Annotated in this window: 56 protein-coding genes (2 of these 56 cut by a window edge); 24 read left to right on the top strand and 32 right to left on the bottom strand. The window is 70.8% G+C overall.

Annotated features, from left to right (window positions below):
• On the bottom strand, positions 1-2,051 hold the 5' portion of the coding sequence (locus tag ACFYYF_RS31735; RefSeq protein WP_388780922.1) for a HEAT repeat domain-containing protein. 208 nt of this gene lie to the left of the window's left edge; only the first 2,051 of its 2,259 coding nucleotides appear in the window; it begins with the start codon at positions 2,049-2,051; its stop codon lies beyond the left edge, outside the window.
• Positions 2,052-2,245: 194 nt separating this feature from the next.
• Here ACFYYF_RS31735 and ACFYYF_RS31730 point away from each other — a divergent pair, with 194 nt between their 5' ends.
• The 3 genes from ACFYYF_RS31730 to ACFYYF_RS31720 all read left to right on the top strand — a co-directional run bounded on the left by ACFYYF_RS31730 (position 2,246) and on the right by ACFYYF_RS31720 (position 4,921).
• Positions 2,246-3,007, top strand: coding sequence for a hypothetical protein (locus tag ACFYYF_RS31730; RefSeq protein WP_388780921.1), 762 nt, complete (start codon positions 2,246-2,248; stop codon positions 3,005-3,007).
• A gap of 119 nt (positions 3,008-3,126) precedes the next feature.
• Complete coding sequence (locus ACFYYF_RS31725; protein WP_388780920.1) at positions 3,127-3,942, top strand: DUF4239 domain-containing protein; 816 nt, start codon at positions 3,127-3,129, stop codon at positions 3,940-3,942.
• Positions 3,943-3,994: 52 nt separating this feature from the next.
• Complete coding sequence (locus tag ACFYYF_RS31720; protein ID WP_388780919.1) at positions 3,995-4,921, top strand: aminoglycoside phosphotransferase family protein; 927 nt, start codon at positions 3,995-3,997, stop codon at positions 4,919-4,921.
• Here ACFYYF_RS31720 and ACFYYF_RS31715 read toward each other — a convergent pair.
• The gene (locus tag ACFYYF_RS31715; protein WP_388780918.1) at positions 4,899-5,804 is read right to left on the bottom strand and encodes a hypothetical protein; all 906 of its coding nucleotides are present in this window, start codon (positions 5,802-5,804) and stop codon (positions 4,899-4,901) included. The two genes, ACFYYF_RS31720 and ACFYYF_RS31715, sit on opposite strands and share 23 nt — an antisense overlap.
• Before the next feature lie 254 nt (positions 5,805-6,058).
• On the opposite strand from ACFYYF_RS31715, the gene ACFYYF_RS31710 reads away from it, so the two are divergent.
• Entirely contained in the window at positions 6,059-6,778 is a 720-nt protein-coding gene (locus ACFYYF_RS31710; RefSeq protein ID WP_388780917.1) for a VOC family protein, read from the top strand.
• 153 nt (positions 6,779-6,931) lie between these two features.
• Here ACFYYF_RS31710 and ACFYYF_RS31705 read toward each other — a convergent pair whose 3' ends face one another.
• Positions 6,932-7,855, bottom strand: coding sequence for an EamA family transporter (locus ACFYYF_RS31705; protein WP_388780916.1), 924 nt, complete (start codon positions 7,853-7,855; stop codon positions 6,932-6,934).
• 39 nt (positions 7,856-7,894) lie between these two features.
• Between ACFYYF_RS31705 and ACFYYF_RS31700 the strand changes: the two genes are divergently transcribed.
• The 4 genes from ACFYYF_RS31700 (at position 7,895) to ACFYYF_RS31685 (ending at position 9,978) form a co-directional block, all read left to right on the top strand.
• On the top strand, positions 7,895-8,473 hold the full coding sequence (locus ACFYYF_RS31700; RefSeq protein ID WP_388780915.1) for a MarR family winged helix-turn-helix transcriptional regulator: 579 nt from the start codon (positions 7,895-7,897) through the stop codon (positions 8,471-8,473).
• Between the two features lie 51 nt (positions 8,474-8,524).
• Positions 8,525-9,223 (top strand): VOC family protein, encoded by a 699-nt coding sequence (locus ACFYYF_RS31695; RefSeq protein WP_388780914.1) that lies wholly within the window; start codon positions 8,525-8,527, stop codon positions 9,221-9,223.
• 120 nt (positions 9,224-9,343) lie between these two features.
• Positions 9,344-9,595 carry a hypothetical protein gene (locus ACFYYF_RS31690; protein ID WP_388780913.1) on the top strand — a complete coding sequence of 84 codons (252 nt, stop codon included), beginning with the start codon at positions 9,344-9,346 and terminating at the stop codon, positions 9,593-9,595.
• Between the two features lie 5 nt (positions 9,596-9,600).
• The gene (locus tag ACFYYF_RS31685; protein WP_361690412.1) at positions 9,601-9,978 is read left to right on the top strand and encodes a toxin Doc; all 378 of its coding nucleotides are present in this window, start codon (positions 9,601-9,603) and stop codon (positions 9,976-9,978) included.
• Between the two features lie 72 nt (positions 9,979-10,050).
• On the opposite strand, the gene ACFYYF_RS31680 is transcribed toward ACFYYF_RS31685, so the two are convergent.
• Both ACFYYF_RS31680 and ACFYYF_RS31675 read right to left on the bottom strand, forming a co-directional pair.
• Positions 10,051-10,554, bottom strand: a complete 504-nt coding sequence (locus ACFYYF_RS31680; protein ID WP_388780912.1) for a hypothetical protein — start codon at positions 10,552-10,554, stop codon at positions 10,051-10,053.
• 150 nt (positions 10,555-10,704) lie between these two features.
• The gene (locus tag ACFYYF_RS31675; protein WP_388780911.1) at positions 10,705-11,229 is read right to left on the bottom strand and encodes a hypothetical protein; all 525 of its coding nucleotides are present in this window, start codon (positions 11,227-11,229) and stop codon (positions 10,705-10,707) included.
• A gap of 144 nt (positions 11,230-11,373) precedes the next feature.
• Here ACFYYF_RS31675 and ACFYYF_RS31670 point away from each other — a divergent pair, with 144 nt between their 5' ends.
• The 3 genes from ACFYYF_RS31670 to ACFYYF_RS31660 all read left to right on the top strand — a co-directional run bounded on the left by ACFYYF_RS31670 (position 11,374) and on the right by ACFYYF_RS31660 (position 15,987).
• A complete protein-coding gene (locus ACFYYF_RS31670; RefSeq protein ID WP_388780910.1) occupies positions 11,374-12,489 on the top strand; it encodes a MerR family transcriptional regulator in 1,116 nt (371 codons plus the stop codon).
• Between the two features lie 280 nt (positions 12,490-12,769).
• Positions 12,770-15,370: a rifamycin-inactivating phosphotransferase gene (gene rph, locus ACFYYF_RS31665; RefSeq protein WP_388780909.1), complete on the top strand. Its 2,601-nt coding sequence runs from the start codon at positions 12,770-12,772 to the stop codon at positions 15,368-15,370.
• Between the two features lie 86 nt (positions 15,371-15,456).
• Entirely contained in the window at positions 15,457-15,987 is a 531-nt protein-coding gene (locus ACFYYF_RS31660; RefSeq protein WP_388780908.1) for a hypothetical protein, read from the top strand.
• A gap of 49 nt (positions 15,988-16,036) precedes the next feature.
• On the opposite strand, the gene ACFYYF_RS31655 is transcribed toward ACFYYF_RS31660, so the two are convergent.
• Positions 16,037-16,489 carry a MarR family winged helix-turn-helix transcriptional regulator gene (locus tag ACFYYF_RS31655; protein WP_388780907.1) on the bottom strand — a complete coding sequence of 151 codons (453 nt, stop codon included), beginning with the start codon at positions 16,487-16,489 and terminating at the stop codon, positions 16,037-16,039.
• Positions 16,490-16,621: 132 nt separating this feature from the next.
• Between ACFYYF_RS31655 and ACFYYF_RS31650 the strand changes: the two genes are divergently transcribed.
• On the top strand, positions 16,622-17,035 hold the full coding sequence (locus ACFYYF_RS31650) for a DUF1398 family protein (RefSeq protein ID WP_388780906.1): 414 nt from the start codon (positions 16,622-16,624) through the stop codon (positions 17,033-17,035).
• Positions 17,036-17,081: 46 nt separating this feature from the next.
• Positions 17,082-17,951, top strand: coding sequence for an SDR family oxidoreductase (locus ACFYYF_RS31645; RefSeq protein WP_388780905.1), 870 nt, complete (start codon positions 17,082-17,084; stop codon positions 17,949-17,951).
• Between the two features lie 28 nt (positions 17,952-17,979).
• Here ACFYYF_RS31645 and ACFYYF_RS31640 read toward each other — a convergent pair whose 3' ends face one another.
• Positions 17,980-18,942: a LysR family transcriptional regulator gene (locus ACFYYF_RS31640; RefSeq protein WP_388780904.1), complete on the bottom strand. Its 963-nt coding sequence runs from the start codon at positions 18,940-18,942 to the stop codon at positions 17,980-17,982.
• A 169-nt stretch (positions 18,943-19,111) separates the two neighbouring features.
• On the opposite strand from ACFYYF_RS31640, the gene ACFYYF_RS31635 reads away from it, so the two are divergent.
• A complete protein-coding gene (locus tag ACFYYF_RS31635) occupies positions 19,112-20,356 on the top strand; it encodes an MFS transporter (RefSeq protein ID WP_388780903.1) in 1,245 nt (414 codons plus the stop codon).
• Here the strand turns inward: ACFYYF_RS31635 and ACFYYF_RS31630 are convergent.
• The 4 genes from ACFYYF_RS31630 to ACFYYF_RS31615 form a co-directional block, all read right to left on the bottom strand.
• Complete coding sequence (locus ACFYYF_RS31630) at positions 20,335-21,858, bottom strand: serine/threonine-protein kinase (RefSeq protein ID WP_388780902.1); 1,524 nt, start codon at positions 21,856-21,858, stop codon at positions 20,335-20,337. The genes ACFYYF_RS31635 and ACFYYF_RS31630 overlap by 22 nt on opposite strands.
• Positions 21,859-22,027: 169 nt before the next feature.
• Entirely contained in the window at positions 22,028-23,473 is a 1,446-nt protein-coding gene (locus ACFYYF_RS31625; RefSeq protein ID WP_388780901.1) for a tannase/feruloyl esterase family alpha/beta hydrolase, read from the bottom strand.
• A 161-nt stretch (positions 23,474-23,634) separates the two neighbouring features.
• Positions 23,635-24,936, bottom strand: coding sequence for a PHB depolymerase family esterase (locus tag ACFYYF_RS31620; RefSeq protein ID WP_388781001.1), 1,302 nt, complete (start codon positions 24,934-24,936; stop codon positions 23,635-23,637).
• 365 nt (positions 24,937-25,301) lie between these two features.
• Positions 25,302-25,970, bottom strand: a complete 669-nt coding sequence (locus ACFYYF_RS31615; RefSeq protein WP_388780900.1) for a TetR/AcrR family transcriptional regulator — start codon at positions 25,968-25,970, stop codon at positions 25,302-25,304.
• Positions 25,971-26,040: 70 nt separating this feature from the next.
• Here ACFYYF_RS31615 and ACFYYF_RS31610 point away from each other — a divergent pair, with 70 nt between their 5' ends.
• A complete protein-coding gene (locus ACFYYF_RS31610; RefSeq protein ID WP_388780899.1) occupies positions 26,041-27,648 on the top strand; it encodes an FAD-binding oxidoreductase in 1,608 nt (535 codons plus the stop codon).
• Positions 27,649-27,734: 86 nt separating this feature from the next.
• Here ACFYYF_RS31610 and ACFYYF_RS31605 read toward each other — a convergent pair whose 3' ends face one another.
• Complete coding sequence (locus ACFYYF_RS31605; RefSeq protein ID WP_388780898.1) at positions 27,735-29,096, bottom strand: beta-1,3-glucanase family protein; 1,362 nt, start codon at positions 29,094-29,096, stop codon at positions 27,735-27,737.
• A 391-nt stretch (positions 29,097-29,487) separates the two neighbouring features.
• Here ACFYYF_RS31605 and ACFYYF_RS31600 point away from each other — a divergent pair, with 391 nt between their 5' ends.
• The 3 genes from ACFYYF_RS31600 to ACFYYF_RS31590 all read left to right on the top strand — a co-directional run bounded on the left by ACFYYF_RS31600 (position 29,488) and on the right by ACFYYF_RS31590 (position 30,925).
• A complete protein-coding gene (locus ACFYYF_RS31600; RefSeq protein WP_388780897.1) occupies positions 29,488-29,874 on the top strand; it encodes a hypothetical protein in 387 nt (128 codons plus the stop codon).
• 115 nt (positions 29,875-29,989) lie between these two features.
• On the top strand, positions 29,990-30,256 hold the full coding sequence (locus ACFYYF_RS31595) for a hypothetical protein (RefSeq protein ID WP_388780896.1): 267 nt from the start codon (positions 29,990-29,992) through the stop codon (positions 30,254-30,256).
• A 147-nt stretch (positions 30,257-30,403) separates the two neighbouring features.
• Entirely contained in the window at positions 30,404-30,925 is a 522-nt protein-coding gene (locus ACFYYF_RS31590; RefSeq protein WP_388780895.1) for a hypothetical protein, read from the top strand.
• 70 nt (positions 30,926-30,995) lie between these two features.
• Here the strand turns inward: ACFYYF_RS31590 and ACFYYF_RS31585 are convergent, their stop codons facing one another.
• The gene (locus ACFYYF_RS31585; RefSeq protein WP_388780894.1) at positions 30,996-31,517 is read right to left on the bottom strand and encodes a hypothetical protein; all 522 of its coding nucleotides are present in this window, start codon (positions 31,515-31,517) and stop codon (positions 30,996-30,998) included.
• A gap of 367 nt (positions 31,518-31,884) precedes the next feature.
• Between ACFYYF_RS31585 and ACFYYF_RS31580 the strand changes: the two genes are divergently transcribed.
• Positions 31,885-32,442: a hypothetical protein gene (locus ACFYYF_RS31580; protein ID WP_388780893.1), complete on the top strand. Its 558-nt coding sequence runs from the start codon at positions 31,885-31,887 to the stop codon at positions 32,440-32,442.
• A 238-nt stretch (positions 32,443-32,680) separates the two neighbouring features.
• Here ACFYYF_RS31580 and ACFYYF_RS31575 read toward each other — a convergent pair whose 3' ends face one another.
• Positions 32,681-33,106 (bottom strand): hypothetical protein, encoded by a 426-nt coding sequence (locus ACFYYF_RS31575; protein ID WP_388780892.1) that lies wholly within the window; start codon positions 33,104-33,106, stop codon positions 32,681-32,683.
• Positions 33,107-33,184: 78 nt separating this feature from the next.
• Between ACFYYF_RS31575 and ACFYYF_RS31570 the strand changes: the two genes are divergently transcribed.
• On the top strand, positions 33,185-33,526 hold the full coding sequence (locus ACFYYF_RS31570) for a hypothetical protein (RefSeq protein ID WP_388780891.1): 342 nt from the start codon (positions 33,185-33,187) through the stop codon (positions 33,524-33,526).
• Positions 33,527-33,594: 68 nt separating this feature from the next.
• On the opposite strand, the gene ACFYYF_RS31565 is transcribed toward ACFYYF_RS31570, so the two are convergent.
• The 7 genes from ACFYYF_RS31565 to ACFYYF_RS31535 form a co-directional block, all read right to left on the bottom strand.
• A complete protein-coding gene (locus ACFYYF_RS31565; protein WP_388780890.1) occupies positions 33,595-34,356 on the bottom strand; it encodes a maleylpyruvate isomerase family mycothiol-dependent enzyme in 762 nt (253 codons plus the stop codon).
• 52 nt (positions 34,357-34,408) lie between these two features.
• Positions 34,409-35,032 carry a DUF4240 domain-containing protein gene (locus ACFYYF_RS31560; RefSeq protein WP_388780889.1) on the bottom strand — a complete coding sequence of 208 codons (624 nt, stop codon included), beginning with the start codon at positions 35,030-35,032 and terminating at the stop codon, positions 34,409-34,411.
• Between the two features lie 122 nt (positions 35,033-35,154).
• A complete protein-coding gene (locus ACFYYF_RS31555; protein ID WP_388780888.1) occupies positions 35,155-35,490 on the bottom strand; it encodes a hypothetical protein in 336 nt (111 codons plus the stop codon).
• Positions 35,491-35,801: 311 nt separating this feature from the next.
• Complete coding sequence (locus ACFYYF_RS31550) at positions 35,802-36,029, bottom strand: hypothetical protein (RefSeq protein ID WP_388780887.1); 228 nt, start codon at positions 36,027-36,029, stop codon at positions 35,802-35,804.
• A 251-nt stretch (positions 36,030-36,280) separates the two neighbouring features.
• On the bottom strand, positions 36,281-36,574 hold the full coding sequence (locus tag ACFYYF_RS31545; protein ID WP_388780886.1) for a hypothetical protein: 294 nt from the start codon (positions 36,572-36,574) through the stop codon (positions 36,281-36,283).
• Between the two features lie 40 nt (positions 36,575-36,614).
• A complete protein-coding gene (locus tag ACFYYF_RS31540) occupies positions 36,615-37,973 on the bottom strand; it encodes an RNA polymerase sigma factor (protein ID WP_388780885.1) in 1,359 nt (452 codons plus the stop codon).
• Positions 37,970-38,371 carry a YciI family protein gene (locus ACFYYF_RS31535; protein ID WP_388780884.1) on the bottom strand — a complete coding sequence of 134 codons (402 nt, stop codon included), beginning with the start codon at positions 38,369-38,371 and terminating at the stop codon, positions 37,970-37,972. Before ACFYYF_RS31535 ends, ACFYYF_RS31540 begins: the two co-directional genes overlap by 4 nt.
• A gap of 194 nt (positions 38,372-38,565) precedes the next feature.
• On the opposite strand from ACFYYF_RS31535, the gene ACFYYF_RS31530 reads away from it, so the two are divergent.
• Positions 38,566-39,138 (top strand): MarR family winged helix-turn-helix transcriptional regulator, encoded by a 573-nt coding sequence (locus ACFYYF_RS31530; protein ID WP_388780883.1) that lies wholly within the window; start codon positions 38,566-38,568, stop codon positions 39,136-39,138.
• 51 nt (positions 39,139-39,189) lie between these two features.
• Here the strand turns inward: ACFYYF_RS31530 and ACFYYF_RS31525 are convergent, their stop codons facing one another.
• Both ACFYYF_RS31525 and ACFYYF_RS31520 read right to left on the bottom strand, forming a co-directional pair.
• Complete coding sequence (locus tag ACFYYF_RS31525) at positions 39,190-39,900, bottom strand: gamma-glutamyl-gamma-aminobutyrate hydrolase family protein (protein ID WP_388780882.1); 711 nt, start codon at positions 39,898-39,900, stop codon at positions 39,190-39,192.
• Positions 39,897-41,387: an aldehyde dehydrogenase gene (locus ACFYYF_RS31520; protein WP_388780881.1), complete on the bottom strand. Its 1,491-nt coding sequence runs from the start codon at positions 41,385-41,387 to the stop codon at positions 39,897-39,899. The genes ACFYYF_RS31525 and ACFYYF_RS31520 overlap by 4 nt, the downstream gene beginning before the upstream one ends.
• A 117-nt stretch (positions 41,388-41,504) precedes the next feature.
• On the opposite strand from ACFYYF_RS31520, the gene ACFYYF_RS31515 reads away from it, so the two are divergent.
• Positions 41,505-42,215, top strand: coding sequence for a type 1 glutamine amidotransferase (locus ACFYYF_RS31515; RefSeq protein ID WP_388780880.1), 711 nt, complete (start codon positions 41,505-41,507; stop codon positions 42,213-42,215).
• Between the two features lie 361 nt (positions 42,216-42,576).
• On the opposite strand, the gene ACFYYF_RS31510 is transcribed toward ACFYYF_RS31515, so the two are convergent.
• The 8 genes from ACFYYF_RS31510 to ACFYYF_RS31475 form a co-directional block, all read right to left on the bottom strand.
• On the bottom strand, positions 42,577-44,037 hold the full coding sequence (locus tag ACFYYF_RS31510) for an APC family permease (RefSeq protein ID WP_388780879.1): 1,461 nt from the start codon (positions 44,035-44,037) through the stop codon (positions 42,577-42,579).
• A 171-nt stretch (positions 44,038-44,208) separates the two neighbouring features.
• Complete coding sequence (locus ACFYYF_RS31505; RefSeq protein WP_388780878.1) at positions 44,209-44,835, bottom strand: TetR/AcrR family transcriptional regulator; 627 nt, start codon at positions 44,833-44,835, stop codon at positions 44,209-44,211.
• Between the two features lie 191 nt (positions 44,836-45,026).
• Complete coding sequence (locus ACFYYF_RS31500; RefSeq protein WP_388780877.1) at positions 45,027-45,872, bottom strand: fumarylacetoacetate hydrolase family protein; 846 nt, start codon at positions 45,870-45,872, stop codon at positions 45,027-45,029.
• Between the two features lie 10 nt (positions 45,873-45,882).
• Positions 45,883-46,821: a 3,4-dihydroxyphenylacetate 2,3-dioxygenase gene (locus ACFYYF_RS31495; protein WP_388780876.1), complete on the bottom strand. Its 939-nt coding sequence runs from the start codon at positions 46,819-46,821 to the stop codon at positions 45,883-45,885.
• Complete coding sequence (locus tag ACFYYF_RS31490) at positions 46,814-48,277, bottom strand: aldehyde dehydrogenase (RefSeq protein ID WP_388780875.1); 1,464 nt, start codon at positions 48,275-48,277, stop codon at positions 46,814-46,816. Before ACFYYF_RS31490 ends, ACFYYF_RS31495 begins: the two co-directional genes overlap by 8 nt.
• A 40-nt stretch (positions 48,278-48,317) precedes the next feature.
• Positions 48,318-49,124, bottom strand: a complete 807-nt coding sequence (locus tag ACFYYF_RS31485) for an acetoacetate decarboxylase family protein (protein ID WP_388780874.1) — start codon at positions 49,122-49,124, stop codon at positions 48,318-48,320.
• 22 nt (positions 49,125-49,146) lie between these two features.
• Positions 49,147-50,355: an NAD(P)/FAD-dependent oxidoreductase gene (locus ACFYYF_RS31480; RefSeq protein ID WP_388780873.1), complete on the bottom strand. Its 1,209-nt coding sequence runs from the start codon at positions 50,353-50,355 to the stop codon at positions 49,147-49,149.
• Between the two features lie 5 nt (positions 50,356-50,360).
• A complete protein-coding gene (locus tag ACFYYF_RS31475; RefSeq protein WP_326783586.1) occupies positions 50,361-50,549 on the bottom strand; it encodes a ferredoxin in 189 nt (62 codons plus the stop codon).
• Between the two features lie 354 nt (positions 50,550-50,903).
• Here ACFYYF_RS31475 and ACFYYF_RS31470 point away from each other — a divergent pair, with 354 nt between their 5' ends.
• Both ACFYYF_RS31470 and ACFYYF_RS31465 read left to right on the top strand, forming a co-directional pair.
• Complete coding sequence (locus ACFYYF_RS31470; RefSeq protein WP_388780872.1) at positions 50,904-52,259, top strand: glutamine synthetase family protein; 1,356 nt, start codon at positions 50,904-50,906, stop codon at positions 52,257-52,259.
• 30 nt (positions 52,260-52,289) lie between these two features.
• Positions 52,290-53,606 (top strand): cytochrome P450, encoded by a 1,317-nt coding sequence (locus ACFYYF_RS31465; protein WP_361694486.1) that lies wholly within the window; start codon positions 52,290-52,292, stop codon positions 53,604-53,606.
• 87 nt (positions 53,607-53,693) lie between these two features.
• Here ACFYYF_RS31465 and ACFYYF_RS31460 read toward each other — a convergent pair whose 3' ends face one another.
• On the bottom strand, positions 53,694-54,776 hold the 3' portion of the coding sequence (locus ACFYYF_RS31460; RefSeq protein WP_388780871.1) for a DUF3500 domain-containing protein. Its footprint extends 294 nt past the window's final position; only the last 1,083 of its 1,377 coding nucleotides appear in the window; the start codon falls outside the window, past its right edge; it ends in the stop codon at positions 53,694-53,696.

The following is a 54,776-nucleotide window of genomic DNA, read 5'->3' as shown; positions in this document are numbered from 1 at the left end:
AGTGCGGCCAGGGCGGAGGGCAGACGCGCGCCGGGTCTCACCGCCGGGAGGACGCGGTCGACGAGGTCGGTGAGCAGGACACCGGCGGGTCGGTCACTGCCCGGGTGCACGGCCACCAACGCTCGCGCGGCCGCCACCGCCGTGTCCGGCCGGTCGAGCATCGCCAGCAGGTGGGGAACGGCGGGCGTGGCACGCGGGCCGAGGCGAGTGGCGAGTTCGGCCGCGCTGTTAGCCGCCCGGTGACCCCATGGCCGGCCGGCCTGGGCCAGGCCCTCCAGGATCACGGGCAGCACGATCTCCTGATCTCCGGTCAGCTCCCACACGACGCCGGCCGCCGCCAGCCCGGCTTGGAACGCGGTACCACTCGTCCGCGTGTCGGCCGGCTCGGCCGCCATCGCCGAGAGCTGGGACAGCAGCGGGCGGGCCTGTTCTCCGAGCGTGGCGGCGGCCCGGACCCACTGGTCGCGCGGCTCGCTCAGCTCGCCGAGCGCCGGTCCAAGGACGGCGAACAGGGCACCCGTGTCGCCCGTCAGAGCGTGGAGCGCGGTCGCGGCGCCCAGACGGCCCGCCCGGGAACCGGTTCCTGCGGCCGATCGCAGGGCGACGATCACGTGGGCGTCGCGCTCCGCGTCGGCGACGGCGGCGAGCGCCCGGCCCGCCACGGCGGGGCGTTGCGGCAGCACGTCCAGTAGTTCGGGCAGCGCGGCACGGGCGGAGCGCCCCCAGCCGGCCAGGAGTCCCGTGAGGTAGACCGGTTCGTTCACGGCCACGAGCCCGCCCTCGAACAACGAGCCGCGCTTACGCCCGCGCGCGCCGTCGGCCGTCACCGCGGCCAGCCGCGCGCGGACCGAGTCGAGCAACGCCGCCGTGCACGGCAGAGGAGCCGGCGGTCGTCGCGTGGTCGCACGTGCCCAGGCGGCTTCCAGAGCGAGCGGCCGCTGTTCCAGATGAAGCGCGAGGAGATCCGACGCTTCGGGCGCCCCCAGCGACACCAGTGCCGCCAGAGCGCAGTCGGCCATGTCGCTCGCCCCGTCGGCGAGCACGAGCAGTGCCGGAACCGCCTGTGGAGCGGGCTCGCCCCATTGGCACACCGCCTCAAGAACATCACCGGCGGTGGCCTCGCTGTCCAGGAGAGGCAGCATCGCCGGCAGCAGCCGCGCGGGCGCGCTCCTGGAGCACAGGGCGAGCGCCTCCGCCGCCCAGGTCGCCTCGGTGACCGCCGGCCGGGGGTCGGCCTCGACGCCTGCCGCCCGCACGGCACGTTCCAGCGCCTCGACGACGACCTCGATCGCCGCGTCAATGCTGCCACGCTCGTACAGGCCGGCGGCCAGGGCCCGCAATGGCGCCCGTTCCCAGAGGCTGTCCGCCGTGTGCCGCTTCAGCGGCGCCAGAGCCGCCACGGCCGCGGCGAGCTCACCGTCCCAGGGTCTGCCGGTGTCCACGGCGGCCAGGAGGCCCGCCACACGGACCGGCGAAGCCTCCGATGCGTCCAGGGCGGCCGCGCACAGTCGTTCCGCCGAAGCCCGGTCGACCCGGACGGACGCGCTCACCACATCGGCGCGCACCACCGGATCTGTTTCCGTCTCCCAGCGCCACCGCAACGCCGCGGACGCGTCCGGGGCCGCCGCCGGCCCGCACTGGCCCACGACCCAGGCCGCCCAATGCCGCACTTCGGGATCGTCGTCCGAGAGCAGAGGCACGAGCAGCGGCACCTGCGCCACGACGGCGGCGCGTGCCGCACCGGGCCGGACCAAACCGCGTTCGTCCGTGCTCTCCGCGACGGCGCCCAAGAGGCCGAGCAACTCCTTGCGACGGACGCCCGCGGCCGCGAGACGCGCCATGAAGGGGACCGCCACCACCGTGGCCTCGTACACCGAACCCTGGTGCACGAGGCCGCTCCACAACTCCTGCTCGGCCTCCGCCGCGTTCTCCTCGTCGTCGCCGATGAGCGCGCGCAGCAGACCGGGGACGTCATCGGCCGGGCCGTAGGCATGCTCCACTTCCGCCCAGGCCACCCGGTCGAGGTCCGCGAACACATCGGCAAGATCCATGCGTCGGATACTGCCAGAGGGGTCTGACAACGCCACCGGCCACGTCGTGGAGGCGCCGTGCCCCCTACACCCACCCCGCGAACCTCCGCCGAGACGAGGGGCATCACCCCTGACGCGCCGTCAGGGTCGGGTCAGGGCCGAGGCGGGGACGTCACGGATGGCGGCTGCCCGGTCACGGTCGGCAGGCTGTGGTCATGTTGAACACGACTCCCGATGACCGCCGTCCCTCACTCCCCCGTCGCGCCGCTCTCGCTCTCGCGGGAGCCGCCGCCCTGACCGGGCTCGTGGGGGCGTACACCCCGGGCTTCGCCGCCACCGAACCGAGTTCCACCACCCCGACGTCCGCCACCGACTTCAGCGACTGCCCCGCCCTTCCGGCCGGAGCGGACCCGGCGCGCTGGCGATGCGAAGTCCACACGGCAGCACCCCGGTTGACGATGGGGAAGGTCGACGTGACACTCGCCCCGATCACCATGACGCACGCCGAGGGGCCGATGCCGGACGGCACCAAGGCACAGGTGTGGGGTGCGATGCACAGCGCGCCCACCTCCGTTCCGGGCGGCATCACCGGGACCACCACCGGCGAGCACGCCCGGCGGCTTCGCCTGGCGATCAAGCCGGAGTACGGAGGCCGGTCCGACTTCTACACCGGCCAGTTCAGCCTCAAGTTCCGGCTGGTGAGCCCGCTTCTGCCGCACGGATGCACCGTGGGCGTGAGCACGCCGGTCGACTTCCGGCTCAAGCGGTCCGGCCCCTCGAAGTGGGTCTCCCAGGATCCCCCGATCATCGAGTTCTCGGCGTACGACGACACCTTCACCGCCCCCGCGGCCGAACACTGCGGGCCCCTGACGGGACCGCTCAACCGTCGACTGGGGCTCCCTGCGTCGAGCGGGAACCTGATGAGCTACGACGCGACCTACACGTTCCGCATGTACGACCAACTGCCGTCCGCGTAGGGCCGGGGCCGGCCGGGACGCGCGCGCACGGGGTCCGGCGGAATCGGTCTCTCACCCGGTGGTGTGAACTTGCCGGCCGCACCCGTAGCGGCTGATCAACTCCGTGCGTTTGGGCAGTCGTGTCCGCTCTCGACTCCCCGCACCTCTCGCTCTGGCTGCTCAACCACTTCAGCACCTTCACCCTGGCCGTCGTCATCGTCGGCGGGACCGTCCTCCTCGCCGTCGGCGGCAGTGTGCTGCTGCGCCGCAAGTACCCCTCGGTGGCCCGCGGTGAACACAACGAGATGGTCGGAGTGACCCTCGGAATGTTCGGCGCGATCTACGGGATCATCCTCGCCTTCGTCATCGTCACCCTCTGGACCCAACTGGAGGACACCCAGACCATCGTCGCCTCCGAGGCCACCGACGCGGCGCTCATCGCCCGGGACGCCGCCGCGTTCCCGGCGCCGGTCCGTGCCGGTCTCGACACCGCGATGAACGGCTACGTCCACGCGGTGGTCGAGGACCAGTGGCCCCGGATGCGCACGGGAGATCCCAGCTACGGGGCCACGGAGTCCCACCTCCGATCCGCCTTCCAGGTACTCCAGGAGTACGACCCGAAGAGCCAGAGCGAGCAGGTCTTCTACGAGGAGGCCGTCAACCATCTCAACGACGTCGCCTCCCAGCGCCGCGCCCGCATCACCATGGCGCGCCAGGAACTCCCCTCACTGCTCCAGGTCTTGGCCTTCGGTGGCGCGCTCGTCCTGATCCCGCTCACGTTCCTCTACGGCATGCGCAAACTGAGGGTCCAGATCCTCTTCGTCGCCTCGGTCGCCGGGCTCGTCGGCTTCAGCCTGCTCCTGGTCTTCGTCCTGGACCGCCCGTTCGCCGGCGAACTCAGCGTCACCCCCGCCCCGTTCAGGGAAGGGGCTCTCGCCCAGTACTGGACCGGGTGAGGCGGCCCCGAGGCCGTCCGCGAACAGCGCTGCTCAACTACCTTTGTTCTACATGGCATCCACCGAGTCCACCGAACCGGACATCACAGAGGACCTGATCCGGGAGCTGTTGCGGGAGCAGCGTCCCGACCTGGCGGATCTTCCCCTGAAGGTCGGAGCGCGCGGCTGGGACAACCAGGTGTGGCGGCTCGGCGACGACCTCGCGGTCCGGTTGCCCTGGGCGTCGCAGTCCGCGGACGCGCTGCTGCGTAAGGAGCATGCCTGGGTACCCCGCCTGGCCCCGCTCCTTCCGCTGCGGATTCCCGTCCCGCAGTACCTCGGCGAGCCCGGCGCACGGTTCGCCCGGCCCTGGCTGGTCACCACGTGGGTGCCGGGCGAGCCCGCCGACCGCGCCCCCGCGGCCCACCCCGCGGACTCGGCCCTCGCCCTGGCAACCTTCCTGACCGCGCTCCACCGGCCCGCCCCCGAGGAGGCGCCCGAGGGCCGGGACCGCGGGGGCCCGCTGGCTGACACCGCCGAGCACTTCACCAGGGCACTCGCCTCCGCCACCGAGCTGGGGCTCGTCCACGACCCGGCCGCCGTCCGCGCCGTCTGGGAGGACGCGGCCGCCGCGCCCGAGTGGACCGGCCCGCGTATCTGGCTCCACGGCGACCTGCACCCGGCCAACGTCCTCACCACGCAGGGCACCCTCTCCGGCGTGATCGACTTCGGCGACCTCTTCGCCGGCGACCCCGCCTTCGATCTCGCCGCCGCGTGGATCCTGCTGCCGGACGGCGCCGTCGACCGCTTCCACGAGGCCTACGTTCCGAGCCCGGACCCCGCCACTCTCCGCCGTGCCCGCGGCTGGGCGGTGCTGCGGGCCCTCGCCTGCTTGCACATCGCTGACGCGGGCCGCCGCGGACTCCCGGGAGGCAAGCCCAGTTGGGGCCCGCCCGCCCAGGCCTCCCTGCGACGGCTCACCGCCCGGCAGCTGGCGTGAGCAGGTCCTTGTAGGGCGTGAACTGGAACTGGAGCGGCGGGGCCATGTCACCGAAGGACCCGACGAACGCGCCTGGTGAGCCGGCCAGTTCGCGCCGCAGCCGCTCCGCCGTGTCGTCGCCGGTCAGGCCGGGCGCGAGTGCGGCGCAGAGCCGTACGCCGGCATGCGGATCGGAGAGCCAGGGGCGCGTCTCGCCGCCGAGACCGCCGACGGCGATCAAGATCGTCGCCCGGTCGTACGGGGTTCCGGCGGCCTGCGCCATCGACGTCAACCGGGCCAGCAGCGCCGGACGTTGTCCCGACGCCGAGGGGTGCCGGGCCAGTGAGCCGACGGCCGCGGCGGCACACGTCCTGCGCCGGGCCCGCTCCGACGTGAGGTGCGGCAGCGTTCGTCGCAGGAACGCGGGAACCAGGTCGAAGCAGGCGAGCGCCGCCTGGTCGAGGACGAGTTCGCCCCACCCCGTGCCGTCCCGCCACATGCGGGCCCGGACTTCGGCGTCGGCCGACAGGTAGTGGTCGATCCAGGATCTCACCTCCGCCGCACGGTCCTCGGCCAGGGAACGGATCTCCGGCGCCCGTTCGCCGAGGTCGGCCGCGACGCCGACCACGTACAGGTAGGCGAGCATCGCGTCCGGCAGTGAGGGATCGTCGGGCCCCAGCAGCGGATCGTCCAGGAGTTCGGCGACCAGCAGCGCGGTGGGCGCCGTCGCGGGCCAGGCCTTGCCTTCCCGGCGGAGCGTCGTCGACCACAGGTGCGTGTACCCGTCGACGAAAGCCTTCGCGTCGTCCCCGAGGAGTGCCGCAAGACGGCGCGGGGTGTCGGAGGCCGGCCCCTCGGCATGGAACAGTCCCGACCAGTCCACGTCATCCATGCGATCGACCACGTGCGGATGGTGCCACATCTGTCCGACCGGATCGCTTCGGCCAGGGCGCACGAAGAATCGACCGCACGAGGGATCGGCCGCACGGGCGCATCGGGGTGTGTGACTTCAGAGGGAGGGCGGATGCCCTCATGGAGTGATCGGGGCTTCCTCGCGGCGGAAACTCGGATGCGGTTCCCGCGCGGCCCTCCCTATGCTGCACGCGCGCGGAGGGCAAGGCCTCGAACCGACCGTCGGCCGATCGGAGTTGCACAGGTATGACCAGTCAGCTGTTCGCGATCTCTTTCAACGCGACCCGGCCTTCGGACCTGGCACGGTTCTGGTCCGGGCTCCTGGGCTGGGAGCCGGCCGACGACGGGCCGCAGGACGGTGTCGCGATCGTGTCGCCCGACAAGGCCGGGTTCCGCATCCGCTTCCTGCCGAGCGAGGAGCCCAAGAACGGCCGGAACCGCGCGCACTTCGACCTCACGAGCGCCTCCCCGGAGGATCAGCGGCGGACGGTCGCCCGGGCCCTGGAACTCGGCGGCGAGCACTTCGACGTCGGCCAGCTCCCGGAAGAGGAACACGTGGTGCTGGCCGATCCGGACGGCAACGAGTTCTGTGTCATCGAGGCGGGCAACAAGTTCCTCGCCGACACCGGGGTCATCGGCGCGCTGGCCTGCGACGGTACGCAGGAGGTCGGCTACTTCTGGAGCGAGGCCCTGCAGTGGCCGCTGGTCTGGGACCAGGACCAGGAGACGGCGATCCAGTCGCCGGACGGCGGCACGAAGATCACCTGGGGTGGCCCCCCGGTGGCCCCGAAGACGGGCACGAACAGGCTGTTCTTCGAGCTGACGCTCCCCGCGGGCACCGAGCGGGAGGCCGAGGTGGACCGACTGGTCTCGCTCGGCGCGACGCGTACATCCACCGGCGAGGGCCCCGGCGACCGCGTGCTGATGCTCGACCCCGACGGCAACGAGTTCTCCGTACAGCGGTAGCAACAGCGGCAGTGGGCCGGGCCGTTCGCTCGCTTTACGGTCCCGGGCCCGGCTGATCGCGGGCTCCTCCCCCACGTACGACATCGCCGCGCTCGCCAGGAAGCCGGCTCAACCGAGGCCGGCTCAACCGAGGCCGGCTCGAAGGAGGCAGGCTCAACGGCGAACCGCGCGTGGTCGTGGACCTCTCACGCGTTCCGGGTGAGGTGGCATCCGGCCCGTGTCGCGCCGGTCCGCGCGTCTGGGCCGGCCCAGGACGACTCCGGCCAGGACCAGGACGAGGCCGCCCAGCTGCTGGAGGGTCAGCGCCTCTTTCGCGACCACCGTGCCGAGCAGGACGCCGGTGACGGGATTGAGCAGTCCGATCAGTCCTACGGTTCCGGTGGGCAGATGCCGCAGCCCGGTGAACCAGGCGGCGAAGGCCAGCGCGGTGGCGATCAGGGTGACGTAGCCGAAGGCGAGGAGCGTCGGCCCGGAGAGCGCGGGCGGACGGCCTTCCACTCCGGCGGCGACCGGCAGCAGGATCAGTCCTCCTGCGGTGAGCTGCCAGGCGGTCGAGGCGAGCACGTCGACACCCGTGCTCCACCGTTTGGCCAGGATGTACCCGAAGGACGACACCAGCATCGCGGCGGCCGAGGCGAGGACTCCCGGGACGCTCACCGCCTTCACCCCGGAGAGCAGCATCAGGCAGACCCCGCCGAGCCCGATCGCGGCGCCGGCCAGGTGGGTGCCCCGGGGCCGCTCGGAGACCAGGGGCCAGGCGATGAGCATCATCGTCAGCGGGGCCACCGCCATGACGGTCGAGGCCACACTCGTCGGCAGGAGCTGGGAGGCGGCGTAGACGAGGACGAAGAACACGCTCATGTTGAGGAGCCCGAGCACGGCGGACCGCCACCACCACGCGCCGCGTGGCAGCCGTCTGCACAGGGCCAGCAGGACGAGGCCCGCGGGCAGTGCCCGCAGCGCGGCCCCGTAGAGGGGTCGGTCGGCCGGCAGGAACTCGTGCGTCACGAAGTAGTTGGTCCCCCAGGCCACCGGCGCGACCGCGGTCAGGGCCACCCATCGCATATTACCTTCCATGGAAGCTAATATAACTTCCCGGGAAGCTAATATGAAGCCATGGAGCATGGTGAATCTCAGGAGCACGGCGAGACCCAGGGGCATGGCGAGACCCAGGGGCATGGCGAGTCTCAGGACCGCGTGGCCCGCATCCAGGCCGAGTGGCGTCGCGAGCGACCCGACGTCGACATCACGCCACAGGGAGTGATCGGCCGCTTGCACCGCCTGGCCGACCGGCTCACCGAGGAGCTGCGCCTCGTGTACGACCGTTACGGTCTGAGCGAGGGCGAGTTCGACGTCCTGTGCGCACTGCGCCGGGCCGGTGAACCCTACGAGCGGGCGCCCGGGGAACTCGCGGCCCACACCATGGTCACCACCGGCGCGATGACGAAGAGGATCGACCGCCTGGAGCGGGCCGGACTCGTCACCCGGCGCCGTTCCGACGACGACCAGCGCGGCCGGATCGTCGCCCTCACCGAGCCAGGCCGCGAACTGATCGACCGGGCGTTCACCGACCACATGCGCAACGAACGCCACCTGCTGGACTCACTGACGACAGCCGAGGCCGGCTCGCTGGAAGCGCTCCTCACCACCTGGCTCTCCCGCATGGACGATCCGCGCCCTCCCCTCGGCGCATGACGAGGTGCCGCGAGGGCGAGGACTGTCGGCGTCGCACGCTACGTTGGCGGCATGATCGAGGGCGAGAACAGGACCGAGCACATCAGGCCGCAGCGCTTCCACGAGACCGCGGGCCTCGAGGACTGGCGCGTGGTCGGCGAGGGGGCGTGCGCCTACTTCAGGACCGGGTCGTTCGCGATGGGCGCCCAACTCGTGCGGGCCATCGGCGAATTGCCGGGGGTCGTCGACGACCACCCGGACGTGGACCTGCGCCGGGAGGGTGTGACCGTACGGCTGATCACCCTCACGGACGACTACTACGGACTGACCGAGCGGCACATCGACCTCGCCGGACAGATCTCGGCGCTCGCGCGCTCCCTGGACATCACGGCCGATCCGTCCGCCGTCCAGACCGTCCAGGTCACCGTGGACGCGCTCTCCGGCGCCGACGTGGTGCCGTTCTGGCGTGCCCTGCTCGGCTACCGGAACCGCGCGGACAGCGGCGAGGACCTGGTCGACCCGGGCGGCCGCGGAGCGCCGTTCTACTTCCAGGCGATGGACACCCCGAGGCCGCAGCGCAACCGCGTCCACATCGACGTGTGGGTGCCGTACGACCAGGCCGAGGCACGGATCGCCGCGGCCCTGGCGGCCGGCGGGCGCCTGGTGAGCGACGCCGACGCCCCGTCGAACTGGGTACTGGCCGACCCCGAGGGCAACGAGGCCTGCGTCGGCGCGGCCGGCCCACCGGTGCCGCCCGGCGAGCAGCGATAGGCGCGCCGGAGCGGGTCCCCGCCACTCCAGCGTCCACCCGGGTACCGCTGGAGTCACCCCATACACACTGGCTGAGCTGGGATGATTGAGGTCGGGGCACCTCAGCGGTACCCTGCCGTCATGGCAGCACTCAACGTGGAATTCTCCGACGCGGAACTCGCCGACCTGCGGGCCATCGCCCAGGAGCAGAACATGCCGATGAAGGCGTTCGTGAGGGCGTCCACCGCGAACGCGATCGCCCACCACCGTGCGCTCCAGGAGGGCGCGGCGGTCTTCCAGAGCGTCTTCCACGATCCCGCGCTGGCCGACGCCATCGCCGCGGCGGGCATCGACGACGGTCCGGTCGCCCGTACGACGGACAGGGCTGCCTGAGACCGATGGCACCCGTCGTCCACATCGACGTGCGCTGGCTCCTGCGGCAGCACGAAGCGGCACTCCCCGACCAGCCCCACATCAGCGACTTCTCCGCGCTCGTCGCGGCGGTGGCGCGCCACCGCGTGGACCCGCCCCGCCTGGGCGTCGATCCCGACGCTTCGTGGCGCGCGGCCGCCCTGCTGCACACGCTGCTCCTGCTGCGGCCGCTCCCCTCGCTCAACGTCCGCTTCGCGTGCGCCGTCACCATCGCCTACATGCACGCCAGCGGCGAGGGACTCGACAGCCCGTACGGCGAACTCGTCGAACTGTGCAAGGACCTCATCGCAGGCAAGAACGACGTGTTCGGCGCGGCCGACGTGATCCGCTCCAGGCGCATCTGACGACCTGACCCGACCCGGGCGCTCACCTCTCGCACGACGGCGCGAGGCCCCGCTCCGGCGCGACGCCCTGCCCTAGGGGGCCGGCTCGCGGCAACGGGCGTCGTCCCGGGACCGCCAAGAGGCCGGAGGTGCGGCGCGTGCGCGTGCGAGCAGCCAGGCACTCGCCTCCACCAGTCCCACCGCGGCATCGAGCGGTGTCGTGAAGGTCTCCGCCCACTCGGCGAGCGTATGACCACCGCAGTCCGGCCCCCGGTCGCACACGACCAGGACCTCGGCCTCGACCTCCCAGGGAGGGCCCCCTCGAAGGTCCCAGAGGCACCGGCGCGGAAAGCACAGGTCGGCGGTGAAGCCGACTCCCTCCGCCTCGGCGGCGGCGAAGATCCCAGCCGCCACGATCCCCTCAGTCCGCCGGTACTCGAAGCCGCCGCCCGCCCTGCCCTCAGGCACACCGAGGTGCCGGGTCAGCTCCCGGACGTGCGCGTCGGCCTCGGACAGGGCGTCGAGGACCGGCTCGAGGTCCCGCACCTCCGGGAAGACCCACCGCAGGTCACCTCGGCTCAGTGGGATGGCGTCCATGCGCCCGAGTCTGGTCCATCAAAGCGCGGGAGAGGAAGACGGGCGGGAAAGTTGGAGGAGCGGGAGAGGAAGACGAGCGGGACGTGGGCCGGGACGCAGAACGGCTCGCACGGGGGTGAGAACCAGGGCCCCGCCGCGGCATCGACCGGCTCATCGCTCCGGGCGCAGACCTCCCTGTTCCGACGCTCGTTGCAGGGCCGGTACGAACTCCGGGTTCGCCTGGAGGACGAGGATCGGCACGGTCCTGGCGCCGCGCCGCACCAGTTCGAACCGGTGGAAGGTGAGCAGGGGCGACAGGTTCGAGATGTGCGTCAGTTCGGCGATCCCGTCCCACGGAACGACGTGCTTCACCTGACCGAACAGCCCGGTGACGGCGAGACCTCCGGTGTGGATGTGACATACGCGCACGCCGGCCCTCAGGGACAGCCGGCTCCACACGAACCGCAACGCGATCAGGCCGGCGATCACGGCGATCGCGATCAGTCCCTTGGAGAGGCCGCCGTGGGGCCTCTTGAAGATCAGGAATCCCAGAAAGACGAGAAGGAAGGCCACGATCATGCGCCGGAACATCTGCAGCACCGCACCCGTCGCACCGGCTATCGGGTAACTCCCGCGTCTCTCACCGAGTTCCGCCGTACTCCTGGCACCCCGCACCATGCCGTCCCCCCTGGTCATCGGCTCCGTCCCACGGAACCGATCACCGCGGAACGGGTCAACTATCAAGGGACGCAACGACGTTGGCAAGACCGTGGCTGACGAGACCCGGTGTGGGGCACCCGCCTTGACCCTCACACGACGTGATGCCGCATGGTCGGTGGCATGGAGGAACACCTGACCGTGGGACGCGTGGCGGAGCTGGCCGGCGTGAGCGTCCGCACGCTGCACCACTACGACGAGATCGGCCTCGTACGGCCCTCCGCGCGGACCTCGGCCGGTTACCGGGCCTACGCGGCGGCAGATGTGGAGCGGCTGCGCGAGGTGCTCGCCTACCGGCGGCTCGGCTTCGGACTGAGGGAGATCGCGGATCTGGTCGACGACCCGGCCACCGACGCGGTCGCGCACCTGCACCGGTTGCGCGGCCTGCTGCTGGATCAACGCGACCGTGCCGCGGCCATGGTGATGGCGATAGACAGGGAACTGGAGGCACGGGCCATGGGGATCAGGACGACTCCGGAGGAACAACTGACCATGCTCGGAGCGAAGTTGTACGACGTGATCGGCTCCGCCTATCCGGCGACGCGGCGGACCGAGCCGCGGATCGCGGCGCGGGTCTGGGAGGCGCTCGGGGATGCCCGGACGGTACTGAACGTCGGCGCCGGCACCGGCTCGTACGAGCCCCGGGACCGCCAGGTGACCGCGGTGGAACCGTCGGCGGTCATGCGGGCCCAGCGCCCCGCGGACGCGGCGCCGTGCGTGGCCGCGAGCGCGGAGAACCTTCCGTTCGAGGACGGGTCCTTCGACGCGGCGATGGCGTTCAGCACCGTCCACCACTGGCAGGACCCGATCGCCGGGCTGCGCGAGATGCGGCGCGTGGCCCGCCGCGTGGTGGTGGTCACGTACGACGCCGGAAGCCCGGCCTGGCGTGAGCGGTTCTGGCTCGTCCGGGACTACCTGCCCGAGTTCGCCGACCTTCTCGTCGACTGGCCTTCCCTCGCCGACCTGACCGGCGCCATCGGGGGCCGTGCGGAGCCGGTGCTCATTCCGTGGGACTGCGCCGACGGATTCTTCGAGGCCTACTGGCGCAGGCCCGAGGCGTACCTGGACGAACCCGTGCGCCGCGCGGTGTCCGTATGGACCAGGGTCGGGCCGGAGGCCGAGCGCCGTGCGGTGGCGCACCTGCGCGACGACCTGTCCTCGGGCCGGTGGGCCGAGCGCAACCGCGACCTCGTCGCCCTCGACGCGGCGGAACTCGGACTCCGCCTGCTCGTGGCGTGAAACGACAAAGGCAAGGAGAGCCCTCTCCTTGCCTGTCTCAACGTATAGCGCACTGGGGGGCTTGCCGCAAGGCCCCGGTCACCCCGCACAATCGTCGCTCCATGCCAGGTCCCGCGAGAGTGCGGGTACGCGCCGCCCGACCGGCGGAGCGGCCGGACACCGTGTGAGCGGGAAGGCAAGCAGGGACGACGACGTGCACGGCAAGAGGTTCGACAGAGTTGGGGCACCAGTGACCGGACAGCGCAGCACGACACGGCACAGCCGCCTCGGAGGCATCGCGATGACGGAGCAGTACGTGCTGGACCTTCAGGAGGTCGACCGGACGCGGGTCGCGGCCGTCGGCGGCAAGGGCGCCCATCTGGGCAGCCTGTCGGAGACCGAAGGCGTCCGTGTACCGGCGGGTTTCTGCGTGACGACGGACGCCTTCCGCAGGATCATGGCTGAGACGCCGTCGCTCGGCGACCGGCTCGACGCGTTGTCGCGCGTGGACCCGGACGACCGGGAGGCGATCCGCACGCTCAGCGCGCAGATCCGGACGGCCGTCGAGGAGACCGCCGTTCCGGAGGACATCGCTGCCGCGATCACCGGCGCCCTCGCCCGGCACGGCGACGAACGGGCGGCCTACGCCGTCCGGTCCAGCGCGACGGCGGAGGACCTGCCGACGGCCTCCTTCGCCGGCCAGCAGGACACGTATCTCAACATCGTGGGGCGGGCGGAGATCCTGCGGCACATCAGCCGGTGCTGGGCATCGCTGTTCACCGAGCGGGCGGTGACCTACCGCCGGCGCAACGGCATCGACGACCGTACGGTCCACATGGCCGTGGTCGTGCAGAGGATGGTGTTCCCGGAGGCGTCCGGCATCCTGTTCACGGCCGACCCCGTCACGGGCAACCGGAAGGTCGCCACCGTGGACGCCGGGTTCGGTCTCGGCGAGGCGCTGGTCTCCGGACTGGTGAACCCGGACGTCTTCAAGGTGCGGGACGACGAGGTCGTGGAGCGGACGATCGGCTCCAAACAGCGTGCCGTTCAGGCCCTGCCGGCCGGTGGCACACGGGAAGTGGCGATCGACGCACGGCGGCGGGAGCAGCCGGCGCTGACGGATGAGCAGGCCGTACGACTCGTGCGGCTGGGGCGGCGGATCGAAGCGCGCTTCGGCCGTCCGCAGGACATCGAATGGTGCCTGGCCGACGACGAGTTCCTGATCGTGCAGAGCCGCCCGGTCACGACCCTGTTCCCCGTCCCGAAGGCCGACGACGGGGAGAACCACGTCTACGCCTCCGTCGGACATCAGCAGATGATGACCGACGCGATGAAGCCTCTCGGGTACTCCCTGTGGCAGCTCACGGCGATGGTGCCCATGCACGAGGCCGGCGGGAGGCTGTTCGTCGACGTCACCCGGCGGCTGGCCTCGCCCGCGAGCCGCGCCGCCCTCCTGGACGTCATGGGGAAGGGGGATCCGCTGGTCAGAAACGCGCTGGAGACCGTCCTCGACCGCGACGACTTCGTCCCCTCGCTCCCCGATCCGGCTCCCGGCCGACCCGCGGCGGACAGCGGGTCCACCCCGGCCGAGGCCGATCCCGCGATCGTCACCGAACTCATCGAGCGGAGCCGCGCCTCCGTCGCCGCCCTGGAGCGGGACATCCGCACCAGGACGGGACCGGCGCTGTTCGACTTCCTGCTGGAGGCCTTCGAGGAGCACAAGCGGGTCCTCGGCGACCCGCTGAACATGCGGGCGATCATGGCGGGGATGGAGGCCACCTGGTGGCTCAACGAGAAGCTGCTGGAGTGGCTGGGCGAGAAGAACGCGGCTGACACGCTGACGCTGTCCGCTCCCGACAACATCACCTCGGAGATGGGCCTGGACCTGCTCGACGTCGCCGACGTGGTCCGCTCCCGGCCGGAGGTGGTGGCGTTCCTGGAAGGCGTCGACGACGACGGTTTCCTGGACGAGCTGCCGAAGCTCGCGGGCGGGACCGAGGTCCGCGACGCCGTCGAGGCCTACCTCGACCGGTACGGCATGCGCTGTGTCGGCGAGATCGACATCACGCGGCCACGGTGGCGCGAGCGCCCCGCCACGCTCGTGCCCGTGATCCTCGACAACGTCAGGAACTTCGGTCCTGGCGCGGCCGGGCGGCGCTTCGAACAGGGGCGGCACCGGGCGCTGGAGAAGGAGCGGGACGTGCTGGCGCGCCTGCGGGCGCAGCCGGACGGGGACTCCAGGGCGGACACGGCGAAGCGGATGATCGACCAGGTCAGGGCCTTCGCCGGGTACCGGGAGTACCCGAAGTACGGCATCGTCAGCCGGTCCTTCGTCTACAAGCGGGCTCTGCTGGAGGAGGCCGAGCGCCTGGTCCGGGCGGACGTGCTCACCGACAAGGAGGACGTCTTCTACCTCACGTTCCAGGAATTCCACGACGCCGTCCGCGCGAACCGGGTGGACCACGGGCTCGTCCAGGAGCGCAAGGAGGCGTTCCGCTCGTACCAGGGGCTCACACCGCCGCGGGTGCTCACCTCGGACGGTGAGGCCGTCACCGGGGCCTACCGGCGTGACGACGCACCCGAAGGCGCCCTGGTCGGTCTGCCGGTGTCCGCCGGGACGATCGAGGGAAGGGCGCGCGTCATCCTGGACATGGCGGACGCCGACCTGGAACCGGGCGACATCCTGGTCACGCCCTTCACCGACCCCAGCTGGTCGCCATTGTTCGTCGCGGTCGCCGGCCTGGTCACGGAGGTCGGCGGGCTGATGACCCATGGCGCGGTGATCGCCCGGGAGTACGGTCTGCCGGCGGTGGTGGGCGTGGAGGGGGCCACCCGTCTGATCCCGGACGGCCGGCGGATCCGCGTGCACGGCACCGACGGGTACGTCGAACTCCTGCCCTGACCGGCCACCGCGCCGGGAAGCGGCCGCGCGCGGTGCGGCCGCTTCCCGCCTCGGCCGCGCGCCGACGGAGCCGGTACGGTTCGATCATGTCCGCGTTTCTTCAGCAACTCCCCGCTCTCGTAGGCGTCGTGATCGGCGCGCTGGGTTCGTATCTGGCCCTCGCCCGCAGCGACCGCGAGCGCTTCAAGCGCGATCAGGCGGGCCGGTGGGAGGAGCGGCGCCTCGCCGTGTACTCGGAGTACGCGCGGTCCCTGAAGAAATCGGTGACCCTCACCTACCGCGTCGCCGCCCACCTGGGCAACGACCCGCATCCGCACCCGTTGACCCTGGCCGAGGCCGAACCGCTCCTGGCCCGGGCCACCGACGACCGCGATCCTCCGGGAGAGGCCCTGCTCATGCTGGGCAGCCGCGAAGTGGTGGACCAGGCCCGGACATGGGTCACCGTGGTCATGGAGATGGAACGCTTCCAGCGCTCGGGCACCCGCGATCCACAGGCCTGGCAGGCACTCCTCGAACGCCAACGCGCCGGCCGCGAAGGCTACTACGCGGCCGTACGCGAAGATCTCCAACTGCCTCCGGGGCACCCGGGCCGCTGGCGGACGACGCCGCAGGCGTGACGCCTGGTCCAACTCCGGCTGTGCTCGGCCGACTCCGCGCCGGGGACGTCTACTCGCCCTCCTGAAGCCGCAGTTGCTCGATCACCCGGCGCAACAGGTCTCTGGCGGCGGCGATGTCGGCGGGGGCGAGGCCGGCGGAGAGCACGCGGTGGGCCGCCGCGGCGCGGCCCGTGATCTCGCCCAGTACCCGGCGCCCCTGGGGCGTGGGGCCGAGAAGCGGCGAGCTGCGGTGGTCGGGGTTGGGCCGGAAGTCGGCCAGCCCGTCGCGGACGAGGTCGTTGGCGACGCGCTGGACCGCCTGGCGGGTGATGCCGAGGCGACGGGCGGCCCGGGCGACGGGCAGAGGTCCGTCGGAAACGACGCTGAGGACCTGCCATCGCGCCTGCGTCTGCCCCTCGGCCGCCGCGATCGCCTCCCCGGACCTGCGCAGCGCGCCCGCCGCCTCGAAGACGTCCGCGACCAGCAAGGCCATCTCGTCCGGCGCATCGGGCACCTCGGCCACCCCTCTCCTGCGTTCGACGGCTTCCGCGGCCGCAATTTTTTGACAACACATTGTCGTTCTGTAAATTTGTTGTCATCGTACTACGCCGTGACCGACGGCGGCGCCCGCACATCACCCCTCCGGGAGAGCACCATGACCGACGCGATCGACACCCTGCGGGCCGCACTGGAGCGTGCCGGCGCCGTCCGCCCCCAGGTCGGCGGTTTCCCCCACCTCGCCGAGTCGCTGCGGCAGGCGGGCGTCACCCGCTGCCGGATGACCGTGCCGTCCAACGCGATGCTCTACCTGACCACTGCCGGCCCGGTCGCGGTCCAGGGCGAGCCGCTGGTCACCGGCATGGTCGACGTCCCGCCGTTCGACCGGGAAGCGCTGATCGAGGCACTGCGCGCCGACCAGGCGGGCCTGACCACGTTCCCGGAGTTCGTCCAGGGCTGCTGGAAGGCGGGAGCCGTCCGGTACGACGTCGACCTGACGGCGCGCACCTGCACGTACTACGGCGCCGACGACGACGCGTACGTAGAGTCGTACGCGGCCGTCGAGCTCTAGACACCCGTCTCGTACCGCCGTCCGCATCCGCTCCAGGAGGAGAACGTTGGCTCCCATCGATGCCACCTACGCGATCACCGGAGCCTCCGGCCGTCTCGGCGGGCGGGTCGCGCGCCGGCTGGCCGCCGCCGGCCTGGCGCAGACCCTCCTGGCCCGCACCCCGTCCCGCGCTCCCCAGCTCCCCGGCGCGATCGCCGTACCGGGCGCCTACGACGACCACGAAGCCCTCGTAGCCGCCCTGCGCGGCACCGACCGCGTCCTGATGGTCTCGGCCTCGGAGTCCCCCGACCGGCTCCGGGACCACCGCACCTTCGTCGACGCCGCCGCTCGGGCCGGTGTCGCACACCTGGTGTACATCTCCTTCTACGGCGCCTCACCCGACGCGACCTTCACGCTGGCCCGGGACCACTGGCACACCGAACAGCACATCCGCGCCGCCGGAGTCCCCTTCACCTTCCTGCGGGACAACCTCTACGCCGACTTCATGCCCGCCCTCGTGGGCGCCGACGGCGCGATCCGCGGGCCGGGCGGTGACGGCAGAGCGGCCCTGATCGCGCAGGACGACATCGCCGACGCCGCGGTGGCGGTCCTGCGTGATCCGCTTCCTCACGCAGGCCGCACCTACGAGCTGACGGGACCGGAGGCACTCACCCTCACGGAGGTGGCCCGGACCCTCACCGCCGCCGGCGGCCGGCCGGTCACCTATGTGCCGGAGACGACCGAGGAGGCGTACGCCTCGCGCGCGATCTACGGGGCACCCGACTGGCAGGTCGACGCCTGGGTGTCGACCTACACGGCCATCGCCGACGGCTCCCTCGCCACCGTGACCACCGCCGTCCAGGACCTCACCGGGCACCGGGCGACATCACTGGCCGAGGTTCTACGGGCAGGGACCGAGGGGTCGTCCGCTCCCTAGGGCGGCAGGGACCCTGCTCGGTGGCGCGTCAGCGCGGGACCACCCAGCGCGGGGTCCAGGTCCCGGCCGCGCCGTGACCGGTCGCGGCGTCGGCGAGGTAGCCGCGGAGCGTGGCCAGGGCCGGGTGCGGATTGTCGCGGTGCCACACGAGCGAATGCGGGTAGACGGGTGTCGGTTCGGTCACCGGGATCAACCGGAGACCGCGTTCGTCGCGCCAGACGTTCGGGGCACCTCCCGGCGACAGCCTGGGGAGGGTCCGCTCACCCATGAACGTGGCGAGCGCCGGAGTGTCGGCGACGGTGTCGAGGAGCGCGTCGGAGCCGAAGTTGGGGCCGGTCGCCTCGATGGTGAGACCGAACTCGGCGGCCAGGTCGTCGTAGTAGACGGCCCACTCGGTCCCGGGCACGATGCCCGGCATCCAGATCCGGTGGCCGACGAGCTGGGCGACGGTCACCGACGTGGCGTCGGCCAGCGCGTGCGCGGGGCCGGTGAGCAGGTGGAGCGGCTCGTCGAGCACATGGACGGACTCGATGTCCTCGGGGAGGGGCCGGCCCGGTACGGCGACGGCGCGGAAGGACGCGTCGATCGCGCCTGACCGGACGGCGGCGACCGCCGTCTCGATCTCGAACAGCATCACCACGTCGAGGTCGACCTCGGGGTACGTACGGTGGAACTCGCGCATCAGACCCGACGCCGCGCCGCGCGAGGCGATGATGTCGACGCGCAGCGGACGGCGGCCGGTGCGCACGGACGCGATCGCGCGTTCGGACACGCGCAGCAGCTCATGCGCGTGGGGCAGGAACGCCTGGCCGTCGATGGTGAGTTCGGCGCCGCGCGGTGTGCGGGTGAACAGCCGCACACCGAGGATCCGCTCCAGCACGGCGACGCGTTTGGAGACGGCCTGCTGGGTGACGGCCAGCTCGGCGGCGGCCTCCTGGAACTGTCCCGCCTCGGCGACGGCGACGAACGTCCGGACGGTTTCGAGGTCCACACGGCCACCCTAGCGCCACAACCGATGGTTGTGGTGTGCGCTCAGACGGTTGTTTGATCCACTGCCGGGACGCTCGCTTTGATGTCCTCGGACCCCGGTCGGCCGTACGGCAGGGGGACGAAGAGCGAGGGACGAAGAGCGAGGGGCGAGGCGTGCCGGGCATGGGGACATGAGGAGCGGGCACCGGCTGGGGCGGCCGTTCGGATGGCTCTGGGGGGCGTACGGGGCGAGCGCGCTCGGCACGTGGCTCGCCTTCGGCTCGTTCGAGCTGATCGCCATCCGGGTCCTGCACGCCGGAACGGCCGAGGTCGCCGTGCTCGCCTCCGTGGGGGCGGCGGTGGGCGCGGCCGTGGCGGTGCCGCTGGGCCCGTGGGTGGAGTTCCGCCGCAAGCGGCCGGTGCTCGTCGCGATGGACCTGGTGCGGTGCGCGGCGCTGCTGACGATCCCCGCCGCGTTCGCGCTCGGTGTGCTCAGCTTCGTTCAGCTCCTGATCGTCTCGATCGTCGTGGCCGCGGCCGACATCGCCTTCCGTGCCGCCTCCGGCGCCTACCTGAAGACGCTGGTGGCGGCGCAGGACCTGCTGGTCGCGAGCGCCCGGTTCGAGTCGACCGCGTGGACCACCACGATCATCGGACCGCCGCTGGGCGGCGCGGCGGTCGGGCTGCTCGGTCCGGTGGCGACGGTGGTGGCCGACGCGGTCAGTTACCTGCTCTCCGCCCTGGGCATCCGCGCGACGGGCGGGCACGAGCCGCGGCCCGGGCGCCGGGAGGGCGCGCGCCTGCGCGCCCCGGACCTGCTCGACGGCTGGCGGTACATCCTCGCCGACCGCACCCTGCGTGCGCTGTTCCTCAACACGGCCCTGTTCAACGGCCTGGTGATGGCCGCGCAGCCGCTGCTGGCCGTACTGATGCTGGGCAGGCTCGGGTTCGCGCCATGGCAGTACGGCCTCGCCTTCGCCGCGCCGTCGATCGGGGGTCTGCTCGGGTCACGGCTGGCCCGGCCGCTGGCCACCCGGTTCGGGCAGCGCCGGGTCCTGGTCGTGTCCGGGGCGCTGCGCGCGGTATGGCCGCTCGGGCTGGCCTTCCTGGGGCCTGGCACGGGAGGGCTGTTGCTGGTGGCCGGCGTCGAGCTGGGGCTCATCTTCTGCTGCGGGGTCTTCAACCCGGTCTGCTCCGCCTACCGCCTCGAACGCACCGCGACGGACCGGGTCGCCCGAACGCTGACCGCCTGGTCGGTGACGACCAAGGGCGCGAGCGCTCTCCTGACCGCCCTGTGGGGCGTACTGGGCGCGCTGCTCGGCCCGCGCACGGCCATCGCGCTGGCCGGCGTGCTCCTGCTGGCGACGCCGCTGCTCCTCCCCCGGCGCGCCGAGGCGCCGGAGGAGGCGTCAGCTCACGTACGCCCCGTGATGTAGCGGCCGATGCAGCTGTTGGTGGTCGTACGGCCGCGTTCGGCGCAGAAAGCGAGGGCCGCGCTGTTGTCGGCGAACGGGCCGGGCGCGTAGATCACCCAGTAGCCGGGGCGGAGGGGTGCGTAGTCGTCGCTGCGAAGGACGAGCGCTTCGGGCACGGATCTGCGGATGTCCGCGAGATGCCGGTCGCGGGCCGCCGTACCCGCGGAGAAGGGCTCGGAGGACAACTGGGCGATCCAGCGGCCGGATGCGACCGGCGGGGGTGAGGACTCGGAACGGGCCGGGGTGGACACCGCGGGTGCGCCGGCCGCCGGTGCGGAACTCTGACTCCGCTGCGGCGACGGGCTCCGAGGTGTGGTGGCGGGTTCGACGGATGTGCTCGGCGTGGCGGAGGGTACGACGGATGTGCTCGGCGTGGAACCTCCTGCCCGGTCGGAGGGCTTGTCGTCGCCGAACGGGCCCAGGGTGAGCACCAGAGCGGTGATCGCGGCGGCGGTCGGAACGAGCACGGCGGCGACGACGGCTCCGCGGCGCCGGTTCGGATGTCCGGGGAGCCGGGAGTCCGGCAGGGTGACCTGTGTCGGGACGGGCGGAACCGGGCTCGGCCCCGGGAACGGCGCTGGGAACGGCCCCGGGGCCAGACCCGGGACCGGACCGGGAACCGGACCCGCCGTCAGTGTGGGCTGGTCCCACCGCGGCGCGTGACCGGACTCGACCTGGGCCAGCATCTCGTCCAGGCGGGCGGCGCCGGGGCGGGCGGCCGGGTCGCGTACGAGGAGGGACTGCAGGACCTCGGAGAGCAGACCGGAGCGCACGGGCGGTGGGACCGGGTCGTCGAGGACGGCGGCCAGGGTGGCGAGCGTGGTCACACGGCGGAGCGGGCTCACACCCTCCACGCACACGTACAGGAGCAGCCCGAGGGACCACAGGTCGGAGGCCGGGTCGTCGTCGTGGCCGCGGATGCGCTCGGGGGCCATGTACTCGGGAGAGCCGACGAGTTCACCGGTGGCCGTGAGCGCGGTCGCACCCTGGAGAGCGGCGATGCCGAAGTCGGTGAGCACGGCCTGGCCGTCGGGGCGGAGCAGGACGTTGGCCGGCTTGACGTCCCGGTGCTGGATGCCCGCCGCGTGGGCGACACTGAGGGCCGCGAGCACCTGCCGGCCGATGCGCGCGGTCTCCACCGGGCTCAACAACCCTTCGGACAGCCGTTCTTGCAATGACTGACCGGGCACCAGCTCCATCACGATCCACGGGTGGGGCTGTGTGTCGACGATCTGATGGACGGTCACCACATGCGGATTGCTGAGCCGTGCCAGCGCCTTCGCCTCGCGCAGGACGCGTTCCCGCACGGCGAGGGATGCCTCCGCCTCGGGGTGTACGGCCTTGAGGGCGACGTTCCGGTCCAGCACGGTGTCGCGAGCCCGCCACACCGTGCCCATACCCCCGCTGCCCAGCCGATCGATCAGCTCGAAGCGTTCATCGATCATGTCCCCCGGTGCGTTCATACGCGACAGATTAGGGCAGAAGGCGAAGCCCTAGACACGGTTGTCGAGACGAAGCCGGCGGCGGACTCGGCGTCGAAGCCGGCGGACTCGGCCTCGAAGCCGGCGGCGTCCTCGGCGTCCCGCGCCGGGCCGCCGAGGACGCGGCCGGGCGGGGCGGTGGCCCGGGCTTCTATTCCAAGGGGCACTCGGCGAGCAAGGCCGAGGCGTCCGCGTCCGCCGGGCGCGGCACGGTGTGGCCGGCCGGAGGGCGTCCCTCGCCGTCCAGCCAGCGCTCCAGCGCCGTGAACGCGGATCGGTGGCAGGGGGTCATCGGGCGGAGCTTGTCCGGGAAGGCGTCGACGAGTGAGTCGGTGTGGGTCCCGTCCGCGATGCGGTAGTACCGCAGCGAGGAACCCCGCCCGGCCTCGCGCACCATGCGGGCGTAGACGTCCCCGTCGCGGCTGATCGGCAACAGCACGTCCAGCGTGCCCTGGAGGGTGATGAGCGGTTTGCCGATACGGCCGGTCAGCGCGATGCGGTCGACGGCGTGGTGCACGGACCGCGGTCTCGCGCCGTAGGCGTAGTCGGCGTCGCAGCCGGGGGTTCCGGCGACACAGAACGGGGTGCCGGCCTCGGTCGCCCCGTCGTAGCCCGGATCCAGTTCCTCCCGGTAGATGCGCTGGGTCAGATCCCAGTAGGTCTTGTAGTGGTACGGCCACAGGAACTCCGACCCGGCCGGATAGCCGGCCGCGTGCAGGGCGTCCCGCGCGGCGTCGGCGCCGGTTCCGCCCGCCGCATAGTCGGGGTAGGCGCGCAGCGCGGGCGGCAGGAAGGCGAGGAGTCCGCCCTCGGAGTTCCAGAGAGTGCCCTCCCAGTCGACTCCCCCGTCGTAGAGCTCGGGGTGGTTCTCCAGTTGCCAGCGGACCAGGTAGCCGCCGTTGGAGATGCCGGTGGCGATGGTGCGGGACGGGGACTTCCCGTAGCGCTCCTTGACGACGGCGCGGGCTGCCCGGGTGAGCTGGGTGAGCCGTGTGTTCCACTCGGCGATGGCGTCGCCGGGGCGGCGGCCGTCGCGGAAGAAGGTGAGTCCGGTGTTGCCCTTGTCGGTGGCCGCGTAGGCGTAGCCGCGGGAGAGCACCCAGTCGGAGATGGCGCGGTCGTTGGCGTACTGCTCGCGGTTGCCCGGTGTCCCCGCGACGACGAGTCCGCCGTTCCAGTGGTCGGGCAGCCGGATGACGAACTGCGCGTCGTGGTTCCAGCCGTGGTTGGTGTTGGTGGTGGACGTGTCGGGGAAGTAGCCGTCGATCTGGGTCCCGGGCACTCCGCTGGGCGTCGGCAGGTCCTTGGGCGTCAGACCCGCGTAGTCGGCGGGGTCGGTGTGACCGGAGGCCACGGTCCCGGCGGTGGTCAACTCGTCCAGACACACCGTCTGTTGGTAGGCGGCGCCCAGTACGCGCGGATGGTCGTCCGCGGAACAGGGCCCGGTGTGCGGTCCGTGGCCGCCGAGGGCGGGTGACGGCGTGGCCGAGGCGAGGACGCCCGAACCGGCGGTCGCGAGCAGCAGCGCGCAGAGCGCGGCCCGCCATCGGGGCCGTCGTCCGCCGGGTGGGGTGACGTTCGTACGGGGGTGGGGCATCCGGGACCTCGTATCCGAGTGGGTGGGGTGGACGCGCCGGAGGCTAGTGACACGGGGACGGGTGGGGACATGTGCCGGGCCGCCATGATGGCGGTGGCGGGAGCAGCGTCGGCCACCATGGCGGCCCATGTCCCCGTGTGCGCACGAGACCTGATTTACCGTCAGGGACAGCCGCCGTCGGCGATGGTGTAGGTGCTGGCGGGTGATTCCTTCAGGGTGTGGGTGACGAAGGTGTTGTACAGGCCCATGTTCTGGTTCGAGCCCTTGGCGTACGTGTAGCCGCCGCTGGTGACGGCCCGGCCCGCCTGGACGTGGGCGTAGTTGCTGCTCGTCCAGCAGGCCGCGGTGGCGCCGCCGGTGGTCGTGGCGGTGACCGTTCCCGAACGGGGTCCCGCCGTACCGGTGTTGTCGCGTGCGGCGACCGCGTAGGTGTGGGTGGTGCCCGCCGTCAGTCCTGTGTCCGTGTACGAGGTCCCGCTCGCCGTCCCGACCGGGGAGCCGTCGCGGAACACGGCGTAGTCGGCGGCGCCGCTCACGGCGTTCCAGGTCAGGGCGACGCTGGTGTCGGTGACCGCGCCCGTGGCCAGTCCGGTGGGTGCGGGCAGGGAGCCACCGCCCGATCCGGAATCCTCGAGGCCGAAGAACCGGGCGATCCAGTAGCCGGAGCAGATGGAGCTCAGGAAGTACGGGGCGCCGGTGGAACCGCACTGCTGGGCACCGGTGCCCGGTTCGACCGGGGTGCCGTGACCGATGCCCGGTACCGCGTCGACCTCGACCGCGACCGTGCCGTCGGCCGCCAGGTATTCGTCGTGCCGGGTGGAGTCGGGTCCGATGACCGAGCTGCGGGTGGGGGTCTGGGACAGTCCCTGGACCGCCGTCCATTGGTCGCGCAGTTCGGCGGCGTTGAGCGGCACGACGGTGGTGTCCTGTTCGCCGTACCAGATCGCCGTACGGGGCCAGGGACCGCCGTACGACGGGTAGGCGTCGCGGACCCGCTGGGCCCAGGCGCTCGGGGTGAGGTCGACTCCGGGGCTCATGCAGGTGTACGGGCTGTTGTCGCGGGTGCAGTCGTAGGGCAGACCGGCGACGACCGCGCCGGCGGCGAAGACGTCGGGGTAGGTGGCCAGCATGACCGAGGTCATGGCGCCGCCCGCGGACAGGCCGGTGACGTAGACGCGCCGGGAGTCGGCCCCGTAGGCGGAGACCGCGTGGCTCACCATCTGGCTGATGGACAGGGCCTCGCCCTGCCCGCGTCGGTTGTCGGTCGTCTGGAACCAGTTGAAGCACTTGTTGATGTTGTTCGAGGAGGTCGTCTCCGCGAACACGAGGACGAAGCCGTCCCGGTCGGCGAGCCGGGGCAGTCCGGAGTTGTCGGCGTAGACCTGTGCGCTCTGGGTGCATCCGTGCAGGGCGACGACCACGGGCGGGTTCGCGGGCAGGGACGCCGGGCGGTACACATACATGTTCAACTGGCCCGGATTCGAGCCGAAGTCGGTGACCCGGGTGACCGACACGGCAGCCTGGGCGGCGGGCGCCGGACCGGTCAGGGCCACCCCCAGGACGAGGGCCACGATCGTGAGGAGTCGAGTCAGCAGGCGGGCCGGTCGGTTCCGGCGCGTTCGGGGTGGTGAGGGGCGTTGCACGGGCGGCTCCTTCTCCGGGGGTGTCCGTCCCTCACACGTGCGGAGCCGTCCCGGGCGCCGGACGTGCGGGGCGTTGCGGAACCCCAGAGTCGACCGCCTGTGAGCGGCGTGACATGGCGTCCGGCACCACAACCGTCCGTGCGTCAGTCGCCGTCGCACGGATTGCGGGAGCGCCGCCCGGTCTGCTACGTGGGGCGAATACCGGGTGCCCCTCCGGTCGCGTCGGGGGCCGCCCACAGATCCGGGCAGAGCACCGCGACGATGCGTTCGAAGCGTGCGGCCATCTGGTCGGCGGTCTGCTCGGGGTGATGCCGCCACCAGGCGACCGCGGCGCTGACGGTCCCGTACCAGAGATGGGTGACGAGATCGGCGTCCAGGGGTTCCACCGTCGCGGAGGTGCGCAGGAACTCGGACACGCCCACCGCTCCCATCCGGTTGAGTTCCCTGCGGTACACGGCGGCGGCGTCGTGCAGCGGACCCTCGCCCGGAAGCGTCCCGTCGCAGACGAGTTCCCAGTCGTGCAGGCGCGATTCGAGCGCGCGGAAGACGGCCTCCAGGGTGCGTACGGCGCGGGAGAGGTCGGACGGTCCCCGCTGGGCGGACGCGACGGCTTCGACGAGGCGGCTGCCGGCCTGGTCGAGGCAGGTCAGATAGAGGCTGTCCTTGGACCCGAAGTACTCGTAGATCATCGGTTTGGTGATGCCGGCCCGCGCCGCCACGTGCGCGGTCGACCCGCGCGCGTAGCCCTTCGCGCCGAACTCCTCGGCGGCGGCCTGGAGGATCAACCGCTCCCGGTCCTTGCGGGGCATCCCCTTGGTGCCCACGCCCTGCGTCGCCCTCGGCTGGTTGCTCATGTCTCCACCCTATGTCAAAGTGACCGCGCGGTAAGTTACCCGATGTTCAGTTCAAGCGGCTGGGGGAACGATGAGCGGCAAGACGCGTTCGTGGTGGGGCTGGGGAAACGTCGAGGACGCGGTGACCGGCGCGGAGCGGGCCGAACTCACCCGGCGGACCGCCGAGTTGCTTCCGGACGCGGACCTGACCGTGCACGCGCCGCCCCCGGTGGAGTCCTTCGACGTGGCCCCGAGCCGGGTCACGGCCCCTCCGGCGCTGGCCCCGCTGGCGTCGTACGACATCCGCGACCGGCTGGCGCACGCTCACGGCCAGGCGTTCCGTGACGTCGTGCGCGCGCTGCTCGGAAAGCTGCCCCACGTGCCGGACCTCGTCGTGCGGCCCACGTCGGAGGCCGATGTGGTGCGGACGCTGGAGTGGTGCGACGGCGCGGGGATCGCGGTCGTCCCGTTCGGCGGCGGCACCTCCGTGGTGGGAGGCGTCGAAGCCCGTACGGGTGCGGAGTACACGGGAGTGGTCAGCCTGGACCTCGGCCGCATGGACCGGGTCCTGGAGGTCGACGCGACCAGCCGGGCCGCGCTCGTCCAGGCCGGCGTCCTCGGCCCGGACCTGGAGGAACAGCTCAGGCCTCATGGCCGCACGCTCCGGTTCTTCCCCCAGTCCTTCGAGTTCTCCACGCTCGGCGGCTGGCTGGCGACCCGGGCCGGCGGCCACTTCGCGACCCGTCTCACCCACATCGACGACCTCACCGAGTCGCTGCGGGTGGTCACGCCCGCCGGTGCCGTCGAGAGCCGCCGTCTCCCGGGTTCCGGCGCCGGTCCCTCGCCCGACCGGATGTTCCTCGGTTCCGAGGGAGCACTCGGTGTCATCACCGAGGCCTGGGTACGGCTTCAGGACCGGCCGCGTTGGCGGGCGGGGGCCTCGGTCGCCTTCGAGGACTACGAGGCGGGGGTGCGGGCCGTACGGGCTCTGGCGCAGTCCGGCCTCGACCCGGCCAACTGCCGTCTGCTGGACCCGATGGAGGCGTTCATCAACGCGGGCAGCCCGACCGCGGTCCTCGTGCTCGGCTTCGAGTCATCCGACCACCCCGTCACCGCGTGGATGGAACGCGCCCTGGAGCTCTGCCTCGATCACGGGGGCACGCTGCCGGAGCCGCCGCGCTGCACCGACAGCGCCGGCACCGCCGCGCGGACCTCGGCCGCCGACACCTGGCGCTCCTCCTTCCTGCGGATGCCCTACCAGCGGGACGCCCTCGCGGCGCAGAGCATGATCGTGGAGACGTTCGAGACGGCCTGCACCTGGGACCGCTTCGCCGGGCTCCGCGCGGCCGTCGACGCGGCCGCGCAGGACGCCATGCGCCAGGTCGGCGCCACGGGTGTCGTGACCTGCCGGTTCACCCACGTCTACCCCGACGGACCCGCCCCGTACTTCGGGGTCTACGCGGCGGGCACGTGGGGCAGGACGGTCGAGCAGTGGGACGAGATCAAGCAGGCGGTCTCCGAGGCGCTGATCGCGCACGGCGGCACCATCACCCACCATCACGCGGTGGGCCGGGACCACCGGCCGTGGTACGACCGGCAGCGCCCGGACCTGTTCGCCGCGACCCTGCGCGCGGGCAAGGCCGTGCTGGACCCGTCCGGGGTCCTCAATCCCGGCGTCCTGATCGACCCCCTTCGCTGATTCGGCTTCCTTCACCGTGGCCGCGGCTGCGGCTGCGGCTGCGACCGCGGGCCGAGTCGGCTCGGCCCGCGGCCGGACGCTCCCGGCTACCAGCCGACGGCGACCAGCAGCCACTGCGGACTGCCGTGCGAGACGAAGGAGGACTGGCCCGCCACGTCGTCGTAGGGGAAGCCGTAGGCGAGGTTGTTGATGGCGTTGTCGTGCCAGAACCTGGCGTAGTAGTTGGCGGGTGCCGCCTTGTAGTACTGGGCGGGATCGCCCTGTTGGGAGGCCGGCAGGGTCGCCACATGCCGGTTGAGGGCGGCGCACATGTTCGGGTTGCCCGCGAGCGCCGCCGCGCAGCCGAAGATGTCGGAGGTGGCCGCGTTCACGCCCACCGACTGGGCGTAGGAGGTGAAGTAGTTGGCATTGGCGCCGCCCGCCCGGAAGCTCGGGTCGCTGCCGGGCGCGATGATCCGGTACGGGGACTTGGTCTGGGCCAGCACCTTGAACTGGTCGGGGACGGCGGCCGTGAAGCGCTGGAAGGTCGTCGCGCGGTCCTCGGCGAAGGTCTGCCGGTTCTCGCCGACCTCGACGTCGTACCCGTCCTTGGAGTGCAGACGCATGGCGATCTTCAGGCCGAAGGCGTCGACGCGTGTGGTGTTGCCGTTGAACACGTTGTCGCCGACGGTGAATTCGATGAAGTCGTAGTAGGAACTGGCGGGTGAGCCGAGGTAGAAGTACATGCGGCCCGCGGAGTTGGCCGGCATGTCGAGGTAGGGCTGCTCGGCGATGGAGTGGACCTGGCCGTTGAAGCTCCAGTACACCTGGCTGTCGGGGTACTTGCCGTTGGTGCGGTTGAGGACCTTCACCTCGACGGCGTTGTTCGCGGCGGGAATGTCGCTCGTGCTGCCCCAGAAGTCGTCCGGCGGGGTGGTGCTTCCCGGGCCGTAGACCTGGAACTCCCACAGGGAGTAGCCGTACGGGGTGGCCCGCGTCGTTCCGAGGACGCGTACGTATCTGCCGCTGCCGGTGACGTCGATGTTCTGGGTGCCACCGGTGCCGGTCGTCGTGGAGTACACGGTGGCCCAGGTGTTCGCGTCGGTGGAGGTCTGGATCTGGAACGACCTGCCGTAGGCGGCTTCCCAGTTCAGGGTGACGCGGGTGATCTGCCGGACGGACCCGAGATCGACGCGCAGCCACTGGGGGTCGGAGAAGGCCGAGGACCACCGGGTTCCGGTGTTGCCGTCGACCGCGGCCCCCGCGGGGAAGGAGCCGTTCTCGACCGAGGAGGCCGTGGCGGGCCGCCCCTGGGACAGGATTTGGTCGGCGGCGTGCGCGGCCGACGGGTTCAGGAAGGCGACACAGGCGGCGAGCAGGACGACGACGAGACCGAGGGCCGTACGGGCTCGTGCGGTTCTGCCCGACCGCCGCTGGTGAAGTGCTCTGGCGCTTGCCAAGGACTGCATGCGGGATCTCCTCATGCCGGATCGGCGTGTGTGGGGGCGGAGCAACAGCAGAGGGAGAGCGCTCTCACCGGGTTGTATCTCCGGACGTTGCGGACGTCAACAACTGAAGCCGAAATAGCCGGAGTTCCCGCGCTCGGGGACTTACGGAGCCCGATCCGACCTGCTTCCGTCTGGTCCACAGCCCGCCGGGTTCGAACCCCGATGACGCGGTCGGCTTGCGCCGGGGCGGGTGTTCAAGAGTTGGCGGCGTTGACGGGGGTCGGCGGGACGACGACGGCTTGGCGGGGAACGGATCCTGTTCGGATTCGGACGCGGCTCGGACGCGGCTCGGACGCGGCTCGGACGCGCTTCGGGACCCGGTGGCGATGAGGCGGGTGACATACTGCCGATCATGATCTCAAAGAAGCTGAGGCAGTCGTTGGTCGGCGCGACTGCGGCAGGTGTGATGGTGCTGGTCGGTTCGTCAACTGCCCACGCCAATACAGGCAATGAGAAACTGACACTCTCCAGCGGGCGCGGTTCCGTAACGCACATAGATGACGGCGACCATTTCATGGTCTGCGACCTCAAAGCCGATGGCTACGGCGTCTCCGGCGCCCTCTGGCAGGTTCTCGACGACGGTGGCGCCACGATCGTCGCCCGCTACGACGATGGCGGCGACGCGGGATGCGACCAAATCACGTTCGACATCAAAACCGGAACGACGTACTTCATGACCCTGAGGTGGAACGGCTCTCCTTCGTCGACCCTTTCAGAGACCATGTACATCTGGGAGTAGGCAGACGCCGGCGGACACGTCGTCCTGGCTGCGGTGAACTCCGCAGCCAGGACGGCCGCAGGGAAGACCGACCGGATTCTGATCGTTGCCGAGACACGAGTAAGTGAGGGTAGTCGTGGGGGTGCTGCTCTCGTACGTGGCGCTATTCCTTATCGAATGCGCCCTGATGGCGCTGCAGTTCGTCGGCGCGCTACTGTGCATGGCGAGCGCCACTCTGTTCATCCGCCGCTTCGCTGTTGCACGCGAGCGTCGACCCGTCGGCCCCATCACGAAAGCGACGCCATACGCGCTGGGCGGAATCGGCGCCGGCTTGCTGGTTCCCACCTCGGCAGCGCTCTTCATCGGAAGAGCGTGGGGCATCTTTGAAACCTGGGCGATATAGGCCGACCTGGGTTCATGTACGAGTGCGCGACGGACACCAACGCCTGGGATCCTGCCGGGCCTGTCGGGCCCGCCGGGCAATCCAGCCGTTGGCGCTGGAGGCGGCACACCCTGTGCAAGCTGTTCAGCATCACAGACACTGTCAGGCATGGACAACACCACACTGTGGGTGGCCCTGTTGACCGCCGCCACAGCAGTCGGGGCCAGTTGGGTCACAAACAGGGGCAACGCCCAAGCCGCCCGCATCCAGACCCGAGCCGCTGCCGAAGCCGCACACACCGCTCGCGGCCGCGAGGCACGCAGGACCACGCACCTGGACTTCATCGAGCAGGCGAATGACATGAGGATCCTGTACCTCAGGATTCCGAAGTACTTCAAGGTGGAGGACGCAGAGTCTCGACTGGCGTCACTCGCCGATCTGCGGGATCAACTGCGCGACTCGTACAGACCTTTCCTACGTTCGCTGGCAGTCGTCTCTCTGGAATGCCACTCCGGGCCGATAGCAGCGGCGAAGGCAGTCCACGCTGCCTCCGGTGAGGCATACGGCCGCCTCGCAGCCGCCGAGGAAGACGTACGCGAGGCGGAAGGCTTCCTCCGAGCCCTCGACGCGTACCGGGCCTCGGTGGATTCGTTCATCGAGGCAGCACGGCAGGCAGAGCGGGAGACTTGACGAGATGCACACCGATAAACGGTCGGGGACAAGCCGCAGATCTCACAGGAAGCAGCCCCTCGAGCGGTGCTCAGGAATGGTGCTGACTGGAGTTGTCGTGGCTGGGTGCCAACGGGTCGAAAGGCAATACAGGAATGCTCAGTTCATGGCGCATGGCGGATGCGGTGGCCTGAACAGCCTTGTAGTAGGTGTGCTGTGCGGTCTGGAAGTTGCCATCCGTGACCTGCGCGCCGTCCGCGAGTAGATCGCGCAGAGTTCGAACGCTACGGAACGCTGCGACGCCCAGCTCGACCACGCGAGGCGGGGCAAGCATGGTCAGGCTGAACCGCTGCTCGAACAGACCGGACTCCGAGAAGGCGGCACGGACTGCACGCCTGCGATCCTCAAGTGTGTCGTAGGCAGCCTCCGATGCGAAGCGCATACGTTCTGTCGTGCGAGCCAGATGAGCCAGGTAGCTCACGAAGGCCTCACGCAAAACGGTCTCTACATCTGCTTGTTGGGCACGCTTCCAGCGGTCTCGGTCCACCACGAACGTCGCGACGATGCCAGCGAGTGCGCCGGCTATGGCGCTCAGAGGTGCAGTCCAGTCCATACGACTCTATTGAGCACACGCTGTGGTGCGTTGTGAAGAAGGAAGCCGTCCCGACGCTGATGATCTCAACTTGGGAAGCTGCGGTCACTTGCGGATGGCTCGGCTGCTGACCTGGTCGAACGTTCAGGACACAGCTCGCTTCGACCAGTCCTGCCAGCTTGTCCGTCAATGCGGCCTCGATGGGAGGGCGACGGGACTGGAAGCTGCTGCAGCTAGTCTCCGGGGGCGGCATCCCGGGCGCCTACCGACGATCGCGCCGCCCGGCGGGGCATCGATTACGTGTTGCGCCAGAACGTCAGCTGGTTTCATACCAACGCGCGTGGAAACTGGGATGCTCCGGCCGTGCTCCACTGCAAAACTGGCCGCCGTGACGCGACCTGAACTCTCTGAACTCGACCATCTGCGAGAAATAGAACGACTCGCCAGCGTGGTCGCGGGTGCCGCCTCGGCCGAAGGCTGGCTCTCCTATCAACCCGAAGCGGACGACGCGACGCCCCTGCAGCGGGCGGTGAACGCGCTGGCCCGGGAGCTTCGCCACTACCACTTCCCCGAGGACGGCTGCCTCGACGATGAGCCGGATCGCCCCGAACTGAAGCTCGCGGGCGTGGTGATTCTGCGTCCCGGGGCGATGCCGGATGGTATGGAGGAGACCTATGAGGAGGCTTGCGCCCGTCTCGGAGTCGAGGCCCGGCCCGAGGGATGGGCCCTGTGGAACACGTGGGGCGACGGGAAGCTCCAGGTGACGATGGTCGTCTCCGCGGTCGACACCACCGAGGGCCTGCTCGCGAACTGGTCGCGGGGCAAGGCCATCTATCCGCTGACGCCAGTGCCATCCCAGATCGCTCTCATCCACCACGGCTGGGCTGCCCATATGGTCTTCTCCCCGTTGGGCGTGAAGAAGCTCGGGCTCGGCGGGCAGCCGTGACATCGCGCCACCTTGACCATCGGTCCCCCTCTCCCCACGTCGCCGCACCGGGCGGTGAACCGGCTGGCCCGCCCTGGCCGTGAAGGGTGCGCCTTGAGGAACACCTGGGCGAGGGTCGGGTACGGGTCACCACGCTCGTGGCAGCTGTTACCCCAGGCCTGACGGAGGCGCGGCACGGTGTCCGGGCCAATGCCCGCAGGCTCCCGTGTACAGGCCGTGCGTTTGGCCATGAACTGTCTCAGCCGCAATCGTCCGAGTCTTCGATGAACGGCGCGGCGTCGGCTATCCGACGGATCCGCTCCTTCTCGGCGATCTCGTCCGCCGAGTCGTAGTGCGGTACTTGGTCCCACCAGCGGTCGTGGTTGTAGCCGACGCAGTGGTTGAAATCGTGGGCGACAGCGCGCAGCTGCCCCCACTCACGCACGATCGCGTCCCGCTGCCACGGCTCCGGGCACTCCACCCGGAGCAACACATCAAGGAAGCCTGCCGAGTTGCTGACCAGGATGATCAGGGACCGTATCCCGAAGGAAATCTCGCCGGTCTCGCCCACCTCCTCGTACACCCGCCCCAGCTGGTCGTTGAGGAACGCTTCCATGGCGTGGATGTCCTCGCGCGTCAGATCGGCGGCGTAGACAAGGGGGTGCTCGGGCGGCGGGTTCATCATGCGGCAGGTCCTTTCCTTCGTCGATCCACGGCGAATCCCCGTACTGAAGAAGCCAGACACACCTGAGAGCATCCCTACATGGGGATCGATCTACAGCTGCACGACGGCCGCCCGCACTGGCCCGGCCGACGCACGAAGCGCAAGCCGACACTGATCCGTCAGTCCTTTGAGCACGGCGAAGCGCTGGCCGAGCTGATTGCCAAGCTCCCCGTGAACACCTCGGGCAGACTCTGGACGGTCGACCCGTACAACGACACGACCTTCAACGAACAGGTGGCCGAGGCTGCCCTCCGCGAGATCCCGGACCTCCTGGACCTCTGCACCGACGACGCCCAAGTCGAAGCCGGCCTGGAGCTCGCGGCTTACCTGAAGGACTGCGCCACGACTCCGGGCAGCTACCTGATGTTTGTCGGCGACTAGTCGAACCGCCGGCGCCCACCGGGCCTCGGTCGAGGTCCATGAGACTTTGGCCCCGGAGCTCTGGGCGGCTACTCCTCGGGCTCCCAGGCGATCAGCTGCTCGAACACCTGCCGGTCGCCCTCGATCTTCAGGTCGCTCATCGTGAGGCGGCCCCAGACGAAGAGGAGCAACTGCTCCGCCGTGCCCGTGGCTGAAGCGGAGGCGGGCGCTGCGTTGTCCGTGAGGGGTGCGGGCCAGGCGCCGGTGCCGTCCAAGGTGAGGAGCCAGGAGCGGCCCTCGGTGGCGTGGTAGTGGATGGTGGCGGCCTCGTGCGGCCAGGCCGCAGGAGTGGAGTTGCAGGTGTCGAGGAACTCGGCCACGCCGTCGATCGCGACATCGGCCAGCATGGACTGCACGGCGCCCGCGGCGAGCTGGGCGTCGTAGGTGTGCACCAGTACCTCGTGCACCCGGCGTCGGGCAACGCCCCAGGCATTCGCCGGCGACACGCCGGCGGCCCACCACGTCCAGCACTCGCGCTCGGGGCCGGCCTCGCGCAGCGCACTCAGCAGCAGCTCGTTCGACTCGGCGTACCAGGCCAGCAGCGCCTCGATCTCGCGCGGCGCCTCCGCGACATCCTTGGCCGGCGGAGCTTCGGCCGGACCCGCGGCGACGATCGCGGCCCACCAGCGCTGGCCTGTACCCAGGTGCTGCACCAGATCGAACAACGTCCACCCGGGGCAGGACGGCACCGGCCGGTCAAGGCTGGGCGCGGCCGCAACCGCACCACGGAACGCGGCCGACCGCTCGTCGATCAGTTGCAGCAGCGCGGAAAACTCAAGACTCTCTGTCACATCGCTTACCTATCACCCCAGCTCAGCCGACCGCACCCAGTTTTTCTGGCAGTCAGCTACGGGCCTGGCACGCGGACTGCAGTGTCGCGTTCGTCGGCTCGTGGCCCGTGATGTCACCGAGGTACAGCGCCGCGAGGCGTGGGAGGCGGGTGTGCATCTCTGCCGGGTCGTCGAAGTCGAAGTCTTCGCCCATGTTGTCGTCGCTGTCGTGTCCGAGGCGGTCGTGTGAGGCCTCGTACTCGGTCCACGCCTCGTAGAAGTCCTCCTCGTCGCCGGTGATGCGCCGGAACGCGCGGGCGGCCGCGTAGTTGGTCTCCTCGTCGAAGAGCGCTTCGTCGCGGTGGGCCCCCGCGGCGGCGATCACCGCCGGGTGTTCGGCGAGTCGGTCCGGGGCGGTCGCCGTCTTCTCGTACCAGTCGCGGCCCAGCGCGACGAGGCCGGCGCGGAAGTCCATGAAGCTGTCGTCCGAGCAGCCTCCGCCGATCAGGTAGGCGGCCGCCCACACGTCCCATCGGTAGACGGCACCGCTCACCTCGTCGAAACGCTCCTGGTAGCGCAGGACGTCTTCCTTGGTACGGCCGGCCAGCTCGTCCGTCAGCGCCTCGGCGAACGGCCTGTCCGCCGTGACGGCCGAGCGCGCGGCTTCGATCGTGGCCCAGAACTCAGAGGTGTCCATGACGGGGCACTGTGTCACCCAGGTCTGACAACGGCGCCTTGAAGCATGCCTGTTGGCCGCCGGAATGCCACCTTCGGGAATCTGCGGTGCGCGGCAGGCGAGCCGTTGTTCGCGGAATACGCTCACGGGACGCCCCGGACGGTGAGTCTCTGGCCGTCCCACACCAGCGTGTCTCCCGGCCCGGCTACGATCGGCGGCTCGTCGCCGCGTTGGATGACGTAGCCCCAGGAGCCGGCTACGGCCAGGTATCCATGCTGTCGGCACCAGCGTTGCGGGATGTCGATGATGGTCGTCCAGTTGATGGTGATCTGGCCGGGGTTCACTGCCTCGCGGTTGCAGACCATGCGCCGGAACAGCCTCGCCGTGTCCTGGAACGCCCGCCGGTCGCGTTGCCAGGGCCAGAGGCCGGCGGCTTCGCTCTCGTAGTCCTGGGCGAGATCGAACAGCGTTCCCCTCACGGCACCCACTCCTCGCCCATGGAGTGCGGGTGTCCCGCGCACGGCTGGCCAAGCATTCGAGGCGTGATCTGATCACGTGGTCCGCGCAGTTCTCTGGGCACAGTCTGCTCCAACTCGGCCGCGACCGGTTTGGTCACGACGGCGAGTTCGGCGTCACAGTCGTGAGTCTTGCTCCCATCTCCGCGTCGCCGCCCTGCCGCGCAGTCAGGGCGGCGAGCAACTTCTGCTGTGCGGGGCGGAGTTCCCGCCACTCCCCCTCACGCTTGCCAAGCCCGGGCGCCTCCGCCACCCCGACGGCGATGTACATCAAGCTAGGGGCGCACGGTTACGGCGGTGATGCCGGACTGTCTCAGCTTGCGAGCCAGGCGTTCCATCTCCGGGAGCGTTCCTGTGTACTCACCGTTCACCACGCGCCGCATCAGGATCATGGCGCTCGTCAGGTCCAGAGCGAGCTCAGCTCGCAGCACCCGCATGATCACGACGCCCTTGTCCGGCGGACTGCTCACCTGCAGCCTCGCGGGTCCGTGCTCGGAGAGCATCTGCTCCCGCCGTTCGGCCGGAACTTCCCCGTCGCATACGGCTATTGCGCATCCACAGGCGGAACACGTCGACTCGACGTCCCACCGCAGGCCGCCGTGCACGAGGGCCTGGGTCCCCCAATACTCCGCTTCCGCACCGCAGTCCTGACACGCTGCGGAATACCTGACAGATTCGAGAACTACCGGCTCCATCCCCACCCCCACGGAGGCGAGGCTACGCCGGTCGCCGTTTTCTCCGGGAACTCCATCCTCTACGAGTCTTTGCCCGTGCGCCGATCAGCGATGCGCGGACGCGCCGCCTTCAGCTTCCTGTACTCGTCGAGCCCCCGCACGAATCGGCATGCGCCGGTCCTCTCGTTGACGACGATGGGCCAGTTCCCGCCCAGCCGGGCGCCACTCTCCTCGCTGGGCGGGTAGACGAAGACATGGTGGCCAGGCAGGTGCAACCTGTCGGCGGGAAGGATGCGACATCCCCATGCCTCCCACTGGCCAATGCGGGACCTGCCGAATTCCTCGGCGAGCGAAGCGGCCTCTTGTTGCTGCACTCCGATTTCCCCTGCTGTCGAGGACGTGGGTGGCTGTTGGTCAGTCGGTCGGTGCGGGTGAACTCTCGTGCAGGTGAGCCGCCTTGGTCGTCAGGTAGCGGTGTTCGGGGGTGCTGGTGGTCAGCGCTGCCGCCCGGCGGTAGTGGTGCAGCGCCGGTGTCGGGGCTCCGGCCATCTCCAGTAGGTGGGCTCGTACCGCGTGCATCCGGTGGTGGTCGGTGAGGGGGCTCTTGTCGTCGGTGGCTAGTCCGTCGAGCAGCGCCAGGGCGGCGGTCGGACCGTCGACCATCGCGAGGGCGACCGCGCGGTTCAGGGTCACCAGAGGGTTGCCCGTCACCTGTTCGAGCAGCTCGTACAGGCCGTGAATCTGTGGCCAGTCGGTGTCCTCCACGCGCTCGGCGGAGGCGTGGACTGCCGCGATGGCGGCCTGCAACCTGTATGCCCCGGGCTGCCTTCGCTTCGCGTCCGCCCCAGGTCTCCGTCGTATCGCGTCCGCCCCGGGCCGTCCTCGATTCGCGTCCGCGCTGGGCCGCCCTTCCTCCGTCAGCCTGCCAGGCCGGACTTCCTTCCTGAACGTGCTGATCAGCAGGGCTGAACCCTCCTGGATCAGGCGGCGGTTCCAGCGCGTGCGGTCCTGGTCGGGCAAGGGGATCAATTCGCCGTGCGGGCCGGTGCGTGCCGGACGGCGGGCCTCCGTCAGCAGCATCAGGGCCAGCAGTCCGGCCACCTCACCCTCGGCCGGCAGGACGCGGTGCACCTGCCGGGCCAGACGGACGGCCTCACCGGACAGGTCGGCGCGGTGCAGGACCGAGCCCCCGGAGGTGGTGTAGCCCTCGTTGAACATCAGGTACAGCACGTGGAGTACGGAACCGAGCCGCGCGGACCAGTCCGGTGCACCCGGTACGGGCACCTCGAACCGTTCCGACGACGCCTTCAGGCGCTGCTTGGCCCGGCTGATGCGCTGCGCCATCGTCGCCTCGGGCACCAGGTGGGCGGCCGCGATCTGGGCGGTCGTCAGCCCGCCGACGGCCCGCAGGGTCAGGGCGATCGCCGAGGCGGGCGTCAGCTCGGGATGGCAGCACATGAACAACAGCGCGAGGGTGTCGTCGTCAGCAGCTCCCACGCCCGGGGACGGCTCCCTCGCCACGCGTTCCTCGCGTCGCCGTCGCGCCGTCTCGCTGCGTATCCGGTCGGTGTGCCGGAGCGTCGCGGTCCGCAGCAACCAGCCGCGCGGGTTCTCCGGCACCCCGTGCGCGGGCCAGTGCCGGGCGGCGGCGATCAGGGCTTCCTGGACGGCGTCCTCACACGCGTCGAAGTCGCCCAGCCGATGCGCGAGCGTGCCCAGGACCCGCGGTCCCAGTTCGCGCAGCAGGTCCTCGACATCCGGGCCGTCGGTCACAGGTCGAACGCGATGTCGTTCATGACCCGGCGCACCTCGACCGGCTGCCGCGTCGGCACCCCGCCGGGGCCGGGCACGGCCGAGATCCTGGCGGCGATCTCCAGGGCTCTGGCCTCGGAATCCACGTCGATGACGTTGAACCCGGCCAGTACCTCCTTGGACTCCGGGAACGGCCCGTCGGTCACCACCGGGGCCGAAGCTCCGTCCGAGCGCACGATCCTGGCGAGACGCGGGTCGGCCAGCCCGGTGAACTGCACCATCTCACCGCTCTCGACCAGTTCCTTGGTCAGCGCCTCGTAGTAGTCGAAGTGCGCCGCGATGTCGTCCGGAGCCCACTCGTCCATGGGCTGCTCGAACTCGCCACCGTCGTGGTTGACCATCAGCAGGAACTTCGGCACATGAACTCCTCGATCTTCGGCGCGCCCAGTGTGACGCACTCCCCCTGTGAACGGAGCCGACATCGGGTTCTCTACATCGCCGGGAAGAAAAGTGAACCAGATTTCCTTCTCGGGCCGGCCGTCTCGGGTTCGTCTCCTCCCGGCCGAGGCCCGTCCCGTACAATTTGGGGCCGAACGATCAAGGGAGCGTGCCCGTGCCAGGCCATCGGTCCATCACCGAAGCGGAGAAGCTGGCGGCTGCGAAGCTGGGCGGCATCCCGATACACCGCGAGCAGATGGCGGTCGTCGCGAACATCTACCGCGCCGCCTCCGCGGTCCGCCAGCACCTGGAGAACTCGGTCCTGCGCGACGCGGACCTGACCTGGACGTCCTTCGTCGTGCTCTGGGTCGTGTGGGTCTGGGGCGAGTCGGAGACCCGGCACGTCGCCGAGGAGGCCGGGATCTCCAAGGGGACGCTCACCGGTGTCTCGCGGACACTGGAGAGTCGCGGGCTCATGATCCGGGCCGGCCATCCCTCCGACGGCCGGCTGAAGCTGCTCAGCCTCACCGACGAGGGCGAGGCTCTGATGCAGCGCCTGTTCCCGCGGTTCAACGAGGAGGAGGCGTTCGTCGCCTCGCGGCTCAGCGACGAGGAGTGCCACGGGGTCGCCGAAGGACTGCGGCAGGTCGTGCGCCAGGTCGAGGAGGAGGGCGAGGAACGCCGCCTCACCCTCCTCGACGGCGCCGAACCGGCTCCGCGCCGCAGCGGCCGCCGGGCGAAGAGCTAGCGAAGAGCTGAGGGATACGAGGGGACCGGGCTGAACCCGGATCAGCCCGGATCAGTGGACCCCGCTCGCCGCACGAACCAGCGCGTCGAACAACGCCTGCTGGACAGGGTCTTCGTGGGCCGTGTCCTCCGGGTGCCACTGGACCGCCGTGAACCACCCTTCGACGTCCGGGAGTTCAAGTCCCTCCACCGTCCCGTCCGCCGCGCGTGCGGTGACCGTCAGACCGGAGCCGAGGCGTTCGACCCGCTGGTGGTGGTAGCAGGACGCCTCCACCTTCTGCGCGCCGGTCGCCCCCTCCAGCAGGGTTCCGCGCTCGACGGCCACAGGGTGCACGACGTGTCGGTGTTCGCGCTCGGGGCCGCCCATGTCCTGTTCCAGGGTGCCGCCGAGGGCCACGTTCACGGCCTGGAGTCCGCGGCACACGGCGAGCAACGGAAGGCCCAAGGACAGTGTCCGGTGGGCGACTTCGAGGTCGAAGGCGTCCTGGAGGTCGTCGACGTCGTAGACGCTGTCGTGGGTGTCGGCGGCTCCGTAGCGGTGCGGCGCGAGGTCGCCGCCGCCGGGGAGCAGGACGCCGTCGAAGCGGGCGAGGCGCGCGGCCACGTCCGTCTCGGCGGGATCGACGGGGTGGATGGTCGCCGGTTCGCCGCCGGCCCGCCACACCGCCTCGATCAGGGCGCGGGCGTTTACCTCGGCGGCGTACCGCAGGGCGGAGGTCGTCGCGGAGAAGCGTGCCGGAACGGCGATCAGGGGGCGCGTCACAGCTGGATCCAGGTGGTCTTGAGTTCGGTGTACTTCTCCAGGGCGTGGGCCGACTTGTCGCGGCCGTTGCCCGACTGCTTCATGCCTCCGAAGGGGACGGTCAGGTCGCCCTCCTCGTAGCAGTTGACCCAGACCGTGCCCGCCTTCAGGGCGCGGGAGACCCGGTGCGCGGTGGAGAGGTCGGAGGTCCACAGTCCGGCGGCGAGGCCGTACTCGGTGTCGTTGGCCAGCCGTACGGCCTCGTCCAGGTCGTCGAACGTGAGGACCGACAGGACCGGGCCGAAGATCTCCTCCCGGGCGAGCCTCGTACCGGGGTCCACCCGGTCGAAGACGGTCGGCTCCAGGAAGCTGCCGCCGGTCTCGCTGAGGGTGCGGGAGCCGCCGGTACGCAGCCGGGCGCCGTCGGCCAGGCCGGTGGCGATGTGGTTCTGTACGCGGCCGAGGTGGGCTTCACCGACGAGGGCGCCCATCTCGGTGGACGGGTCGAGGGGGTCGCCGATCCGCAGCTCACGGGCCCGCCGTACGACGGACTCGGTGACCTGTTCGGCGATCGAGGCGTGAACGAGCAGCCGGGAGGGGGCGGTGCACATCTCGCCCTGGTTGAAGAAGATGCCCCAGGCCGCGGTGGCCGCCGCCTTCTCCAGGTCGGGCGCGTCGGGAAGGATGATGTTCGGTGACTTGCCGCCCAGTTCGAGCCAAACGCGCTTGAGGTTGGAGTCGGCGGAGTAGCGCAGGAAGTACCGGCCGACGGCGGTGGAGCCGGTGAAGGCCAGGACGTCGACGTCCGGGTGGAGGCCGATCGCCCGGCCGGCCACCGGGCCGGTGCCGCCCACCACGTTGAGGACGCCCGGCGGCAGTCCGGCCTCGGTGGCGATCCTGCCCAGGAGGAGCGCGGAAAGGGGCGAGTTCTCCGAGGGCTTGAGGACGACCGTGCAGCCGGCGGCGAGCGCGGGGGCGACCTTCCAGCCGGCGAGGGTCAGGGGGAAGTTCCACGGTACGACGGCGCCGACGACTCCGGCCGGTTCCCGGGTGACCAGGGCGAGCGCGTCCGCGGCGGTGTGCGGGGACTCGTCGGTGACCTTGTCGGCCAGTTGCCCGTACCAGCGGAAGGTGTTGATGAGGGCGCGCAGTTCGATCTCGTAGGCGTCCGTGATGGGCTTTCCCATCTCCAGGCTGACGGTGAGCGCTAGGTCGGCGCGGCGCTCCTGGAGGAGGTCGGCGACGCGCAGGAGCGTCGCGCCGCGTTCGGCGGGCGCGAGGCGCGGCCACGGACCGGTGTCGAAGGCGCGGCGGGCGGCGGCGACGGCCCCGTCCACCTCGGCGGTGCCCGCGTCGGCAACCTGGGTGAGCACCTGGCCGTCACGGGGCGAGACGGCGTCGAAGACCGCTCCCGCGCCGCCCTCGTCGGCGCCGTCGATGTGATGGGCGCCGGAAAGGTCCAGGGACTTGGCTCGGCGCAGCCACTCCTCGTGGGTGACGTCCGTCATGCGGGACCTCCAGAAAGTTATTTGAACCCAAACGATAAGGTGGGTGCGGAGCCTGGGCAAGAGCTCCTTCCATCGATCCACCAGGCCCGCGGGTATCGCGGGGAAAGGAGTGCACCGGTGCGCGCACTCGTCGTCCAGCACGACCATGTGACGGAGCCGGGGCTGGTCGGAGCCCGGCTGGAGGAACGTGGATACGACCTCACCGTCGTCACGGTGGTGCCCGAGCACCGCCACCACGCGCCGGACGTCGCGTTCGACTTCCCCGCCGCCGGGGACTGGGACCTGATCGTGTCGCTCGGCGCCCCGTGGTCGGTGTACGACCGGACGGCCGTCGGCTCCTGGATCGACGGTGAACTGTCCCTCCTGCGCGAGGCCGACCGCCTTGGCGTCCCGGTGCTCGGCGTCTGCTTCGGCGCCCAGGCGCTGACCACCGCGCTCGGCGGCCGTGTGGAGCCGTCACCGCGCCCGGAGATCGGCTGGGTCGAGGTCGCCACGGACGACGCGTCCCTGGTGGGGCCGGGCCCCTGGTTCCAGTGGCACTTCGATCGTTGCGTGCCGCCGCCGGGAGCCAAGGAGGTGGCCCGCAACGACGTGTGCGTCCAGGCCTTCAGGACGGAGCACGGCCTGGGGGTGCAGTTCCATCCGGAGATCACCACCGCGATGGTGCGCGGCTGGATCGAGACAGGCGGTGCGGAGCAGTGCGTACGCCACGGGGTGGACCCGGGTGAGCTGCTGGCGCGGAGCCGGGCCATGGAATCCGTGGCCCGGACGAACGCCCGTCGGCTGGTGGACGGCTTCCTCGGCCTGATGGAGGACCGGGCCGGCTGACCTGCCGGACGGCGGACCTGGGCCGGCTGACCGGCCCGACGGTCCGCCCGGCCACGGTGGCCGGCCCACCAGCAGGCGGAGGGCCGGGCCGCTTGCCGGCGCCAGATGGTGAACCGGACCGGCCGGACCGACGGAGCGGCTGGACCGGCGAATCGGCTGGACCGACGAACCGGCGGACCGGCGGACCGCCCGAGTGAAGAACCGCACCGCCCGACCGGCCACGCGCCGGACCGCTGACCGCAGGACCACCCGGCGCAGGGCCAGGCAGGCACGGGACCGGCCCGGCACAGGACCGGCCCGGCACAGGACCGGGCCGGCGCCAGGACCCGGCCGGCCGGCCAGCTGACCAGCCCGGTGCCCGTCAGCCCCCCGCAGCTCCCGTCTTGTCGCGGGTGAGCCGTGCCGCCACGACCCCCAGGACGAGGACGGCCGGGACGATCAGTTCGAGCACGAGGGCGGTGCCGCCCTCACCCCCTATGAGCGTGGTGAAGTTCTGGACGATCAGCCAGATCGCCCCGGCCACGCCGATGGCCCCCAGGGAAGGCGCGATCAGGGTGTTCCAGGGCCGGGTGTCCAGGCGTTCACGGCGGAAGAACACCACCACGGAGACCGACGTCATCAGGTACAGCGCCATGATGCCGAGGACGGCGACGCCGCTGCCCCACGAGAAGAGGGTCACCACCGGGTCCTTGCCGGCCAGCGCGAACGGGACCACCAGCAGGACGGCGATGGCCGTCTGGACCCAGCCGGCCACGCTCGGCGAGTGACGGCGGTTGATCGTCGAGAGCCCGCGGGGCAGCAGTCCGTCACGGCTGAGCGAGAACAGGTAGCGGTTGGCGGAGTTGTGGAAGGCGAGGATGCCGGCGAAGAGCGAGGTGGCCAGCAGGACGGGCAGGACGTCGTTGACCCAGGTGCCGAGCAGATCGGCGATGGGCGCGAAGACGAAGCCCGTCGAGTCGCCGCTCTCCAGGGCCTTGCCCGCGGCCGCGGACACCTTCGAGGGGCCGTAGGAGGAGACCAGCATCCAGGAGGCGAAGCCGAAGAAGCCGGTGACGCAGGCGACGGCCGCGTAGGTGGCCCGCGGGACGGTCTTGCGGGGTTCGCGCGCCTCCTCTCCGTAGATGGCGGTGGCCTCGAAGCCGATCATCGACGCCACGGCGAACATCAGCGCCACGCCGGGGGCGCCGTCGAAGGCCGCGCTCGGCGAGAAGGACTCCGTGAAGGCCAGTCCCTCGGGCCCGCCGCCCTTGAAGAAGGTGACCAGCGCGAAGACGGTCAGGATGCTGAACTCCGCGAGAACGAAGACGGCCAGCACCTTCGCGCCCATCTCGATGCCCGCGCTGCCGAGCACCTGGACGATCACCATCGTGACCAGCGCGCACGCCCACCAGGGCACGTCCACCCCGAGGTAGTGCGCTAGCAGCCCGTTGACGGTCGCGCCGTACAGGCCGTACATGGCAGCCTGCACCGCGCAGTACGCGAACAGCGCGACGCCCGCGCTGCCGGTGCCGACCGTGCGGCCGAGGCCCTTGCCGATGTACGTGTAGAAGGCGCCGGCGTCGACCACGTGCCGGCCCATCGCCACGAAACCGACGGAGAAGAGCAGGGTGATCAGACCCGCCACCACATAGGCGGCGGGCGCCCCCGCGCCGTTTCCGATGCCGACCGCGATGGGGACGGCTCCCGCGACACCGGTGAGCGGCGCCTGGGCGGAGAGGACGAAGAAGAGAATGCCCAAGACGCCGAGCGAGTTGGGCTTAAGCTTGCCTGCTGTGGAGGCGTCGGCCACGGTCTGGTTCACGACCGCCGTCTGACTGTCCACTCGGATCACCTGCCAGGGAGGAAGAGGGATTCGTTTCAGGCCAAACGAGTTGCCTCATACTGGGCTGGAACTATCCGTTTGACAAGGGGCTGCGCCCGGTTTCCTGTCCCGAAAGGGCGAGGCCCCGGACGGCGGGCGTCCGAGGCCTCGAAATCGTGGTCGGCCGGACCGTCAGTCGCGGCTCTCGGCGTCGGTGCCCCGCTGCTCTTGGAGCAGCCGGAGCAGCGAGCGCAGTTCCTCGACGGCGCCGTCGGTGATCTCGGGTCCGCCGAAGACGAGTTGGTGCAGCACGAGGCCGTCGAGGGCGGCGAAGACGAGCCGGGTGAGCGGCTGCCCGGCACCCTCGGGCAGCATGCGGGACAGCTCCCGCCCGGTGGCGTCGAAGTACTGGTCGTAGAGCGCGCGCAGGTGCGGCAGCAGTTCGGGGCGGCGCCTGGCCTCCAGCAGCAGCTCGTACTGGAAGGACTGGATGTCCGGGTCGGCCGTGACCATCTCGGACACTCCCACGGAGAAGTCCTCCACCTTGCCGGTGCCGGGCTCGAGCGCGCTGGTGTTCAGGGAGGTGCGGATCGCGTGCGCGACCGCCTCCTCGATCAGCGCGTCCCGCGAACCGAAGTGGTGCACCACGAGGCCGTGCGTGGTGCCCGCCTCCTCCGCGACCGCCCGGTACGTGAGCCGGCGCAGCCCGCCCCGTGCCACGACCCGCACGGCGGCGTTGAGCAGGGCTTCGCGGCCCTCGCCGTAGTTCATGCGCCGGCGCGGCTTGCGGCCCTCAGGAGTCTCGGCGGTTTCGGCCATGGCCCCGACCCTACCCGCCTGCTCACGGGGTCCGGCACGGACCGGCGCGGGTCCCGTGACGGTGCTCGTGCCGGGTCCCGTGGAGGTGCCTGTGGCGTTGCCCGTGCCGGGCTTCGCGCGCCGGGTGCCGGAGCGGCCCGCCGGACGGTCGGCACCTTCCTGGCCGCCGCGGCGCCCTCGTGCGGCGGGCATCAGCGCCGGGGCGGGCGGATGCCGCGGAACTCCCAGTCCCCGCCGAGCGCGGTGGACAGGACCTCTTCGGACTCGGTGGGCTGGGCGCCGACGTCGCCGCGGATCGGGGTCGGGCCGGTCACGATGTGGTTGGTGAGCCGCCCCAGTCCCTCGACCTCCACCTCGACGACGTCACCGGGCTGTACGGGGCGGGAGTTGGCCGGGGTGCCCGACAGCAGGACGTCGCCGGGGTAGAGGGTGATGGTGCGGGCGATGTCGGCGACGAGGTAGTGCATGTCCCACTGCATCTCGTCGGTCGAACCGTCCTGCACGACCTCGCCGTTGACGTACGTCCGCAGGCTCTTGCCGCGGAAGTCCCAGTCGGTGACCAGGCCGGGGCCGAGCGGGCAGAGGGTGTCGGAGCCCTTGACGCGGAGCATGGAGCCGGCGTCGGTGTCCCGGAAGTCGTGCAGACCGTAGTCGTTGGCGACGGTGTAGCCCGCGATGTACTCCCCCGCCTCGGCCGGGGAGATGTTGCGTGCCGTCCGCCCGATGACGATGGCGACCTCGCCCTCGTAGTTCAGCCACTTGCAGCCCTCGGGGCGGACGATGGCGCCCTTGTGGGAGTTGAGGGAGGAGGTGGGTTTGTGGAAGTAGGTCGGGGTGTCGGGCAGGGTGATCCCGAACTCGTCCACGCGGCTGCGGTGGTTGAGGTGGACGGCGATCACCTTGGAGGGGACGACCGGGGGCAGGTGCTGTGCCTCCTCGGTCTTGACGCGGCGGCCGTCGGCGGCGACGAGCTCGTCCCCGTCGACGGTGACCTGGACGGCGGCGCCGTTGAGGAGGATGCGGCGGTACTCGGGCATGGCTGCCTTCCTAGGAACGTCGGTGGGGGTTGTGGGGTGCGGTGGCCGGGGCGGGGGTTCCCGCGCCGGTCCAGCCGTCGGCCGGGCGGTCGAACCAGAGGTGGACCTGGCCGGTGCCGATGGAGTTCTCGTACGCGCCGTACTGGCGGGCCGTGGCGACGCAGGCTCCTTCGCCGAGGGCGCCGGCCATCATCAGGTAGTGGAAGAACTTCGCCTCGGGCCTGTACTTCCAGAACTCGTCCATGGTGTCGAGGACCTTGTCGTGGCGGCCCTCCTTGAACCAGGCGATGCGCTCCAGATCGGCCTCGCGCGCCTCGGGGGTGAAGATGTGCGCCGGGTCGCTGGACTCGTGGTCGCGCAGTTCGCGCAGCGGCCAGAAGGTGTGCGAGAGGGCGCCCGAGGCGATGAGCAGCACCCGGCGTCCGGGGGTGGCGGCGATGCCGTCGGCGAGGGCCCGGCCGAGGCGCAGATGGTCCTCCATGTCGCCGGTCTGGCACACCCCGATGGTCACCCACCGCTTGCCGGGCAGTCCCTCGCCGAGGAACTTCCAGAGGTTGATGGTGGCGTAGTAGACCGGCAGGTAGTCGTCGTCGATCGCGGTGATCCAGGTGCCGTGCTTGTCCGCGAACTTGGCTATGTTGTGGGCGAGTTCGGGGTCTCCGGGGTAGTCGTACGGCATCCGGCTCATGCCGCGCGGCAGTTCCTCCGAGGTGAACAGGCCGGCCCGGCGGTGCTGGGCGGTGGCGACGAACTCGACGGTGGTCGCCCAGTGCGAGTCGAGGACCACGACGGTGTCGTAGTCGTCGCGCTCGAAGACCTCCTCGCGGAGCTGTTCGAGACCGGTGACGAGGGTGATCTCCTTGCCCTCGTTCAACTCCAGCCGGATCTCCTCGGGGAGCACGATGGTGGGGACGTGGGCGAGCAGCCCCGCCCCGACGATCTCACCCATGGTCGTTCCATCCCTTCGGGGCGGTGACGGTGTTCTTCAGGTCGCAGTAGAAGTCGAAGCTCCAGGTGCCGCCCTCGCGGCCGACGCCGGAGTGCCGGGAGCCGCCGAAGGGCGCCTGGAGGTCGCGTACGAAGAAGCAGTTGACCCAGACCGTCCCGGCGACGAGTCGCTGGGTGACGCGTGCGGCGCGGTCCCGGTCGCCGGTGGCGAGGGTGGCGGCGAGCCCGAAGCGGGTGTCGTTGGCGAGGCGGACCGCCTCGTCCTCGGTGCTGAAGGTCTGGAGGGTCAGGACGGGGCCGAAGACCTCTTCCTGGACGATCTCGGAGTCCTGGGCGACGTCGGTGAGAAGGGTGGGCGCGTAGTACTGGCCCTCGCCGCGGTGGCCGCCGACGACCGCGCGGGCGCCCGCGTCGAGGGCACGCCGCACGAAGCCGTCGATCTTCTCCAGCTGGCGCTCGTGGATGTTCGGACCGATGTCAGTGGCCTCGTCGCGCGGGTCGCCCTGCACGATCGTCGCGGCCTTCTCCGCGAAGCGCCGGGTGAACTCCTCGGCGACACTCGCCTCGACCAGGATGCGCGTCGCGGCGAGACAGACCTGGCCGGCGTTGTCGTACTGCTCGACGGCGAGATCGACGGCGAGGTCGAGGTCGGCGTCGGCGAAGACCAACAGCGGTGACTTGCCGCCGAGTTCGAGGCTGAGCGGGGTGAGGTTCGGGGCCGCAGACGCCGTGATCCGCTGGGCCGTCGGCACCGAGCCGGTGAAGCTGATGCGGCGCACGTCGGGGTGCGAGGTGAGGGCGTCGCCGATCTCGGAGCCGTATCCCTGGACGATGTTGAGGACGCCGGCGGGCAGTCCGGCCTCGGCGGCGATGTCCGCGAGCAGCGAGGCGGTGAGCGGGGTCCATTCGGCGGGCTTGAGGACGACCGTGTTGCCGGCGGCGAGGGCCGGGGCGACCTTCCAGGTCGACAGCATCAGCGGGGCGTTCCAGGGGGTGATGAGCACCGAGGGGCCCGCCGGGTCCCAGCTCACGTGGTTGGTGTGGCCGCGGGTCTCGAAGTCCTCGTGGTCCAGCTTCAGGAGCCAGTCGGCGAAGAAGCGGAAGTTGTGGGCGACGCGCGGCATCACGCCCCGGCGGTGCGAGCGCAGGAGGGCGCCGTTGTCCGTGGTCTCGACGATCGCCAGGTCCTCGATGCGCTTCTCCACGCCGTCGGCGACGGCGTGCAGGATGCGGGCGCGTTCGGCGCGGGAGGTGGCGGCCCAGGCGGGGAAGGCGGCCTTGGCGGCGGCCACGGCCGCGGCGGCCTCCGTCGCGGTGCCCCGGGAGATCTCGCCGATGACGCTTCCGTCGATCGGCGAGACGTCGGTGAACGTCTCCGCGGAGGCGACGCGTTCGCCGCCGATCCAGTGCCGGGTGTCGACGGCGACCCCGGCCACCGTGAGGGTGTGCTCGGTCATGTCCGGACTCCAAGTCCTGTGGTGGGTACGGTGGTCGGGGTCACTCGGCGCCGGAGGTGCCGGACTCCAGAAGGCGTCCGCCGTCCCAGACGACGCCGACCTGCCGGTAGTAGGCGGCGATCGGCTCGCGGATCTCCAGTCGGGCCAGTTCCTCGGTGGGCGCCTCGAACAGCTCCAGTTCGGCGTCGCCGGTCCAGGCCTGTCCGCCCTCGAAGGAGGCGGCGCCCGACTCGATCAGTTCGTCGAGCGCGAGGCCCTTGCCCTTCTCGATGGAGGGCAGCCACCGGTGGTGGGCCATGGGGTGGCTGTTCACGAAGCCGTTGGTCTTTGACGGTTCCCGCAGAGTGACGACGGTCTGGGCCAGGCGCCGGTCGGCGGCGGCGAGGGTGGCGCCGAAGCGGGCACCGGCCTCGATGCGCGGGGCGGGGCCGTAGGGGTGCGGGCGGGTCTGGTGGATCGAGCCGAGCTTCTTCGGGTAGCCCTGGTGCAGTCCTCGGGCGATCGCGAAGTCCTTGTCGACCCAGATGTACACGCAGCGGGTGTAGGTCTGTCCCCGGTACTTGCAGCGGACGACCGCGAAGGCCTCCTTGTACTGGGCGAGGACCGGGTCGAGCAGTTCGTCGCCGTTGCCGGAGCAGGACTGCCAGTCGGCCCAGATCAGCGCGACCGCGCCCGGGTCCTCGTCGGCCAACTCCAGGGGTTCGGGCAGCAGTTCGCGCACCCGTGCGGGGTCCGTGCGGTACTCGACGGTGAGCAGGTCGCCGGAGTAGCGCCACGGCGGGGAGGGGACGAGCGACGAGGTGCCGCGGTGCGTCTTGGGGTGGAAGAAGCCACGGACAGGGGACATGGCGGGGGTTCCTTACGCTTCGTTACGCGGTGAGGGCGGGCTGCTTGAGCAGCTGGGCGCGGTAGCGCGCGGCGCGCATCGCGGCGGACTGGCCTCCGAGGGCCACTACGCCGACCAGCAGGTCGCCGCTGTGGTAACCGACGACGACGTCGCCGTCCGGGTCGCCTTCGAGGATCCGTACGTCGTCCTTGCCGAGCAGGGGCGAGCCGAAGGACTGGAGCCGGAACTCGTGCTGGTCGCTCCAGAAGGTGGGCAGCGGCGCGAAGGGTGACGACTCGGCTTCCGTGCCGCCGAGATGGGCGGCGAGGACCTTGGCGGCGTGCTTGGCGGTGTCCGTCGGGATGGACCAGTGCTCGACGCGGCGGGGTACCCCGTCGTAGCGGGCGTTGGGGAAGCGGGCCACGTCGCCGACCGCGACGACCTCGGGACGTCCGCCGACTCGCAGGTGCTCGTCGGTGAGGACCCCGTCGGACAGGTCGAGTCCGTTGCCGTCCAGCCACTCGGTGTTGGCGACCGAACCGACCGACTCCACGACCACGTCGGCGGCGAGGACCGTTCCGTCGCCGAGGACGACTCCGGTGACCCGGCGGTCGCCCTCGAATCCGGCGACTCCGGTGCCGAGGGCGAAGCGCACTCCGCGCTCCTCGTGCCGCTTTTGCAGCGCGCCGCCCAGCAGATCGCCGAGCGGGCCCGCCATGGGCAGCGGCAGCGGGTCGACGACCGTGACCTCTCCCGCCCCGAGTCCCACGGCGGTGGCGGCGACCTCGCAGCCGATGAATCCGGCGCCGACGACGACCACCCGCGCTCCGGGCCGGATCAGCGCGTCGCGCAGGATCTGGGCGTCGGCGAGGGTGCGGACGGTGTGGCGGCCGACGAGCGGGCCCGGGCAGCGGAGCCGACGGGGGCGCATTCCGGTGGCGACGACCAGTCCGTCGTACGGGATCCGCTCGCCGTCGGCGAGTTCGACGACGCGCTCGTCGAGGCGGGCGCTGGCGATCGGGGTCCCGAGCCGCCATTCGACGTCGGCGGCGGCCGCCTTCGGGGTGAAGGCGAGGGATGCGAACGACGCCTTGCCCGCGAGGACTTCCTTGGACAGCGGAGGCCGGTTGTACGGCATGTGCGGCTCGTCGCCGACCACCGTGACGGCGCCGGTCCAGCCGGCGGCGCGCAGTTGTTCGGCGGCGCGCAGGCCGCCCATCGAGGCGCCCGCGACGACTACGCGTGCGGTCATCGGGATCAGCCCTCGATCCGGATGGCCTGGAGCGGGCACACGTCGGCGGCTTCCTCGACCTCGTCACGCAGCGCCTCGTCCACGTCGGAGACGTAGGCGAGGTGGCCGTCGTCGTCCATCGAGAAGACGTCGGGGGCGGCGAAGACGCACTGGCCGTGGTCCTGGCACTTGATCATGTCGACGACGACCTTCATGGCCGGTCCTCCTGTGGATACGGGCGTCGGAGCAGGGAGGGAAGGGGGAATGAGGGGCCCGACCGGTGTCGGACCGGGCCCCTCGGCCAAAGGGAGGCGAAGCCGCGTCCCTAACTCGTTTGGCTTCAAACAACATAGGAAGCCGTTCGACCCTGGTCAATACCTGTCCAGGTGGATAAATTCTTTCCGCCACCCCCTTGCGGGGCACCGGCCCGCCTCATACCGTTCGGACTCAAACGACCGACTCGGGGTCCGACTCACCTCCCCCGCACCCCGGCTCCCGTTCTCTGCACACCACGCGTCCCCGGCCCCAGGCCCACGGGGACACCCCACCCTTCCGCCAAGGAGACAACGGTGAGCGCATCCGACACCCCAGACATCCGCCGGCACATGGAGCGGCTCGCCGCCGAGGGCGTCGACGTGGTCAGGGTCGTCTATCCCGACCTGATCGGCACCGACCGCGCCCGTGACGTCCTGCTGGACCACCTGCCCTCGGCGTGCGAGCACGGACTGGCCTTCTGCCGCGCCGTCTACCACACGACCCCGCAGGGCGACGTGGTCCCGGTCGCGGGCGGACTGGACGCCGGCCTGCCCGACGTGTCCGTACGCCCCGACCTGTCCACCGCGGCCGTACTGCCCTGGGAGCCCGGGGTCGCGACCTGTCTCGGCGAGGTCACCGACCCGGCGACCTCGGCCCCCGCGCCCGAATCACCGCGCGACCTGCTGCGGACCGTCCTGGCCCGGTGCGCCGAGCAGGGGCTGCGCCCCGTCGTCGGCCCCGAGCTGGAGTACTTCCTGCTGGAGCCCGCGCCGGGCACGCCCACCGGCTGGCGCCGCTCCCCGGAGGCCACCGGCGCCGTCTACACCGCCGGGCTGCGGGCCGACCCGGGAAACCATCTGCTGCGCACCCTGCGCCAACTGCGGGACCTGGGCCTCGGCGTCGTGACCGGCAACCACGAGTTCGACGGCGGCCAGTACGAGATCAACCTGACCCACTCGGCGGCCCTGGACGCGGCCGACCGCGCCTTCCGCTTCAAGGCCGCCGTCAAGGAGCTCGCCCGCCAGGAGGGCAACCTCGCCACCTTCATGGCCAAGCCCTTCGGCGACGCCGGCGGCTCCGGCTTCCACCTCCACCTGTCCTGCGAGGACACCGAGGGCCGCAACGCCTTCGACGACCCCTCGGGCGCGTACGGCCTCTCGGCCACGGCCCGCCACGCGATCGCGGGCATCATGGCCCACGCGCCCGCCCTCGCCGCGCTCGCCAACCCGACCGTGAACTCGTACAAACGCTTCGGACCCGACACGCTCGCGCCCTGGCTGATCGACTGGGGGCTCGACAACCGCAGCGCCATGGTCCGCGTCCCGCCGGAGCGCGGCTCGGGCGCCCGCCTCGAACTGCGCCTCGGCGACGCCAGCGCCAACCCCTACCTGCTGATCGCCGGAACCATCGCCGCCGCCCTGCTCGGCGTCCAGGCCGGCGAGGAGCCAGAGGCCCCGCTGGAGGGCTACGGCTACGACACCGCCCGCTCCGCCCTGCTGCCCACGAGCCTGGCCGCCGCGCTGGACGCCCTCGAGGCGGACACCGCCCTGACCGACATCCTCGGCAAGGACTTCACCTCGTCCTTCCTGACCTACAAGCGGGACGAGGTCGAACGCTTCGGACGGCACGTCACCGACTGGGAGTTCACCGAGTACGCCTACCACCTCTGACCCTTCGAAGCCCGGCCCAGGAGAACCACCATGACCAGCCCCACCGTTCCCGCCACCCCCACCACCCAGGCCGAACTGCGCGCCGCCCTCGCCGAGCCGCTGCCGCTCGAAGAGGTCGACCTCGCGAACCTGGACAACTTCGCCGACGGCATCAAGCCGTGGCGCATGTTCCACACCCTGCGCCACGAGGACCCGGTGCACTGGCAGCCCGAGGAGGCCCCCAACTCCGGCTTCTGGGCGGTCACCCGGCACGCGGACATCGCCACCGTGGACCGCGACGCGGAGACGTTCACCTCCTCGAAGTTCGTCAACCTCGAAGAGCTCGACGACGACCAGATCAAGAAGCGGGCCTCCATCCTGGAGCTCGACGGCGTCCGCCACCGCGCGATGCGCAGCGTCATCCAGCGCCAGTTCGGCGCGAGCGTCATCAACAGCTACAGCGACTTCCTGCGCGGCCTGACGGCGCAGACCCTCGACGCGGCCCTGGCCAAGGGCTCCTTCGACTTCGTCGCCGACGTCTCCGCCGACTTCCCCATCAACGTCCTCGCCCGCCTCCTGGACGTGCCGCCGGAGGACAACCAGCAGCTCATCGACTGGGGCAACCGCATCATCGGCAACACCGACCCCGACTACGCGGACGTACTGCTGCACAGCGCGGAGAGCGACAAGTACCGCGACCTGCCGTTCCGTTCGCCCGCGTCCCTCGAAGTCTTCGAGTACGGGCGCGAACTGGCCCGGCAGCGCCGCGGCGGCAACGGTACGGACCTGGTGTCCAAGCTGGTCAACACCGTTCCGCGCGACGGGATCCCGCTGTCCGAGCAGGACTTCGACAACTACTTCCTGCTCCTGGTCGTGGCCGGCAACGAGACCACCCGCCACACGATCTCGCACTCGATGCTGGCGCTCCTGCAGCACCCCGAACAGCTCGCCCGCCTCAAGGACGACCCGTCGCTGATCCCGGGCGCCGTAGAGGAGTTCCTGCGCTGGGCCTCCCCCGTGTACCACTTCCGCCGCACCGCCACCCGCGACGTAGAACTCGGCGGCAAGCAGGTCAAGGAGGGCGACAAGGTGGTCATGTGGTTCGCCTCCGGCAACCGTGACGAGGAGGTCTTCGGCAACCCGTACGACTTCGACGTCACCCGCGCCAACAACGACCACATCACCTTCGGCAAGGGCAGTCCCCACCTGTGCCTGGGCAACCTGCTCGCCCGCACCGAGATCCGCATCATGTTCGAGGAGCTGATCCCGAGGATCGCCGACATCAGGCTGGCCGGCGACGCGCCCCGCGTCCTGTCCAACTTCGTCAACGGCATCAAGAAGCTCCCGGTCGAGGTCACCCTCGCCTGACGGCGGCGCACCTGGACGCCGCGGCCGGCGCGGCCCAGGACATGGCTGTTCCCCCTGCCCGGCCGGGCAGGGGGAACAGCCATGTCCTCAGTGGTCCGTCTCCAGATGGAGCCTGAGCAGGTCCACTCCGTAGTCGTTGCCGTTGGGCGTGCGGATGATGGTGTGGATGTGCTGCTGGGTCGGGGTGCCCTGGGGACCGGGGCCTCCGGGGCCCGCGCTCGCGCTCGCGGAAGCGGAGGCTGAAGCGGAAGCGGAAGCCGACGCGGAAGGGGAGGCCGAGGTGCCGTCCTCGGTCTCGTGGTAGCCGAGCGGGGACTCGGCATCGTACTCGATCAGGACGACGGGGCTGTGGACGCGGTAGTAGAACGCCGAGTCGTCCTCGTACGCGCCGATCCAGTAGAAGTACGTGTCGTCGAGATGCCTCTCGATCTCACGCAGGCGCACCCGCGCGTGCCCTTCGTCCTGATACCCGACGTACACCTCGGCCAGGTCGAGCAGCAGCCGCCGCTGCCGGCGGTTCAGCGTCGAGCCCTTGACACCGGCGTAAGGGACGACCGCGTTGTCCTGGCCGGCGCCCGCGAGGAGATCGGTGCCGGACTTCGCGGCCGTGGAGAGCGCCCGGGCGAGTTGCGAGTCGTCCAGGGAGCGGAGGAGTTCGAGGCCCGCGACGGTCTCCTCCCGGAACAGGTGGTAGTCCTTCCCCTCGTAGGTGATCTTCGTCGGCTCGGAGCCCATGAACGTCGGGGTCATCACGACCTGGTCGCCCAGGACGAAGTAGTTGATGACGAGGTGATGGCCCTCGAACTGGAAACCCCAGGCCTCGGTCGCCGAGGGAGTGCCCATGACGGTGAACCAGTAGGCGTCCTCGTTCAGCGCCTTCGAGGTGTCCCCCTCGTACTCGCCCAGGAACTGGTTGAGTTTGCGAATGTTGTCCGCCTGCCGGAGACCCCGGGCCGACAGGGAGGCCCTGAGCAGTCTGATGCCGAGCGCGTACTGCTTCTCGGTCAGATCGCGCAGGGCGACCCCGTCACGGTCGTTGGAGTCGACATTCGTCCAGTCGAGCCACTGGTCGGAGTCGACGTCGAAGAGGGTGGCCGCCTTCTGCTCGTCCGTGAGGGACGCGACGAAGGACTGGGCCGCGCGGACCACCGGGACGGTGGAAACGCCGGT

It is taken from the genome of Streptomyces sp. NPDC001914, from assembly GCF_042891215.1.
Classification (GTDB): domain Bacteria; phylum Actinomycetota; class Actinomycetes; order Streptomycetales; family Streptomycetaceae; genus Streptomyces.
This window is presented reverse-complemented; position numbering and strand designations above follow the sequence as displayed.

What these genes read in the sequence shown, in the direction of transcription:
- ACFYYF_RS31730 (WP_388780921.1), top strand. Translation starts at nt 2,246, where the DNA reads ATGTTGAACACGACTCCCGATGACCGCCGTCCCTCACTCCCCCGTCGC.
- ACFYYF_RS31720 (WP_388780919.1), top strand. Translation starts at nt 3,995, where the DNA reads ATGGCATCCACCGAGTCCACCGAACCGGACATCACAGAGGACCTGATC.
- ACFYYF_RS31710 (WP_388780917.1), top strand. Translation starts at nt 6,059, where the DNA reads ATGACCAGTCAGCTGTTCGCGATCTCTTTCAACGCGACCCGGCCTTCG.
- ACFYYF_RS31705 (WP_388780916.1), bottom strand. Translation starts at nt 7,855, where the DNA reads ATGGAAGGTAATATGCGATGGGTGGCCCTGACCGCGGTCGCGCCGGTG.
- ACFYYF_RS31700 (WP_388780915.1), top strand. Translation starts at nt 7,895, where the DNA reads ATGGAGCATGGTGAATCTCAGGAGCACGGCGAGACCCAGGGGCATGGC.
- ACFYYF_RS31695 (WP_388780914.1), top strand. Translation starts at nt 8,525, where the DNA reads ATGATCGAGGGCGAGAACAGGACCGAGCACATCAGGCCGCAGCGCTTC.
- ACFYYF_RS31690 (WP_388780913.1), top strand. Translation starts at nt 9,344, where the DNA reads ATGGCAGCACTCAACGTGGAATTCTCCGACGCGGAACTCGCCGACCTG.
- ACFYYF_RS31685 (WP_361690412.1), top strand. Translation starts at nt 9,601, where the DNA reads ATGGCACCCGTCGTCCACATCGACGTGCGCTGGCTCCTGCGGCAGCAC.
- ACFYYF_RS31680 (WP_388780912.1), bottom strand. Translation starts at nt 10,554, where the DNA reads ATGGACGCCATCCCACTGAGCCGAGGTGACCTGCGGTGGGTCTTCCCG.
- ACFYYF_RS31675 (WP_388780911.1), bottom strand. Translation starts at nt 11,229, where the DNA reads ATGACCAGGGGGGACGGCATGGTGCGGGGTGCCAGGAGTACGGCGGAA.
- ACFYYF_RS31670 (WP_388780910.1), top strand. Translation starts at nt 11,374, where the DNA reads ATGGAGGAACACCTGACCGTGGGACGCGTGGCGGAGCTGGCCGGCGTG.
- rph (WP_388780909.1), top strand. Translation starts at nt 12,770, where the DNA reads ATGACGGAGCAGTACGTGCTGGACCTTCAGGAGGTCGACCGGACGCGG.
- ACFYYF_RS31660 (WP_388780908.1), top strand. Translation starts at nt 15,457, where the DNA reads ATGTCCGCGTTTCTTCAGCAACTCCCCGCTCTCGTAGGCGTCGTGATC.
- ACFYYF_RS31650 (WP_388780906.1), top strand. Translation starts at nt 16,622, where the DNA reads ATGACCGACGCGATCGACACCCTGCGGGCCGCACTGGAGCGTGCCGGC.
- ACFYYF_RS31635 (WP_388780903.1), top strand. Translation starts at nt 19,112, where the DNA reads ATGAGGAGCGGGCACCGGCTGGGGCGGCCGTTCGGATGGCTCTGGGGG.
- ACFYYF_RS31630 (WP_388780902.1), bottom strand. Translation starts at nt 21,858, where the DNA reads ATGAACGCACCGGGGGACATGATCGATGAACGCTTCGAGCTGATCGAT.
- ACFYYF_RS31625 (WP_388780901.1), bottom strand. Translation starts at nt 23,473, where the DNA reads ATGCCCCACCCCCGTACGAACGTCACCCCACCCGGCGGACGACGGCCC.
- ACFYYF_RS31620 (WP_388781001.1), bottom strand. Translation starts at nt 24,936, where the DNA reads ATGTATGTGTACCGCCCGGCGTCCCTGCCCGCGAACCCGCCCGTGGTC.
- ACFYYF_RS31615 (WP_388780900.1), bottom strand. Translation starts at nt 25,970, where the DNA reads ATGAGCAACCAGCCGAGGGCGACGCAGGGCGTGGGCACCAAGGGGATG.
- ACFYYF_RS31610 (WP_388780899.1), top strand. Translation starts at nt 26,041, where the DNA reads ATGAGCGGCAAGACGCGTTCGTGGTGGGGCTGGGGAAACGTCGAGGAC.
- ACFYYF_RS31605 (WP_388780898.1), bottom strand. Translation starts at nt 29,096, where the DNA reads ATGCAGTCCTTGGCAAGCGCCAGAGCACTTCACCAGCGGCGGTCGGGC.
- ACFYYF_RS31600 (WP_388780897.1), top strand. Translation starts at nt 29,488, where the DNA reads ATGATCTCAAAGAAGCTGAGGCAGTCGTTGGTCGGCGCGACTGCGGCA.
- ACFYYF_RS31590 (WP_388780895.1), top strand. Translation starts at nt 30,404, where the DNA reads ATGGACAACACCACACTGTGGGTGGCCCTGTTGACCGCCGCCACAGCA.
- ACFYYF_RS31585 (WP_388780894.1), bottom strand. Translation starts at nt 31,517, where the DNA reads ATGGACTGGACTGCACCTCTGAGCGCCATAGCCGGCGCACTCGCTGGC.
- ACFYYF_RS31575 (WP_388780892.1), bottom strand. Translation starts at nt 33,106, where the DNA reads ATGATGAACCCGCCGCCCGAGCACCCCCTTGTCTACGCCGCCGATCTG.
- ACFYYF_RS31570 (WP_388780891.1), top strand. Translation starts at nt 33,185, where the DNA reads ATGGGGATCGATCTACAGCTGCACGACGGCCGCCCGCACTGGCCCGGC.
- ACFYYF_RS31560 (WP_388780889.1), bottom strand. Translation starts at nt 35,032, where the DNA reads ATGGACACCTCTGAGTTCTGGGCCACGATCGAAGCCGCGCGCTCGGCC.
- ACFYYF_RS31550 (WP_388780887.1), bottom strand. Translation starts at nt 36,029, where the DNA reads ATGCTCTCCGAGCACGGACCCGCGAGGCTGCAGGTGAGCAGTCCGCCG.
- ACFYYF_RS31520 (WP_388780881.1), bottom strand. Translation starts at nt 41,387, where the DNA reads ATGACGGACGTCACCCACGAGGAGTGGCTGCGCCGAGCCAAGTCCCTG.
- ACFYYF_RS31505 (WP_388780878.1), bottom strand. Translation starts at nt 44,835, where the DNA reads ATGGCCGAAACCGCCGAGACTCCTGAGGGCCGCAAGCCGCGCCGGCGC.
- ACFYYF_RS31500 (WP_388780877.1), bottom strand. Translation starts at nt 45,872, where the DNA reads ATGCCCGAGTACCGCCGCATCCTCCTCAACGGCGCCGCCGTCCAGGTC.
- ACFYYF_RS31495 (WP_388780876.1), bottom strand. Translation starts at nt 46,821, where the DNA reads ATGGGTGAGATCGTCGGGGCGGGGCTGCTCGCCCACGTCCCCACCATC.
- ACFYYF_RS31490 (WP_388780875.1), bottom strand. Translation starts at nt 48,277, where the DNA reads ATGACCGAGCACACCCTCACGGTGGCCGGGGTCGCCGTCGACACCCGG.
- ACFYYF_RS31485 (WP_388780874.1), bottom strand. Translation starts at nt 49,124, where the DNA reads ATGTCCCCTGTCCGTGGCTTCTTCCACCCCAAGACGCACCGCGGCACC.
- ACFYYF_RS31480 (WP_388780873.1), bottom strand. Translation starts at nt 50,355, where the DNA reads ATGACCGCACGCGTAGTCGTCGCGGGCGCCTCGATGGGCGGCCTGCGC.
- ACFYYF_RS31475 (WP_326783586.1), bottom strand. Translation starts at nt 50,549, where the DNA reads ATGAAGGTCGTCGTCGACATGATCAAGTGCCAGGACCACGGCCAGTGC.
- ACFYYF_RS31465 (WP_361694486.1), top strand. Translation starts at nt 52,290, where the DNA reads ATGACCAGCCCCACCGTTCCCGCCACCCCCACCACCCAGGCCGAACTG.